The organism is Streptomyces sp. ADI95-17 (assembly GCF_003846175.1).
Lineage (GTDB): Bacteria > Actinomycetota > Actinomycetes > Streptomycetales > Streptomycetaceae > Streptomyces > Streptomyces sanglieri.
Map to the genome: position 1 here is coordinate 434308 of NZ_ML123047.1, position 47216 is coordinate 481523.

Annotated in this window: 38 protein-coding genes; 18 read left to right on the forward strand and 20 right to left on the reverse strand. The window is 70.2% G+C overall.

The annotated features are described in order from the left end of the window. Positions 1–924: VWA domain-containing protein (locus EES42_RS20960; RefSeq protein WP_206433526.1), on the forward strand; the 924-nt coding region annotated here is incomplete at its 5' end. Here the strand turns inward: EES42_RS20960 and EES42_RS20965 are convergent. Both EES42_RS20965 and EES42_RS20970 read right to left on the reverse strand, forming a co-directional pair. Next, a complete protein-coding gene (locus EES42_RS20965; RefSeq protein WP_124719776.1) occupies positions 858–2069 on the reverse strand; it encodes a sensor histidine kinase in 1212 nt (403 codons plus the stop codon). The genes EES42_RS20960 and EES42_RS20965 overlap by 67 nt on opposite strands. Next, positions 2066–2719 carry a response regulator transcription factor gene (locus EES42_RS20970; protein WP_164495293.1) on the reverse strand — a complete coding sequence of 218 codons (654 nt, stop codon included), beginning with the start codon at positions 2717–2719 and terminating at the stop codon, positions 2066–2068. Before EES42_RS20970 ends, EES42_RS20965 begins: the two co-directional genes overlap by 4 nt. Positions 2720–2867: 148 nt before the next feature. Here EES42_RS20970 and metG point away from each other — a divergent pair, with 148 nt between their 5' ends. Continuing rightward, positions 2868–4481, forward strand: a complete 1614-nt coding sequence (metG, locus tag EES42_RS20975) for a methionine--tRNA ligase (RefSeq protein ID WP_124719778.1) — start codon at positions 2868–2870, stop codon at positions 4479–4481. Between the two features lie 292 nt (positions 4482–4773). Here the strand turns inward: metG and EES42_RS20980 are convergent, their stop codons facing one another. The 4 genes from EES42_RS20980 to EES42_RS20995 all read right to left on the reverse strand — a co-directional run bounded on the left by EES42_RS20980 (position 4774) and on the right by EES42_RS20995 (position 8745). After that, positions 4774–5592, reverse strand: a complete 819-nt coding sequence (locus tag EES42_RS20980; RefSeq protein ID WP_241196532.1) for a L,D-transpeptidase family protein — start codon at positions 5590–5592, stop codon at positions 4774–4776. A gap of 302 nt (positions 5593–5894) precedes the next feature. Then, entirely contained in the window at positions 5895–6392 is a 498-nt protein-coding gene (locus tag EES42_RS20985) for a hypothetical protein (protein WP_124719780.1), read from the reverse strand. After that, entirely contained in the window at positions 6389–8053 is a 1665-nt protein-coding gene (locus tag EES42_RS20990) for a sensor histidine kinase (RefSeq protein ID WP_241196493.1), read from the reverse strand. The genes EES42_RS20985 and EES42_RS20990 overlap by 4 nt, the downstream gene beginning before the upstream one ends. Continuing rightward, a complete protein-coding gene (locus tag EES42_RS20995) occupies positions 8050–8745 on the reverse strand; it encodes a response regulator transcription factor (RefSeq protein WP_124719781.1) in 696 nt (231 codons plus the stop codon). The genes EES42_RS20990 and EES42_RS20995 overlap by 4 nt, the downstream gene beginning before the upstream one ends. Before the next feature lie 135 nt (positions 8746–8880). On the opposite strand from EES42_RS20995, the gene EES42_RS21000 reads away from it, so the two are divergent. Genes EES42_RS21000 through EES42_RS21015 form a run of 4 tightly spaced genes read left to right on the forward strand, consistent with a single transcriptional unit; the run spans position 8881 to position 12534 of the window. Next, positions 8881–9552 carry a hypothetical protein gene (locus EES42_RS21000; RefSeq protein ID WP_124719782.1) on the forward strand — a complete coding sequence of 224 codons (672 nt, stop codon included), beginning with the start codon at positions 8881–8883 and terminating at the stop codon, positions 9550–9552. Beyond that, a complete protein-coding gene (locus tag EES42_RS21005; RefSeq protein WP_124719783.1) occupies positions 9549–10628 on the forward strand; it encodes a peptidoglycan-binding protein in 1080 nt (359 codons plus the stop codon). Before EES42_RS21000 ends, EES42_RS21005 begins: the two co-directional genes overlap by 4 nt. Beyond that, entirely contained in the window at positions 10625–11344 is a 720-nt protein-coding gene (locus EES42_RS21010; RefSeq protein WP_124719784.1) for an ABC transporter ATP-binding protein, read from the forward strand. Before EES42_RS21005 ends, EES42_RS21010 begins: the two co-directional genes overlap by 4 nt. Beyond that, on the forward strand, positions 11341–12534 hold the full coding sequence (locus EES42_RS21015; protein WP_124719785.1) for an ABC transporter permease: 1194 nt from the start codon (positions 11341–11343) through the stop codon (positions 12532–12534). The genes EES42_RS21010 and EES42_RS21015 overlap by 4 nt, the downstream gene beginning before the upstream one ends. A gap of 119 nt (positions 12535–12653) precedes the next feature. Here EES42_RS21015 and aspS read toward each other — a convergent pair whose 3' ends face one another. Continuing rightward, positions 12654–14471 (reverse strand): aspartate--tRNA ligase, encoded by a 1818-nt coding sequence (gene aspS / locus EES42_RS21020; protein WP_124719786.1) that lies wholly within the window; start codon positions 14469–14471, stop codon positions 12654–12656. Between the two features lie 173 nt (positions 14472–14644). Here aspS and EES42_RS21025 point away from each other — a divergent pair, with 173 nt between their 5' ends. Then, positions 14645–16735 (forward strand): ATP-binding SpoIIE family protein phosphatase, encoded by a 2091-nt coding sequence (locus EES42_RS21025; protein WP_124719787.1) that lies wholly within the window; start codon positions 14645–14647, stop codon positions 16733–16735. Between the two features lie 41 nt (positions 16736–16776). Here EES42_RS21025 and EES42_RS21030 read toward each other — a convergent pair whose 3' ends face one another. From EES42_RS21030 to EES42_RS21040, 3 genes are all read right to left on the reverse strand, one after another. Next, positions 16777–17874 (reverse strand): AI-2E family transporter, encoded by a 1098-nt coding sequence (locus tag EES42_RS21030; RefSeq protein ID WP_124719788.1) that lies wholly within the window; start codon positions 17872–17874, stop codon positions 16777–16779. An 82-nt stretch (positions 17875–17956) separates the two neighbouring features. Continuing rightward, positions 17957–18913: a pirin family protein gene (locus EES42_RS21035; protein ID WP_124719789.1), complete on the reverse strand. Its 957-nt coding sequence runs from the start codon at positions 18911–18913 to the stop codon at positions 17957–17959. 166 nt (positions 18914–19079) lie between these two features. Next, a complete protein-coding gene (locus tag EES42_RS21040; protein WP_072487501.1) occupies positions 19080–19520 on the reverse strand; it encodes an SseB family protein in 441 nt (146 codons plus the stop codon). Positions 19521–19691: 171 nt separating this feature from the next. Between EES42_RS21040 and EES42_RS21045 the strand changes: the two genes are divergently transcribed. From EES42_RS21045 to EES42_RS21065, 5 genes are all read left to right on the forward strand, one after another. Further along, the gene (locus EES42_RS21045; RefSeq protein ID WP_124719790.1) at positions 19692–21518 is read left to right on the forward strand and encodes an acyl-CoA dehydrogenase; all 1827 of its coding nucleotides are present in this window, start codon (positions 19692–19694) and stop codon (positions 21516–21518) included. Positions 21519–21648: 130 nt separating this feature from the next. Then, positions 21649–22320, forward strand: a complete 672-nt coding sequence (locus tag EES42_RS21050) for a hypothetical protein (protein ID WP_124719791.1) — start codon at positions 21649–21651, stop codon at positions 22318–22320. Between the two features lie 61 nt (positions 22321–22381). Beyond that, positions 22382–23680 (forward strand): M18 family aminopeptidase, encoded by a 1299-nt coding sequence (locus EES42_RS21055; RefSeq protein ID WP_124719792.1) that lies wholly within the window; start codon positions 22382–22384, stop codon positions 23678–23680. A 103-nt stretch (positions 23681–23783) separates the two neighbouring features. Continuing rightward, the gene (locus EES42_RS21060) at positions 23784–24005 is read left to right on the forward strand and encodes a DUF6458 family protein (protein WP_124719793.1); all 222 of its coding nucleotides are present in this window, start codon (positions 23784–23786) and stop codon (positions 24003–24005) included. Between the two features lie 121 nt (positions 24006–24126). After that, entirely contained in the window at positions 24127–27117 is a 2991-nt protein-coding gene (locus EES42_RS21065; RefSeq protein ID WP_124719794.1) for an AfsR/SARP family transcriptional regulator, read from the forward strand. A 25-nt stretch (positions 27118–27142) separates the two neighbouring features. On the opposite strand, the gene EES42_RS21070 is transcribed toward EES42_RS21065, so the two are convergent. Then, positions 27143–28969 carry an NHL domain-containing thioredoxin family protein gene (locus tag EES42_RS21070; RefSeq protein ID WP_124719795.1) on the reverse strand — a complete coding sequence of 609 codons (1827 nt, stop codon included), beginning with the start codon at positions 28967–28969 and terminating at the stop codon, positions 27143–27145. A 64-nt stretch (positions 28970–29033) separates the two neighbouring features. On the opposite strand from EES42_RS21070, the gene EES42_RS21075 reads away from it, so the two are divergent. Then, positions 29034–29525 carry an LURP-one-related/scramblase family protein gene (locus EES42_RS21075; protein ID WP_124719796.1) on the forward strand — a complete coding sequence of 164 codons (492 nt, stop codon included), beginning with the start codon at positions 29034–29036 and terminating at the stop codon, positions 29523–29525. 36 nt (positions 29526–29561) lie between these two features. On the opposite strand, the gene EES42_RS21080 is transcribed toward EES42_RS21075, so the two are convergent. Then, positions 29562–30356: a carbon-nitrogen family hydrolase gene (locus EES42_RS21080; protein ID WP_124719797.1), complete on the reverse strand. Its 795-nt coding sequence runs from the start codon at positions 30354–30356 to the stop codon at positions 29562–29564. A gap of 184 nt (positions 30357–30540) precedes the next feature. Here EES42_RS21080 and EES42_RS21085 point away from each other — a divergent pair, with 184 nt between their 5' ends. Then, positions 30541–31365 (forward strand): maleylpyruvate isomerase family mycothiol-dependent enzyme, encoded by an 825-nt coding sequence (locus EES42_RS21085; RefSeq protein ID WP_124719798.1) that lies wholly within the window; start codon positions 30541–30543, stop codon positions 31363–31365. 91 nt (positions 31366–31456) lie between these two features. Here EES42_RS21085 and EES42_RS21090 read toward each other — a convergent pair whose 3' ends face one another. Both EES42_RS21090 and EES42_RS21095 read right to left on the reverse strand, forming a co-directional pair. Beyond that, complete coding sequence (locus EES42_RS21090; protein ID WP_124719799.1) at positions 31457–32767, reverse strand: MFS transporter; 1311 nt, start codon at positions 32765–32767, stop codon at positions 31457–31459. Beyond that, the gene (locus EES42_RS21095; protein ID WP_124719800.1) at positions 32764–33483 is read right to left on the reverse strand and encodes a GntR family transcriptional regulator; all 720 of its coding nucleotides are present in this window, start codon (positions 33481–33483) and stop codon (positions 32764–32766) included. Before EES42_RS21095 ends, EES42_RS21090 begins: the two co-directional genes overlap by 4 nt. A gap of 209 nt (positions 33484–33692) precedes the next feature. Between EES42_RS21095 and EES42_RS21100 the strand changes: the two genes are divergently transcribed. Next, the gene (locus EES42_RS21100) at positions 33693–34592 is read left to right on the forward strand and encodes a D-alanyl-D-alanine carboxypeptidase family protein (RefSeq protein ID WP_124719801.1); all 900 of its coding nucleotides are present in this window, start codon (positions 33693–33695) and stop codon (positions 34590–34592) included. Positions 34593–34676: 84 nt separating this feature from the next. On the opposite strand, the gene EES42_RS21105 is transcribed toward EES42_RS21100, so the two are convergent. The 3 genes from EES42_RS21105 to EES42_RS21115 all read right to left on the reverse strand — a co-directional run bounded on the left by EES42_RS21105 (position 34677) and on the right by EES42_RS21115 (position 37021). Further along, a complete protein-coding gene (locus EES42_RS21105) occupies positions 34677–35951 on the reverse strand; it encodes an IS30 family transposase (protein WP_124719802.1) in 1275 nt (424 codons plus the stop codon). 65 nt (positions 35952–36016) lie between these two features. Next, positions 36017–36619: a hypothetical protein gene (locus tag EES42_RS21110; protein ID WP_124719803.1), complete on the reverse strand. Its 603-nt coding sequence runs from the start codon at positions 36617–36619 to the stop codon at positions 36017–36019. Between the two features lie 12 nt (positions 36620–36631). Next, positions 36632–37021, reverse strand: a complete 390-nt coding sequence (locus tag EES42_RS21115) for a VOC family protein (RefSeq protein ID WP_124719804.1) — start codon at positions 37019–37021, stop codon at positions 36632–36634. 489 nt (positions 37022–37510) lie between these two features. On the opposite strand from EES42_RS21115, the gene EES42_RS21120 reads away from it, so the two are divergent. Further along, on the forward strand, positions 37511–38047 hold the full coding sequence (locus tag EES42_RS21120) for a response regulator transcription factor (protein WP_241196494.1): 537 nt from the start codon (positions 37511–37513) through the stop codon (positions 38045–38047). Between the two features lie 43 nt (positions 38048–38090). Here EES42_RS21120 and EES42_RS21125 read toward each other — a convergent pair whose 3' ends face one another. From EES42_RS21125 to EES42_RS21135, 3 genes are read right to left on the reverse strand one after another with little or no spacing between them, the layout of a single operon-like run. Further along, positions 38091–39725, reverse strand: a complete 1635-nt coding sequence (locus EES42_RS21125) for an ABC-F family ATP-binding cassette domain-containing protein (protein WP_124719806.1) — start codon at positions 39723–39725, stop codon at positions 38091–38093. 51 nt (positions 39726–39776) lie between these two features. Then, positions 39777–41051, reverse strand: coding sequence for an MFS transporter (locus tag EES42_RS21130; protein ID WP_124719807.1), 1275 nt, complete (start codon positions 41049–41051; stop codon positions 39777–39779). A gap of 42 nt (positions 41052–41093) precedes the next feature. Then, positions 41094–42956 carry a YcaO-like family protein gene (locus tag EES42_RS21135; RefSeq protein ID WP_164495282.1) on the reverse strand — a complete coding sequence of 621 codons (1863 nt, stop codon included), beginning with the start codon at positions 42954–42956 and terminating at the stop codon, positions 41094–41096. 414 nt (positions 42957–43370) lie between these two features. Here EES42_RS21135 and EES42_RS21140 point away from each other — a divergent pair, with 414 nt between their 5' ends. Together EES42_RS21140 and EES42_RS21145 are read left to right on the forward strand one after the other, a co-directional pair. Then, positions 43371–45089, forward strand: a complete 1719-nt coding sequence (locus EES42_RS21140; RefSeq protein ID WP_124719809.1) for an MBL fold metallo-hydrolase — start codon at positions 43371–43373, stop codon at positions 45087–45089. Between the two features lie 171 nt (positions 45090–45260). Then, on the forward strand, positions 45261–46859 hold the full coding sequence (locus tag EES42_RS21145; RefSeq protein WP_124719810.1) for a multinuclear nonheme iron-dependent oxidase: 1599 nt from the start codon (positions 45261–45263) through the stop codon (positions 46857–46859). The last annotated feature ends 357 nt before the right edge of the window (positions 46860–47216 follow it).

Sequence of the window (47216 nt, forward strand, 5' to 3'; positions counted from 1 at the left end):
CCGGTCAAGGTCGAGCCCGAGGCCAAGGCCGAGCCCGAGACGGCCGTCGAGCCGGAGCCCGAGCCCGAGGCCAAGGCCGAGACCCCCGCCCCCGTGACCGAGGCGGCCCCCGCCCCCGAGCCGGAGGCACAGCCCGAGCCCACCCCGGCAGCCGAGCCCGAGCCGGAGCCCACCCCGGCAGCCGCGGCCACCACGGCCACCACGACCACCACCCCCGCGGCCTCCCCCGCCCCCAAGCCCGCCCTCACTCTCGCCAAGGTCAAGTCGCGGGCTCCCGGGCTCGTCGACTCGTACAAGGCGGCCCAGGCCGGGCTGAAGGCGCACGGGCTGACCGGGCTGCGCGCCACCGTCTACCTGGTCCTCGACCGCTCCGGCTCCATGCGGCCGTTCTACAAGGACGGCAGCGCCCAGCACCTGGGCGACCGCACGGTGGCGCTCGCCGCGCACCTGGACGAGAACGCGACCGTCCCCGTGGTCTTCTTCTCGACGGACATCGACGGCACCGGCACCGTCGGCCTCGCCGACCACGAGGGCCGGATCGACGAGCTGAACGCGGGCCTCGGCCGCCTCGGCCGTACGAACTACCAGCGCGCCGTCGAAGAGGTCGTCGCGCACTACGAGAAGTCCGGCGCGACCGGCCCCGCCCTGGTGGTCTTCCAGACGGACGGCCCGCCGGACGCCAAGCAGGCCGCCAAGCAGGCGCTGGCCGACGCGGCCCGGCTGCCGCTGTTCTTCCAGTTCGTCGCGTTCGGCGACGAGGACGCCAAGGGCTTCGACTTCCTGCGCAAGCTGGACGCCCCGAACGCCGGGTTCTTCCACGCGGGCCCCGCACCCCGGGAGGTCGCGGACGCCACGTTCTACCGCGAGGTCCTCGCCGCGCTCCCCGCCTGGGTCGCCGCCCGCGAGACGGTGACCGCCGACTGACCGACCGGCAGCCGTACGGTCACGGCGAGCCCGCCCTCGGGGCCCGGCACCGCCGTGACCGTACCGCCGTGCGCCACCGCGATGGAGCGCACGATCGACAGGCCGAGGCCCGACCCGCGCCCCATCCGGTCCTTGCCCTCACCCCGCCGGAACGGCTCGAACAGCCCGGGTATGTCCGCCGCGTCCACCATCGGCCCGGTGTTGCGGACCTTCAGCAGCGCCGCGCCGCGGACCGCCACCAGTGACACGTCCACCGTCCCGCCCGGCACGTTGTACGTGACGGCGTTGGCCAGCAGATTCGCCACCAGCTGCGCCAGCAGCAGCCGGTTCCCGCGCACCGTGCAGAGCCCGGTGGCGGCCTCCACACCCGGGTGCCGGGCCGTCTCCTCCGCCACCACCCGCGCGAGATCCACCTCCTCCCGCTCGCCCTCGGCGAGCCCGCGCTCACTGCGCGCCAGCACCAGCAGCCCCTCGATAAGCCGTTCGCTGCGCCGGTTGTTGTCCAGGAGCGTCTGCCGGGTCCGTACGAGATCCTCGGGGGTCGGGTCGTCCAGGCCGATCTGGATCGCCGCCCGCTGGGTGGCGAGCGGGGTGCGCAGCTCGTGGGAGGCGTTGGCGATGAACCGCCGCTGGCTGTCGAACGCCCTCTCCAGCCGGGCCAGCAGCGCGTCGAGCGTGTCGCCCAGCTCCTTCAGCTCGTCGTCGGGTCCGCTGGACGCGATCCGCTCGTGCAGATTGTGCTCGGAGAGCCGGCGGGCCTTCGCGGTCATGGCGTGCACCGGCCGCAGCACCCGCCCCGCGGTCCACCAGCCGACGCCGACCGCGCAGGCCGTCATCACGAGCAGCGCGGCCGCGGACCACATGAGCAGCTGGTGCCCGGCCGCGTCGCTGACGTGGTCGGTGAGGTCGTAGACGGTGGGCGGCCCGAGACTCCGCCGGGTGATCAGCGGACCGTTCACCGCGTAGCCGGGCTGGACGACCGCGGCGGTGCGGGCGATGTCGCGCGCCTGGGAGTCCGTACCGGCGCGGGACGCGAGGTTGACGGTGGCGAGCAGCGCCGTGCCGAGGATCAGGAACACCCCGCCGTACACGAGCGCGATCCTGGTCCGGATCCTGGAGTGCGGCACACCGGCCGGCGGCCTCACAGGGCGTACCCCACTCCCTGCACCGTACGGATCAGGGCCGGCTCCCCGAGCTTCCCGCGCAGCTTGCTCATGCAGACGCGCACGGCACCGGTGAACGGATCGGCGTTGGCGTCCCAGGCCCGCTCCAGCAGCTCCTCCGCGCTGACGGTCCCGCCGTCCGCCTCCAGCAGCAGCTGGAGCACCGAGAACTCCTTCGGCGAGAGGTCCAGCTCCCGCCCGTCCCGCGAGGCCGTGCGCCGTACGGTGTCGAGCCGGATGCCGTGCCGTTCCAGCTGCGGCGGGACCGGGCGGGCGCTGCGGCGGCGCAGCGCCCGGACCCGGGACACCAGCTCCGGGAACTCGAACGGCTTGCCCAGGTAGTCGTCGGCGCCGAGGTCGAGCCCGGCGACCCGGTCCTCCATGGATCCGGCGGCGGTGAGCATCAGGATCCTGGTCCGGGAGCCGGAGGCGACGAGCCCGCGCGCCACGTCGTCGCCGTGCACCCGCGGCAGGTCGCGGTCCAGGACGACGACGTCGTAGTCGTGCAGCCCCAGGTAGGCGAGGGCGGCGTCACCGCTGTACACCGTGTCGACGGCGAACCCGGCCCGCCGCAGTCCGGTGGCGACCAGCTCCGCCAGGATCTCCTCGTCCTCGGCGACCAGTACCCGCATCGTGATGTCCCCTGCCTCGTACACGCGTGTCCACTCCCTCCCAGGATGCGTCTTTGCTACGGGAAGGGATGTTTCGCAAAGGTCTCCACGTGCGTGGCCGGGTTTATCGGTGTGAGTTGATCTTCCCCGGGCCGTTAGGATTTCGACCATGGCGGCCACTGGATCCGAGAAGCAAGGGGGCGACGGCGTGAAGAGTTTCTACGTATCGACCCCCATCTACTACGTCAACGACGCTCCTCACCTGGGCCACGCCTACACGACCGTCGCAGGCGACGTGCTCACCCGCTGGCACCGCCAGCGCGGCGAGAAGGTGTGGTACCTCACCGGCACGGACGAGCACGGTCAGAAGATCATGCGCACTGCCGAGGCGAACGAAGTCACCCCGCAGGAGTGGTGCGACAAGCTCGTGGAGGAGGCGTGGAAGCCCCTCTGGGAGCACCTGAACATCGCGAACGACGACTTCATCCGTACGACGGAGAAGCGCCACACCGACCGGGTGCAGGAGTTCGTCCAGGACCTGTACGACAAGGGTGAGATCTACAAGGGCGGCTACGAGGGCCCGTACTGCGTGGGCTGCGAGGAGTACAAGCTCCCCGGCGACCTCATCGAGGACGAGGCCGGCGTCAAGCTGTGCCCGATCCACAAGAAGCCGGTGGAGATCCTCAAGGAGGAGAACTACTTCTTCAAGCTGAGCGCCTACGGCCCGAAGCTGATGGAGTTCTACGCGAACAACCCGGGCTTCATCCAGCCCGAGTCCGCCCGCAACGAGGTCGTGAACTTCGTCAAGCAGGGCCTCCAGGACCTCTCGATCTCCCGCTCGACCTTCGACTGGGGCGTCCCGGTGCCGTGGGACGAGAAGCACGTCATCTACGTGTGGGTCGACGCCCTGCTGAACTACGCCACGGCGGTCGGCTACGGCGCCAACCAGGAGAAGTTCGACAGCACGTTCCCCGCGAACGTGCACCTGGTCGGCAAGGACATCCTGCGCTTCCACGCGGTGATCTGGCCCGCGATGCTGATGGCGCAGGGCCTGCCGCTGCCCGGAAAGGTCGCGGCCAACGGCTGGCTGATGGTCGGCGGCGAGAAGATGTCGAAGTCGAACCTGACGGGCATCAAGCCGCAGGACCTGACCTCGCACTTCGGCGTGGACGCGTACCGCTGGTACTTCCTGCGGGCGATCGCGTTCGGCAGCGACGGCTCGTTCTCCTGGGAGGACTTCTCCGCCCGCTACACCTCCGAGCTCGCCAACGACTACGGCAACCTCGCCTCGCGCGTCGCGGCCATGGTCGGCAAGTACTTCGGCGGGGCGCTCCCGGAGGCCACCGCATCGGGTGACGCCGAGAAGGCGGTCCAGGAGGGTCTGGCCAAGGCCGTCGCCACGGCCGACGAGAAGATCGGCGAGGAGCTGGACTTCCAGGCCGGCATCCTGGCGATCTTCGACTTCGTGAAGCAGGTCAACGGCTACATCACGGAGCAGGAGCCCTGGAAGGTCGCCAAGGACACCTCTCCCGAGGGCCAGGCCCGTCTCGCGACGATCCTCTACACGGCCGCCGAGTCGCTGCGCGGCGTCGCGGTCCTGCTGAACGCCGTGATGCCGGAGACCTCGCAGAAGCTGTGGGAGTCGCTGGGCGCCGAGGCGTCGCTGGGCGCACTGGCCGAGCAGCGCGTGCAGGACGCGGGCAGCTGGGGCCGGCTCCCGGCGGGCACGACGGTGACGAAGGGCGCGGTGCTCTTCCCGCGCCTGGAGGAGAAGCCCGCGTAACGCGGTGTGCGTACGGCGAAGGGCGGGACCGCGTTTCCGGTCCCGCCCTTCGCCGTACCGCCGCTCGTGGTCAGCGGGCCCAGTTCTTCAGCGGCCCGGTGTCCGGTTCGATGCCCACCGGGTCGGGCAGCTCGCGGTCTTCCCGTACGGCACCGTCACCACCTGCTCGTACCGCACCCCGTCGGGCTGCGAACCTGGGTCGGCCCACTGCGCTCGGCCTCGTTGACCGCTGCCTCCTGTGGAACCCGGCCTGCCTCCGGAGTACGGGCCCGCCTCCCGGCCCGTATCCGGTTCACCGTTCCAGTGCCTCCGCGTCACCCATCACGACGACCGGCTTCTTCGCGGGGTCGAGGGTGCTCACGAGTTCCCGCATCCGGTCCAGGGGGAGCGAGACGCAGCCCTGGGTCGGGCCGCCGTGGTCGACGTGGATCCAGATGCCGCCGCCGCGCTCCTGGCCGAGGGGGCGTTCCTGGTCCAGCGGGGTGACGCCGGGGGTCCGGTTGTAGTCGATGGCGACGACGTAGTCGAAGGACCCTTCGAGCTGCTCCCCGTCGAAGCCCTCGCCGCTCACCACGAACGCCGGGTTCCGGTCGTAGGGGAACGCCGTTTCGGGGGGATCGAACAGGCCGCCCGCGTAGGTCAGCCCGTAGACCCCGACCGGGGTGCGGAGATCGCCCTCCCAGTGCTCGTCGGTCCAGCCGTTCAGCGCGTTGTGGGCCGGCCAGCGGGTGGTGACGGGCAGCCAGCCCAGGGCCGGGTTGTCCCGGGCGTAGAGGACCGCGGTGGACAGGCTGGAGTTGTAGGAGTCGCCGGTGACGACGAAGACCTGTTTGGCGGACGCCGGGATCGAGGCCCGGGTCTTCGGCCCCAGCGCGGGGATCTCGCGCGGCCGGACGACCGGCGCGTACGGCCCGGGGGCGGCCCGTCTCCGTGCGCCGTCGGCCTGTGGCCCCGCGACACCGGCGGAGACCGAGGCGGACGCCCGGACGGACGGGTTTCCGGTCGCGGTGTCGGAGGTGGTGTCGCCGCATGCGGTGAGCAGCAGCACGGCGGCACAGGTGCCGACGTGGACGGCGTACGGGGGACGCCGGACGGCCGACGGACGGAACACGGACACGGGAACTCCTCAGCAGTCGTGGGGTGACGGCAGCACGGGCGAGCTCCCCGTCACGCCTCTTGCCGCCGAGCCCAGTTAACGCCGCGTCGGGCGAGCGCGAATCCGTACGGGGGCCATACGGCTGTATCGCCCGCCGGACACGCGCGCCGATGGTCCGCGGAACCGTCCCCTGCGTGTAGTTTCCGGACCTTGCGTTCCGCAGGAGTGCCGAAGGACTGATCGCCGGTCAGGTCCGGGTACCGGTCACGGCGGCGACGGCCGTGGAGCCGGCCACGGTGTCAGGGGGTGGCCTCGGCTCACCCGTTGAGGAACTCCGCACACCGGTACGGGCCCAGCACCTCGCCGTCGGAGGGCCGCAGGGTGACCTCGACGTCGTCGGTCCTGACCTTCGGTTCGAGTACGGACTGGGCGCGCGCCAGCGTGCACACCAGCTGGCCCGTGCCCAGGTCGCGCCCCGAGCCCGGGTACGAGCCGTCCATGCGCACCGTGACCCTGGTCCCCTCGCCGGTCGCCTCGTAGCCGCCGAGCTGGGGGACGAGAGAGGTGAGCCCGCCCCGCTCCTCGACCGGCGGCGGCTTCCCCGCGAGCAGCTTCAGCACCGAGACGAGGTCCTTGATCTCCTGGTCGAGCAGCGGCACCGCGCGCAGCCCGGCGGCGGACGCGTAGTACAGCCGCATCCCGCGCGTCGGCCCGGACGCGGGCTCGCCCGCCTCCACCACCCCGGTCGGCTGGACGCCGCACGCCACGAGGGCGCCCCCGAGCGCGGCGACCACGATCCCCTGCCGGATCCTCACTCCGTGTCCTCCCTCATGGGTCGTAGCGGCAGCCGCAGCGTGAACACCGCGCCGCCCCGCGGCCCGTCGGCCGCCTCGATCGTGCCGCCGTGCAGCCGGGCGTTCTCCAGCGCGATCGCCGTGCCGAGGCCGCTGCCCTGTCCGGTGTCGTCGGCCGCGCCGCGGGTGCGGGCCGTGTCCGCCTTGTAGAACCGGTCGAAGACCCGCTCCCCGGTCCCCGGCGGCAGCCCGGGGCCGTGGTCGGCGACCTCCAGCGTCACCCACTCCCCGTCCGCCCCGGGGGCCGTCGCGAGTGTCACGGTGACCGGCGGGGCGCCGTGCCGCAGCGCGTTGCCCACCAGGTTCGCGACGATCACGTCGATCCTGCGCCGGTCGACCACCGCCCGCAGCCCCTCGGGCAGCTCGGTCCGCACCCGGTCCGTCCAGCCGCGCAGCGCCAGCGACGCCCGCACGGTGTCGGCGAGATCCGCCTCGGCCGCGTTCAGCCGTACCGCCTTCGCGTCGAAGCGGGAGATCTCCATCAGGTCCTCGACCAGCCGGGACAGCCGGGCCGTCTCCGCGCCGACGGTACGGGCCGCCCGCGCCGCGTCCGGCGGCAGCTGGTCGGCGTCCTCCTCCAGGACGGTCGCCACCATCGCCATCGCCGCGAGGGGGGTGCGCAGTTCGTGGGACACGTCCGCCACGAAGCGGCGCGCCTTCGCCTCCTGCTCGCGCAGCTCCGTGTCGGAGGCCTGGAGCGCGTCGGCGGTCTCATTGAACGTCCGGGCCAGATCGGCGAGTTCGTCGTGCCCGGAGACGGCGACCCGGCTGCCGAGGTCCCCGGCCGCCAGCTCACGGGTGGCCCGGCCCAGCTTCCGTACCGGACGCAGGACCGTCCCCGCTGCCAGCAGCGCCAGGACGGCGGCCAGCACCACCACCGGCACCATGCCCGTCCGTACGGAGTCCAGCAGGGCGGTGGTGTCGTCGCGTTCGGCCCGCAGATCGGTGATCGCGAAGACCTCCAGGCCGGAGGTGCGGCGGTCCCCGTCGGCGAAGGTGACGGGCGTGCCGACGACCAGATAGGGATCGCCCCGCCACCGCACCCGCTGGAACTGGGCTCCGTCGCCGGTCGTGACGGCGGTGCGCAGCTCGGTGGTGATCCGGGCCCTGGTGTCGGCGAGCGAGTCGGAGACGGCGGAGAGGTCCTGGTAGCGGGCGACGACGATGTTCCCGCCGAGGCCGTCCGACACCCGGGCCGCGAACCGGGACAGCGACTGCTGGTCGGGCGGTACGTCGAAGTCGGCGGCGACCGCGGTGACCCGCTCCCGGAGGTCGTTCACGGCGGCGTTCTGGGTGCGCTGGAGGACGGCGGTGCGGGCGTCCCGGTAGGCGAGGGCGGTCGCGGTCACCGCGCTGATGAGCGCGACGACGACGAAGGTGACGACGAGCCGGACGCGCAGCCCGCCGACGAGCCGCCGGGAGCGCCGCTTCGGGGCGACGCCGCGCCCGCCTCTGCCGTCGTCCGCACGGCTCGCGGCGGGCGTGCCGCCCGTACGGCTGGTGGCGGCCTTCTCCATACGGCTCGCGGCAGCCTTCCCAGTACGGCTCGCGGCAGCCTTCTCCATGCGGCTCGCGGCGGCCTTCTCCGTACGGCTCGCGGCGGTCTTCTCCGTACGGTTCACAGCGGTCCGAAGCGGTAGCCGAAGCCCCGCACCGTCTGGACGTACCTCGGTCTGGCCGGTACGTCCTCCAGCTTGGCCCGCAGCCGGCCGACCGCCGCGTCCACCAGCCGGGAGTCGCCCAGGAAGGTGTGGTCCCAGACTGATTCCAGGAGCTGCTCGCGGCTGAGGACCCGGCCCGGGGAGGCCGACAGCTCCAGCAGCAGCCGCAGTTCGGTGGGCGGCAGCGGGACCGGGGTGCCGTGCTTGGTGACGGTCAGTCCGGCGCGGTCGATCACCAGCCCGGCGAGGTCGTCGGCTCCCCCGCGCACCGGCCCGGACGGTTCCGCCCGCCGCAGCGCGGCCCGGATCCGGGCCTCCAGGACGGGGGCGGTGACCGGCTTGACGACGTAGTCGTCGGCGCCCGCCTCCAGACCGGTCACGATGTCCGAGTCGTCGCCGCGTGCGGTCAGCATGATGACGGGCAGGGTCGCCGAGCGGGCGCGGATGCGGCGGCACACCTCGAAGCCGTCCATGCCGGGCAGCATCAGGTCCAGGACGGCCAGTTCCACCCGCGCGCCCCGCTCCCCGGCCAGCAGGGCGAGAGCCTGCTCGCCGGTGGCGGCGGTCTCCACGCCGTACCCGTGCCGGCGCAGCACGAGCTCCATCCCGTCCCGTACGGACGCGTCGTCCTCGATCAGCAACACATGCGGCATGGAGCCGATTATGTGCATGCCCGGACCGCCCGCGTCTGCCCCGGACAGGGCTGGAAGCGCAGGCCGGGGGGATTGTTACGTTCCCATCATGTGGCCATGGAGGGGCCATCATCCGGGGCAGCCAGTGTGCGGCGCATGACCTTTCCCAGGACGAACCCCCGCAGCCCCCGCAGCCCCCGCACCACCGCCCGGCTGCGCATGACCGCCCTCGTGGCCCTGCCCGTGCTCGCCCTCTCCGTCGGCTGCGGCGGCGGGGACGACGGCGCGGGCGGTACGAAGAAGAGCGATGCGATCGCCGACGTACCGGACACGCCGCGCGCGAGCGCCGAGAAGGACGGGAACAAGGCCGACGCCCCGCCCGCCGGCAAGAGCGCCTTCTACGACGCCCAGCTGAAATACGTCCAGTGCATGCGAGTCAAGGGCGGCTACAAGGACTACCCCGACCCCAAGCTCAGCGGCTACCTCGACTGGGAGAAGATCGAGGTGATCGCCTCGAAGCCCGGCCAGAACGAGGCGTACAAGGGCGGCAAGGACGGGGTCTGCGCCCCCGAACTGCTGGCCGCCATGGACGCCGAGCCCGAGCGTGACCAGCAGAAGTCCTACGAGTCGATGCTCGCGCACGCCAAGTGCATGCGGGACAACGGCGTCTCCAGGTTCACCAACCCGACCATGAGCGGCGGCAACGCCCAGCCGGGCGGCGACCCGAACCCCGCCTCCCCGTCCATCGACACCGACTCACCGGCGTACAAGCAGGCCCGCGAGGCGTGCAAGTCGAAGCTGATCGACAGCGTGGAAGGCATGCAGTGAGGCGCCGCTCCGCCCTCGTCGCACTCGGTGCGGCGGCCGTCCTCGCCGCCGTCACCGGCGGCGTCCTGTTCCTCGGCGACGGCGACGACGCGGGCGCCTCCGGGCCGGGCGGCGACCTGCCGCCCGCCACCGTGAGCGTCGTACGCACCGACCTCGTACGGTCCACGACGGTCGACGGCAGGCTCGACTTCTCGCAGCGTCGCACCGTCAGGTCCGCCGTCGAGGGCACCGTCACGGTGACCGCCCCCGAGGGCAGGACGGTGGCCATGGGGCAGGCGCTGTACGAACTGAACGACAAGCCCGTCACCCTCCTCTACGGGCCGGTCCCGATGTTCCGCGAGATGAAGGCGGGCGACCGGGGCAGTGACGTGCTCCAGCTGGAGCGCAATCTGCGCGACCTGGGGTACGGCGCGCAGCTCTACGTCGACACGCGGTACGACAAGGGCACCGAGGCCGCCGTGAAGCAGTGGCAGAAGTCCCTGAACCGCGAGACCACCGGCCGGGTCGGCCGGGGCGACGTGGTCTTCCAGCCCGACCGGGTCAAGGTGGTCTCCGCCGACGCGGCGCTCGCCGACCAGGTCGGCCCGGACGAGCCGGTCCTGACGCTCGCCTCCACCCGGCCCGTCGTACGGGCGGAACTGGAGCAGACCGACGGCGCGCTCACCTCGAAGGGCACCAAGGTCGAGGTCACCCTGCCGAGCGGGAAGACCGTGGCCGGCAAGGTAGCCGGAACGGTGCGCCCGGAGGCGGCCGCCTCCGGGGCCGACGCGGGCGCCCAGGACGGCATCGTCGTCGAGGTCGTCCTGGACGGCGGGGCGAGCGCCGCGTCCGGCGAGGACACCGGGAAACCGGTGAGCGTGAAGTTCGTCAGCGAGGCGCACAAGGGGGTCCTCGCGGTCCCCGTCGAGGCGGTCGTCGCCCTGCGCGGCGAGAACGGCGGCTACGGCCTCCAGGTCGTCCGGGGGACCACCTCGCGGATGATCCGGGTGGAGACCGGCATGACCGCCGACGGACAGATCGAGGTCAGCGGCCCCGAGGTGCGCGAGGGCCTGAAGGTCGGAGCGGCCGCGTCATGACACCGGCCCCGGTGATCGAACTGCGGAACGCCACCAAGTCCTACCCCGGCGGCGTCCACGCCCTGCGCGGGGTGAACCTCACCGTCCAGGAGGGCGAGCTGCTCGCCGTCGTCGGCCCGTCCGGCTCCGGCAAGTCCACGATGCTCAACATCATGGGCACCCTCGACAAGCCCACCAAGGGCACCGTCGAGGTCGCCGGTTACGACGTGTCCGGGCTCTCCGACTCCCGGCTCTCCGCACTGCGCGCCCGCCACATCGGCTTCGTCTTCCAGCACTTCCACCTTGCGGCGGGACGCGACGCGGTGGACAACGTCGCCGACGGACTGCTGTACGCGGGCGTGCCGCTGAAGGAGCGGCGCAGGCGTGCCCGGGAGGCGCTGGCCGGGGTCCGGCTGGACCACCGCCGTTCGCACACGCCGAACGAGCTGTCCGGCGGCGAGAAGCAGCGGGTGGCCATCGCCCGCGCCCTGGTGGGCAGCCCCCGGCTGCTGCTGGCGGACGAGCCGACCGGGGCGCTGGACACCGCGTCCGGCGAGCTCGTCATGGAGCTGCTGCACGAGCTGAACGCGTCCGGCACCACCGTCTGCGTGATCACCCACGACAACGAGATCGCGGACTCGCTGCCGCGCCGGGTCCGCTTCCGGGACGGCGAGATCGTCTCGGACACGCGCTCCGGGGTGCCCTTGGGCCCACGTACGGAAGGGGCCGGTTCATGAAGAACGACCTCAGACCCGCCCGTCTGTCCCCCCGCGACATCCTCCGCGTCGGCGCGGTCGGCCTGCGCGCCCGTCGCGCGCGCGTGGTGCTCTCGGCGCTCGGCATCGCCATCGGCATCGCGACCATGGTCGCGGTCGTCGGCCTGTCCGAGTCGAGCCGCGCGGACCTGATGGCCCGGCTCGACCGCCTCGGCACCAACCTCCTCACCGCCGAGGCGGGCCAGGACGCCACGGGGCAGCGGATCCGGCTCCCGGAGAACGCGGTCGCGATGGTCGAGCGCATCGGCCCGGTGCGGCACGCCACGGCCACCGCCGACATCGACGCCCGCATCCGCCGCAGCGACGTGGTCCCCGAGGAGCGCACCGCCGGCGTCACCGCCCAGGCGGCCCGCATCGACCTGCTGTCCACGCTCGGCGGCCGGGTCGCGAAGGGCAGCTGGCTGAACCCGGCCGGCGAACGACTCCCGGTGACGGTCCTCGGCTCGGTGGCGGCGGAGCGCCTGGGCATCACCCGCACCGGCGAGACGATCATGATGAACGACACCCGGGTGGTCGTCGTCGGCATCCTTCAACCGCTCGAACTGGTCCCCACCCTGGACCGGGTGGCCATGGTCGGATTCCCCGCCGCCGAGCGCCACTTCGGCTTCGACGGCCACCCGACCACCGTCTTCGAGCGCTCCACGGACGCCTCGGTCGAGGACGTACGGGCGGTGCTGGCCCGCACCATCAGCCCCGGCAGCGAAGGGGGGATCAGGGTCTCCCGGCCCTCGGACGCGCTGGCCGCGAAGGCCGCCACCGACGAGGGTCTGACCAGTCTGATGCTCGGCCTGGGCGCGGTGGCCCTGCTGGTCGGCGGGGTGGGCGTCGCCAACACCATGGTCATCTCCGTCCTGGAGCGCCGCCAGGAGATCGGGCTGCGCCGCTCACTGGGCGCGACCCGGGGCGCGGTCCGGCTCCAGTTCCTGACCGAGTCGCTGCTGCTGTCGGCGCTGGGCGGGGCGACGGGAGCGCTGCTGGGCGCGGCGGCGACATACGGCTTCGCGCGGGTCCAGGGGTGGACGGCGGTGGTCCCGCCCTGGTCGCTGGCGGGCGGCCTGGCCGCCACCCTCCTGATCGGCGTGGTCGCGGGCCTCTATCCGGCGATCCGCGCCTCCCGGCTGCATCCGACGGTGGCCCTGAACGCGACCTGAGACAACCTGCCGCAAACGTGGAACATCCCCCGGCCGACCCCGGCCGGGGGATGTTTCACGTGGAACCGAAGCAGAACCGGCGCAGGACCGCAGCGGGACCGCAGCAGAGCCGGTGGCGCTTACTTCGCGCCGGTGTCCCTCGCCACGGAGTCCGTGGCGTCCGCCTTCTCCTTCACCGTCGCCGCCGGCTTGCGGAGCTGGATGTTCAGCTCGCGCAGCCGGGTCTCGTCCAGCTCCGTCGGGGCGCCCATCATCAGGTCCTGGGCGTTGCCGTTGAGCGGGAAGGCGATCGTCTCGCGGATGTTGGGCTCGTCGGCCAGCAGCATCACGATGCGGTCGACGCCCGGGGCGATGCCGCCGTGCGGCGGGGCGCCGAGACGGAAGGCGCGCAGCATGCCCGCGAACTCGTGCTCGACGGTCTCGCGGTCGTAACCGGCGATCTCGAAGGCCTTGAGCATCAGCTCGGGCTCGTGGTTGCGGATGGCGCCGGAGGACAGCTCGATGCCGTTGCAGACGATGTCGTACTGCCAGGCGAGGATGTCCAGCGGGTCCTTCTCCTCCAGGTCCTTCAGGCCGCCCTGGGGCATCGAGAAGGGGTTGTGGGAGAAGTCGATCTTGCCGGTGTCCTCGTCCTTCTCGTACATCGGGAAGTCGACGATCCAGCAGAACCGGAAGACGCCTTCCTCGAAGTGGCCGGCGCGCTTGGCGGCCTCGACGCGGACGACGGACATGATCTTGGAGACCTCGTCGAACTCGCCGGCGCCGAAGAAGACCGCGTGGCCCGGCACGAGGGAGAGCCGCTCGGTGAGCGTCTTGACGTCGGTCTCGGTGAGGAACTTGGCGATCGGTCCCGCCAGGGTGCCGTCCTCGCCGACCCGGACCCAGGCCAGGCCCTTGGCGCCGTGCTGGACGGCGTAGTCGCCGAGGCCGTCGAAGAACTTCCGGGACTGACCGGCGGTGTCCGGGACCGGCAGGGCACGGACGTGCTTGCCGGCGAAGGCCTTGAACTCCGAGTCGGCGAAGACGTCGGAGATGTCGACCAGTTCCAGCTTGGCGCGCAGGTCGGGCTTGTCGTTGCCGTACTTCAGCATCGACTCGCGGAACGGGATGCGCGGGAACGGCGAGGTGACGTGGCGGCCGTTGCCGAACTCCTCGAAGAGCTCGGTCATCAGCTTCTCGATCGGCCGGAAGACGTCCTCCTGCTCGACGAACGACATCTCGACGTCGAGCTGGTAGAACTCGCCGGGCGAACGGTCCGCGCGGGCGTCCTCGTCGCGGAAGCACGGCGCGATCTGGAAGTAGCGGTCGAAGCCGGAGATCATCAGCAGCTGCTTGAACTGCTGCGGGGCCTGCGGCAGGGCGTAGAACTTGCCCGGGTTCAGACGCGACGGGACGACGAAGTCACGGGCGCCCTCGGGGGAGGTCGCGGTGAGGATCGGGGTCGCCATCTCGTTGAAGCCGAGGGCCACCATCTTGGCGCGGATCGAGGCGATGACCGCCGAGCGCAGCATGATGTTGCGGTGCATGCGCTCGCGGCGCAGGTCGAGGAAGCGGTACTCCAGGCGCCGCTCCTCGTTGACCCCGTCCTCGGTGTTGATCGTGAAGGGCAGCGGGGCGGCCTCGCCCAGCACCTCGACCTCGGTGACCTCGATCTCGATCTCGCCGGTCGGGAGCTCCGGGTTGACGTTGTCGGCGCCGCGCGCGGAGACCTTGCCGTCGATCCGTACGACGGTCTCCTTGGTGAGCTTCGCCAGTGCCTCGTTGCCGGGGGTGCCGGGGCGGGCGACGAGCTGCACCAGACCGTAGTGGTCGCGCAGATCGATGAAGAGGATGCCACCCAGGTCTCGGCGATTGTGCAGCCAGCCGCTCAGCCGGACGTCGGTGCCGACGTCAGAGGCGCGGAGCTCGCCGCAGGTGTGGGACCTGTACCGATGCATCGTCGTTCATCCAGTCTTCGCGGTTCGGGGTGGATTCAGCCTCCCCAGGCTACCGCCCGCACCCGCACCGAATCATTGACATTGACATTTCAAGATCATCCGGGGCCTTCCGAGGGGCGGGAGGGCCCGCCCCTCGGTGGCGTCCACGGAGCAAGTCTTCTTAAAGTGGGGCAATGCGCACCGAGGACGTCCTGGCCGCGACCGCGACCGGTCTGTGGCGCTGGGACAGCGGATCCGGGACCTTCACGCTCGATGCGGAGGCGGCCCGGCTTCTGGAGCTGCCCGCGGGGGGTGGCGTCTTCCGCGAGTCCGCGGTGCGTTCCCGCTTCCACCCCGTCGACTGGAACGAGATCTACGGGGTGGTGAACCTCGCGCTCTCCGAGGGCACCCTCGCCGAGGCCCGGCTGCGGATAGTGGACGGGACGGGCCGGGTGCTGCGCACCGTACGCAGCCGCGCCAAGCCGTTCCCGCCCGAGCGGCCGGACGGGCGGGGCCACATACTGCTCGGCACTCTCCAGGAGGTCGCCGAACCGCATCCGGGCACCACCGGAGCGCCCGCGACCGTCACCGGCGACTGGCGCCGCTCCCGCGAGGCGTTCCTGCTGGACGCGGGCCGGGCGCTGGCCGAGGCCCGGTCGACCGAGGAGGTGCTGCGGGTCGCCGCCTCGCTCTCCATGCCGGGGTTCTCGCCGGACGGCCTGGCGGTCTTCGGCATCGCGGGCGAGCGGCTGACGGTCGTCGGGCACCACGGGCACAGCGTGGGCGACGAGGACCCGTTCACCGACATGCCGCTGGAGACCGACTACCCGGCCGCCGAGGTGGTGCGGACGGGGCGGGCGATCTATCTGCCGTCGCCCGAGGACTACAGCCGCCGCTACCCGGTCACCTGGCCGCTCGCCAGCCGGTTCGGGCGCCGCTCCTGGGCCTTCCTGCCGCTGATCGTCGCGGGGCGCACCATGGGCGCCTGGATGGCGGGCTTCAAGCACCCGGTGTCGTTCACACCGGACGAGCGGTCCGTGCTGACGACCGTGGCCCGGATGCTGGCGCAGGCGCTGACCCGGGCCGGGGTCGCCGAGACCGAGCGGGAGCTGTCGCTGGGGCTCCAGCGCTCGATGATGCCGACGCTGGGCCCGGACATCCCGGGGATGACGGTCGCCGCCCGCTACATCCCGACCGGCGGCGGCCTCCAGGTCGGCGGCGACTGGTACGACATGATCCCGCTCCCCAACGGCCGGATCGCCCTGGTCATCGGTGACGTCCAGGGCCACGACGTGCGGGCCGCCGGGCTGATGGGGCAGCTGCGGATCGCCCTGCGCGCGTACGCCGCCGAGGGGCACCGCCCGGACGCGGTGCTCTCGCGGGCGTCCCGCTTCCTCTCCGGGCTCACGGACGCGTACGAGGACGGTGAGGAGACCGGACCGCGCTTCGCCACCTGTCTGTACGCGGAGACCGACCCGGAGACCGGCACGCTCGACATCGCACGGGCCGGCCACCCCGACCCCGTGGTGATCACCGCCGACGGGACGGCGATGATCCACCAGACCGAGGGCGGAATGCCGCTCGGCGTCGAGACGGACGCCGACTATCCGACGAGCCGGCTCACCCTGGAGCCGGGGGAAACGATCATGCTCTGCACGGACGGGCTGATCGAGACCGGCGGCCATGACATGTTCTCCGGCTGGGACCGGCTGCGGCCGGTCCTGGAGCAGCAGACCGCCGACCTGGAGAAGCTCGCCGACGCCCTCGTGCAGGCCGTGCACGGGCCGACGTCGCACTACACGACGGGCCCGCTGGCAGACCGCCGGGAGGACGACATCGCGCTGCTGCTGCTCCGGTGCGACGGGGGGACGCGGCGCCGGCCGGCGCCCCGGCGCACCGCGCTGACCATCGCGCAGGCCGAGCCGGAGCGGATCGCGGCGGCCCGGCAGCAGCTGCGGGAGCTGCTGCACGACTGGGCGGATCCGGAGCAGGTCGACGCGGCGGTGCTGATGATCTCCGAGATGGCCACCAACGTCCTCGTCCACACGGACGGGGACGCGCTGATGCTCGCGCAGGCGACGGGGGAGCACGGCGAGCGGCGGCTGCGCGTGGAGGTGTCCGACGGCAGCGACGAACTCCCGCACAGGCGGCGCCCCGGGGAGATGGCCTCCAGCGGGCGCGGGCTGGTGCTGATGGAGATGCTCGCCGACGCGTGGGGGGTGGACCCGCGGGGGGCGGGGAAGTCGATCTGGTTCGAGCTGTACGAGTCGGGGCCGGAGAGCTGAGTCAGGCCCTTCCGGGGCCGGGCCGGGGCCGGCGAGCCGAGTCAGGCGCCTTCCGGGGCCGGGCCGGGCCGCGATCCGTCCCCGGGCGCCGGCCCCGGCCCCGGCCGGTCCCCGCGCAGTTCGCCGAGGACGCCGAAGGCCGCCGCGCAGACCGGCACCGCGAGCAGCATGCCCAGCAGGCCCGCCACGCTGGCGCCGGCGGTCAGCGCGATCATGATCATGGCGGGGTGCATCTGCACCGTACGGCTCTGGATCACCGGCTGCAGCACGTGCCCCTCCAGCACCTGCACCGCCAGTACGACCCCCAGCGCCCAGAGCGCGATCACGAACCCCCGGTCGGCGAGCGCCACCAGGACCGCGACCGCGCCCGAGAGGAACGCCCCGAGGTAGGGGATGTAGGCCCCGACGAAGACCAGCGCCCCGAGCCCCACCGCGCCGGGGACGCGCAGGATCAGCAGGCCGACGGTGATGCAGACGGCGTCGATCAGCGCGATGAACGTGGTGCCGCGCATGAAGCCCTCGACGGCTTCGAAGGCCCGCCGGCCCATCGCCTCGACCAGGTCCCCGGTACCGCGCGGGGCGATCGAGTGGGCGAGGCCCGCGGCCCGGTCGGAGTCGCGCAGGAAGAAGAAGGTCAGCAGGAGCGCGAGGACGCTGGTGGCGATGAGCGAGCCGATCAGGCTGAGTCCGGACAGGAGCCCGCCCGCGGCGCTGGCCCCGAACTTCTCGACGAGCTTCTGGGCGTTGGCCACCAGGTCGTCCACGCTGGTGTTCCTGCCGATCCCGAAGTGGTCGACGATCCACTGGGCCACGTCCTTCAGCGACCGGACGATCTGGTCACCGGTGTCGACGAGCGCGGTGACGACGATGTATCCGGCGCCGCCGACCACCGCGACGAGCAGCACACAGGTGAGCCCCGCGGCGAGCGAGCGCTTCAGCCCACGGGCGGTCAGCCAGCGGTGCACCGGTCCGAGCAGCGCCGTACCGAGCAGCGCGAGCAGCACGGGAGTGACCGCGGTCTTGAGGGCGATACACAGCCAGATGGCGACCGCGGCCACCCCGGCGACGAGGAGGACCACGCCGCACCAGGCGGCCGTACGCCGCGCCGCGACGGGCAGGAGGGGTTCAGGAGTCTGCACCCTCCCACCCGATCACGGCGCGGGACGATAATCCGCTCGCACCGCCGTACGAGCGCGGATCGTCATACGCCGACGACGGATGTCACATCCCGTGGACGGCGGGCACGGTGCCGAGGCGGCCGGCCTGGAAGTCCTCGAAGGCCTGCTTCAGTTCGGCCTGGCTGTTCATCACGAACGGCCCGTAGTGCGCCATCGGCTCCCGGATCGGACGGCCGCCGAGCAGCACGACCTCCAGGTCCGGGGCGTGGCCGTCCTGCTTCTCGTCCGCGCGGACGGTCAGCGAGGAACCGGCGCCGAAGACCGCCGTCTGCCCCATGTGGACGGGGCGGCGCTCCGCGCCGACGGTGCCGCGGCCGGCCAGCACGTACGCGAGTCCGTTGAAGTCCTCGCGCCACGGCAGGGTCACCTCGGCGCCGGGGCGCACGGTGGCGTGGATCATCGTGATCGGGGTGTGCGTGATGCCGGGGCCCTGGTGCCCGTCGAGCTCACCGGCGATGACGCGGAGCAGCGCGCCGCCGTCCGGGGAGGCGAGGAGCTGGACCTGGCCGCCGCGGATGTCCTGGTAGCGGGGGTCCATCATCTTGTCGGCCTTGGGCAGGTTCACCCAGAGCTGGAGGCCGTGGAAGAGGCCGCCCGACATCACCAGGGACTCCGGCGGGGCCTCGATGTGCAGCAGCCCGGAACCGGCGGTCATCCACTGGGTGTCGCCGTTCTGGATGGTGCCGCCACCACCGTTGGAGTCCTGGTGGACGAAGGTTCCGTCGATCAGGTACGTGACGGTCTCGAAGCCGCGGTGCGGGTGCCAGGGGGTGCCCTTCGGCTCGCCGGCCGCGTACTCCACCTCGCCCATCTGGTCCATCATGATGAACGGGTCGAGGTACTTGTAGTTGATCCCGGCGAACGCGCGGCGAACCGGGAAGCCCTCGCCCTCGAATCCGCTCGGCGCCGTGGTGACGGCGAGCACGGGGCGGGCCGCCGCGTCGCCGGATGCGGCGACCTTGGGCAGGGTCAGCGGGTTTTCGACAGTCACTGCGGGCATGGGAGCCACCTCCGGGATCGTCCTGCCTTCAATTTAGTTGAATGGTGAACATCCTGCAAGGCTCACTTCATTCCCCCCGCGTTTCGCACCCGCCCGGAGCAACGGAAGAAGGCAGCACAAAGGGCCCGCACCGAGCGGTGCGGGCCCTTGCCGAACGATTCCGACGTCAGCCGTACATGCGGCGCATCGCGAAGTCGACCATCTGCTCCACGGCCTTCGCGTCGAAGACCATGCGGTGCTCACCCTCCATGTCGAGGACGAAGCCGTAGCCGGTCGGCAGCAGATCGATCACCTCGGCCCCGGTGATCACGAAGTACTTGGACTCCTTGCCCGCGTACAGCCGCAGCTCCTTGAGCGTGGTGAACATCGGGATCACCGGCTGCTGGGTGTTGTGCAGCGCCAGGAAGCCGGGGTTGTCGCCACGCGGGCAGTAGACCTTCGACGTCGCGAAGATCTGCTGGAAGTCCTCGGCGGACAGCGAGCCGGTGGTGAAGGCCCGTACCGCGTCACCCAGGGACGGCGGCGAGGGCTCGGGATACAGCGGCTGCTCGCCGTAGCCGCCACCCATCTGCTGCTGTGCACCCGGGTTCTGGTCGTAGCCGTACATACCGCAAAGAGTAATCGGACACATCGGGGCCTTGAGGGGTTGCGTCTTATTACTGACGGGTAGCATCATCGTAGAGGTCAGCTGATATACGCACCGCCAGCTCGTCGCCCACCCGGCCCACACCCCACCCCGGGGCGTTGCGCGCCACTGCTATTGATTACGGAGCCTTCCATGGGGCACTACAAGTCGAATCTCCGCGACATCGAGTTCAACCTCTTCGAGGTCCTCGGGCGCGACAAGACGTACGGCACCGGCCCGTTCGCCGAGATGGACGTCGAGACGGCGAAGAGCATCCTCGACGAGGTCAACCGCCTCGCGGAGAACGAGCTGGCCGACTCCTACGCGGACGCCGACCGCAACCCGCCGGTCTTCGACCCGGAGACCAACACCGCGCCGGTCCCGGCGACCTTCAAGAAGTCGTACCAGGCGTTCATGGACTCCGAGTACTGGCGTCTGGGCCTGCCCGAGGAGATCGGCGGCACCACCTCGCCGCGCTCCCTGATCTGGGGCTACGCGGAGCTGCTGCTCGGCGCGAACCCGGCCGTGTGGATGTACTCCTCCGGCCCGGCGTTCGCCGGCATCCTCTTCGAGGAGGGCAACGAGGCGCAGAAGAAGATCGCCGAGATCGCCGTCGAGAAGCAGTGGGGCTCGACGATGGTGCTGACCGAGCCGGACGCCGGTTCGGATGTCGGCGCGGGCCGCACGAAGGCCGTCGAGCAGGAGGACGGCTCCTGGCACATCGAGGGTGTGAAGCGCTTCATCACCTCGGGCGAGCACGACATGTCCGAGAACATCCTCCACTACGTGCTGGCCCGCCCCGAGGGCGCCGGCCCCGGCACGAAGGGCCTCTCGCTCTTCATGGTCCCGAAGTTCCACTTCGACTGGACCACCGGCGAGCTGGGCGAGCGCAACGGCGTGTACGCGACCAACGTCGAGCACAAGATGGGCCTCAAGGCCTCCAACACCTGCGAGATGACCTTCGGCGACCAGCACCCCGCCAAGGGCTGGCTGATCGGCGACAGGCACGACGGCATCCGCCAGATGTTCCGCATCATCGAGTTCGCCCGCATGATGGTCGGCACGAAGGCCATCGCCACCCTGTCGACCGGCTACCTGAACGCGCTGGAGTACGCCAAGGAGCGCGTCCAGGGCACGGACCTGTCGCAGTTCATGGACAAGACCGCCCCCAAGGTCACCATCACGCACCACCCCGACGTGCGCCGCTCGCTCATGACGCAGAAGGCGTACGCGGAGGGCATGCGCTCCCTGGTGCTGTACACCGCCTCCGTCCAGGACGCGATCCAGGAGAAGGAGGCCGCGGGCGAGGACGCGAAGGCGCTGCACGGCCTCAACGACCTGCTGCTCCCGATCGTGAAGGGGTACGGCTCCGAGAAGTCCTACGAGCAGCTGGCCCAGTCGCTCCAGACCTTCGGCGGCTCCGGGTACCTCCAGGAGTACCCGATCGAGCAGTACATCCGTGACGCCAAGATCGACACGCTGTACGAGGGCACCACGGCGATCCAGGGCCAGGACTTCTTCTTCCGGAAGATCGTCCGCGACCAGGGCGCCTCGCTGAACGCCCTCTCCGAGGAGATCAAGAAGTTCCTCGCCGGCGCCCAGGGCAACGAGGAGCTGGCCGGTGCGCTGGACTCGCTCGCCAAGGCGGCCGTGGACCTGGAGGCGATCGTCGGCACGATGATCACCGACCTCACCGCGACCGGCGAGGACGTCAAGAACATCTACAAGGTGGGGCTCAACACCACCCGCCTGCTGATGGCCTCCGGCGATGTCGTCGTCGGCTACCTGCTGCTCAAGGGCGCGGCCGTCGCGGCGGAGAAGCTGCCGACCGCGACCGCGAAGGACGTCGCCTTCTACCAGGGCAAGATCGCCGCCGCGAAGTTCTTCGCCGCGAACGTCCTGCCGGGCGTCTCGGCCGAGCGCGCGCTCGCCGAGTCCGTCGACAACTCGCTGATGGAGCTGGACGAGGCCGCGTTCTAGCCTCTCCCGAATTCATCGACAGCACCGCCGCCCGGAGCGTCTCCGGGCGGCGGTGCTGTCGTACTGGGCGCCCGTCGACCGGGCCGCTCTAGGATCGGACGTCCGATGACCGGAGGGGGCGGGTTCACTCATGGGTGACAAGGGTTTCGTGGGGACGCGGGGGCGGGTCGTGGCGGCCGGGGCGGTGGCGCTGCTGCTCGCGGGGTGCGGGGGCGGGGGCGGGGACGGCAAGGCGGCCGCGCTCGACAAGGGGCAGGTCGCCTCGGTGCTGCCGGACGCGAAGGCCGTGCCGGGCTGGCGGAACCACATGAAGCCGGAGGCCCAGAAGCCGGTGCCCGACTACCCGCCGACGGTCTGCGTGGCCAGGACGAAGGAGCAGCGGGACACGGCCTGCACCCCGGTCACGTCCTGGGGTGTCTCGGCCTTCGTGCGCAAGACGGACGCGACCACGCTCAACTTCTGGACCCTCGCCTACAAGGACGAGAAGGCCGCGGACGCCGCGTACGACGTCCTGATCAAGTGGTACGGCGGGGACCGGGTCGGCCGGAACGCCGAGAAGGTGGAGATCGGCAGCCCCGGCGCCGAGCGCGAGGCCAACCGCGCGGCGGTCGGCACCATGGCCGGACCGGCCACGATCGCGCAGATCCGGGTCGGCACGACCGTCCTCGGCATCAGCACCGGCACCACGGGCAAAGTGGCCGTCCCCGACAAGGAGGTCAAGGCGTTCGCGGCCATGTTCGCCGAGCGGGCGCAGCAGGCCCAGAACGGCGAGAAGCCCTCGGCGGCGCTGCCGTCGAGCTGAGCGCACGGACCGGCACGACGGTGGTGAAGGCGTCCGGTCCGGTCTCGTTACAGTGAGGAACATGAGTTCCTCCCTCCGCTTCGACCGCGGGCACACCGACGATCTGATGGCCTTCCTGATGGCCTCCCCTTCCCCGTACCACGCCGTGGCCACCGCGGCCGCCCGGCTGGAGAAGGCCGGATTCCGGCAGGTCGAGGAGACCGCGGCCTGGGACGGGACCAGCGGCGGGAAGTACGTCCTGCGCGGCGGTGCGATCGTGGCCTGGTACGTGCCGGAGGGCGCCTCGGCGCACACCCCGTTCCGGATCGTCGGTGCGCACACCGACTCGCCGAACCTGCGGGTCAAGCCGCTGCCCGACACCGGGGCGTACGGCTGGCGGCAGGTCGCCGTGGAGATCTACGGCGGCACGCTCCTCAACACCTGGCTCGACCGGGACCTCGGTCTCGCGGGCCGGATCTCGCTGCGCGACGGCACGCACCGGCTGGTGAACATCGACCGGCCGCTGCTGCGCGTACCTCAGCTGGCCGTACACCTGGACCGGTCGGCCAACCCCGACGGTCTCAAGCTCGACCGGCAGAAGCACATGCAGCCGATCTGGGGGCTCGGGGACGTCGAGGAGGGCGACCTGATCCGGTTCGTCGCCGAGGAGGCGGGCGTCGACGCCGAGGACGTGACCGGCTGGGACCTGATGCCGCACGCCGTCGAGCCGCCCGCCTACCTGGGCCGGGACCGCGAGCTGCTGGCCGGGCCCCGGATGGACAACCTGCTCTCCGTGCACGCGGCGACCGCCGCGCTCGCCGCCGTCGCCGGACAGCCGGACGAGGAGCTCGCGTACATCCCCGTCATGGCCGCCTTCGACCACGAGGAGAACGGCTCGCAGTCCGACACCGGCGCCGACGGGCCGCTGCTCGGCACGGTCCTGGAGCGTTCCGTCTTCGCCCGCGGCGGCACGTACGAGGACCGCGCGCGGGCCTTCGCCGGGACCGTCTGCCTCTCCTCCGACACCGGTCACGCGGTCCACCCCAACTACGCCGAGCGCCACGACCCGACCCACCACCCGGTGGCCAACGGCGGACCGATCCTCAAGGTCAACGTCAACATGCGGTACGCGACCGACGGCAGCGGCCGGGCCGTGTTCGCGGAGGCGTGCCGGAAGGCGGACGTGCCGTGGCAGACGTTCGTCTCCAACAACTCGATGCCGTGCGGCACCACGATCGGCCCGATCACCGCCGCCCGGCACGGCATCCAGACCGTGGACATCGGCGTCGCGATCCTGTCGATGCACAGCGCCCGTGAGCTGTGCGGGGCGGACGACCCGTATCTGCTGGCCAACGCGCTGGCGTCGTTCCTGGCGGGCTGAGCCGCCGCGCCCCGGCCGTGCCCCCGGGCATGGTCGTCGCCGGGCCGGGTACGCGATCCGTACACCGGCCCGGAGCCGCCGGGCCGTCGAGGAGGCGGGATTCATGGGACTCGGAGGATGCATCATCCTCATCGGAGCCGGGGCGATACTGGCCTTCGCCACCGACTGGAAAATGGACACCGTCGACGTCGACCTGGTCGGCTGGATCATGATGATCGTCGGCGTCATCGGGGTCGTCGTCTACTCAAGCATCGCGCGGCGCCGACGGATGGTCGTGCCGCCCAGCACCACCGTCGTGTCCGAGGACGAGCGCCGCTACCCCTGACTCGCGACGTCCGCCGGGTCGCGGCAGGCGCGACCCGTCGTCGACTCCACGGCACCCCCGATATCCTGGGACTTTCCCGTGCCCGACCCCGGGCGCATCCTGCCCGGAAGGGAAGCCCCCCGTGGAGTTCCGGCTGCTCGGCACCGTCTCCGTCGACACGTTCACCGGGCCGCTGCCGCTCGGTCCCGCCAAGCGCCGCAGCCTGCTCGCCGCGCTGCTGCTGTCCGCCAACACCCCTGTCTCCATCTCCAGGCTGACGGACTCGCTGTGGGACGACACACCACCGCTGCACGCCCGCAGCGTCATCCAGGGCCATGTGTCCCGGCTGCGCGCCCTGCTGGTGGGCGCGGACGCGGAGGCGTACGGGGTGGAGCTGGTCACGCTCGGCGACGCGTATGTGCTGCGGCTGCCGGAGACCCTGCTGGACTCGCAGCGGTTCGAGGAGCTGCTGACGCTGGCGCGGGGGCAGCGCAGCCCCGCCGACGCGGTGCTGATGCTCAAGGAGGCGCTGTCCCTGTGGCAGGGCCCGGCGCTCAGTGGCGCGTTCGCCGGACGGCCGCTCCAGGCCGCCGCGCACTCGCTGGAGGAGTCGCGGCTGGCGACGGTCGAGCAGCTGGCGCGCGCCTACGCGGACCTGGGGGAGCACAACCGGGCGGCGGCGGTGCTGCGTGCGGAAGCTGTCGCGCACCCGATGCGGGAGTCGCTGGCGGCGGCGCTGATGACGGCGCTGTACCGGGCGGGGCGCCAGTCGGAGGCGCTGGACTGGTTCCACCGCACGCGGCGGCTGCTCGCCGATGAGCTGGGCATCGACCCGGGACACGAACTCGCCGACGCGTACGCGCTGATCCTGCGCGGCGACCCCGGGCCGGACACCGGCCGGAACGCGCCCGACGGGCCCGGGACCGCGGCACGCGGCCCGGTCCGGGCCGACGGCAGCGGCGGTGACGGCGGCAGCCGCGGCGGCCCCGTTGGCCCGGCCGGCAGCGGCACCGGGCCCGTGCCCGCGGCCCGTCCGGCGGCGGACCGGCGGACCGGACCGGACGGCGATACCGCGGCCGGACCGGACGACCGCCCGGCCGACCGACCGGCCGAGCAGCCCGGCGGCAGGAGCAGCGGCGCGGGCGGCGGCACGGTCGGCGCTCCCAGCCTCGCGCCGCCCCGCCCGCTCCCCGTGCCGTCCCTCGCGGGTGAGCCGCACCCCACCGATCTGCTGCCCCGCGCACCCCGCGGCTTCCAGGGGCGGGCCGCCGAGCTGGCCGCGCTGACCCGGGCCGCGGCGGGCGAGGCACCCGTCTGCCTGGTCACCGGACCGGCCGGAGTGGGCAAGACCGCGCTGGCCCTCCAGTGGGCGCACCGCAATCAGGCCGCCTTCCCGGACGGACGGCTCTTCGCCGATCTGCGCGGGTTCAGCGACACCGGCGAGCCCGCGCTCATCGAGGTGCTGCGCGAGTTCCTGCTGGCGCTCGGCGTCGCACCCCGCCGTGTCCCGGAGTCCGTCGCGGCCGCGGCCGCGCTCTTCCGCTCGCTGACCGACCGGCGCCGGCTGCTCGTCGTGCTCGACAACGCCCGCCACTCCGCCACCGTCCGGCCGCTGCTGCCGGGCGGCACCGACTGCGTCACGCTCGTCACCAGCCGCCACCGGCTGGAGGGCCTCATCGCCTCGGACGCGGCCCGTCCCGTGCCGCTGGACGTGCTCGAACCGCCGGACAGCACGGCCCTGCTGGCCGGGGTGCTCGGTGAGGACCGGGTGCTCGCGGAGCCGGTCGCGGCCCGCCGGCTCGCCGAACTCTGCGGCGGGCTGCCGCTCGCGCTGCGGGTCACCGCGGCCCGGCTGGCCGGGCGGCCGACGTGGACGCTGGCCGGTCTCGCCGACGAACTGGCCGACGAGCGCAGCCGGCTGACGTTCCTCGACGTGGACGACACCGGTGTCTCGACCGCCCTGCGGCTGACCGTGCAGCAGCTGCCGCAGGACGCCGTCCACCAGCTGGCCCGGCTCGGCCACCACCCCGGCAGCCACTTCGACCCGTACACGGCGGCCGCGCTGGCCGGTACCGACCCGGTCGTCGCCACGGCGGCGCTGGAGCGGCTCGCCGCCGCCCATCTCGTCACCGAGACGGGCCCCGGGCGCTGGATACTTCACGACCTGGTGCGCCTCTACGCCCGTGGCATGGACCCCGAGGGCGGCCCCGACGCGCTCATCGGGGTGCTCGACCACTACATCGCCACCGCGCTCGCCGCCGCCGACACGGCCGAGCCCGGCGGCGAGCCCTGCTTCGTCCTGCCGGAGGACTACCACCGCCCCGTCGCCGTACGGGACTTCGTGGACCGGCCGACGGCGATGCACTGGCTGGCGGCCGAGCGCGACGACCTCGCACTGGCCGCCGTGGCGGCCCGTACCGCCGGGTTCCACGACCGGGCGTGGCGGATCATCCTGCTTCAGTGGCCCCAGGTGGTGTGGCGGGTGCGGGACAGCTGGTCCCCGCTGCTGGAACTGGCGCTGGACTCCGCCCGCGCCCGCGACGACGCGTACGCCGAGTCACGGGTGCTCAACCTGCTGGGCTGGGTGCTGACCGAGGAGGGCCGGACCGCCGAGGCCGTCGCCCTGCTGGAGCGCTCGCCGGTGCTGGCCCGGCAGGCGGGCGACCGGCTCGGCGAGGCGACCGCGCTGATCAACCTCGCCGTCGTCCAGGCCGAGCAGGGGGAACTCGACACGGCGCTGGAGGACTGCGGGCGGGCCGTCGAGCTGGCCCGGGAGGAACAGGACGCGCACACCGAGATGCTGGCGCTCCAGCACCTCGCACGGATGCAGCTCACCGCGCAGCGGCCGCACGAGGCCCTCGAATCCGTCCGGACCGCACTCGACCTGGGGCCCGAGCACGAGGAGATCGCCCGCAGGGTCCTGCTGCTGACCACCAGCGGCGAGGCCCGGCTGTCGCTCGGCGAGGAGGACGAGGGGATCCGGCTGCTGGACCTGGCGGCCGAGGAGGCGGAGAACTCCGGTTACGACGAGGGCGCGGTGCGGGCCCTCCAGGCGCTGCTGCGGGTGACGGCGGAGCCGGATTACCTCAAGCGGTACGAACAGGCGGTCCGCCGGCTCACCGAGTACGGCTGAGCCCGTCCGGCTCCGGGCCGGGCCGTCAGCCCTGCTCGTCCATTCCCGCCAGCACCAGCGGCAGCCGGGACGCTCCGCCTGCGCCCACGCGGACCGGGACGCCCCAGTCCTGCTGGTGGACATGGCAGGCCGGGTACTCGTTCGCCGGGTCGTCGTCGCAGGACGCCGCCATCGCGGACACGTGCAGGACGCCCTCGGTGACGTCGTCGGCCAGGACCAGGTCACGGAACAGGTCCGTCCCCGGCCCCGCACCCTGTGCCAGCAGCTCCGGCGGGGTCGCGGAGACCAGCAGCCGGGTCGAGGGACCGTACCGGGTGTCCAGCTTCTGCCCGGCGGGCGCCTGGAAGACCACATCGAGCCGGAGCGTGCCCGGGGCGATCTCGGTGGCCGCCCGCTGTGTGCGGTGCGCGCGGTCGGCGACGCGTACGGCCTCCTCGGGCAGGCGCAGCCGGGTCAGCCGGTGCCGGGCGGACTCGACGACGACGAGATCGCCGTCGACCAGCACGGCGTCGCTGGGCTCGCGCAGATCCGTGGCCAGGGTGGTGACCTCGTCGCTCGCGGGGTCGTAGCGCCGCAGCGCGTGGTTGTACGTGTCGCAGACGGCAACGGACCCGTCGGGCAGCGCGGTCACCCCGAGCGGGTGCTGGAGCAGGGCCTGTCCGGCGGCGCCGTCGCGGTGCCCGAAGTCGAAGAGCCCGGTGCCCACGGCGGTGCGGACGGCGAAGCCGGTGCCGTCGCGCTCGACGTGGCGCACGGAGGACGTCTCCGAGTCGGCGACCCAGAGCCGCTCGCCGTCCGCCGAGGTGGCCAGCCCGGACGGCTGGGCGAACCATGCCTCGTCGGCCGGCCCGTCGACCAGGCCCTCGTTGGTCGTGCCCGCGGCGACCCGCACGGTCTGCGTCGCGGGGTCGTACGTCCACAGCTGGTGCACGCCCGCCATGGCGATCCACAGCCGGTCCGCGAACCAGGCGACGTCCCAGGGCGAGGAGAGGTCGACCTCGCGGGCCGGTCCGGACGTCGGCGAGCCCTGCCACCACTGACGGCCGGTGCCGGCCAGCGTGGTCGTCTCCCCGGTCGCGGGGTCGAAGGCGCGGATGGCGTGGTTGACGGTGTCCGCGACCGCGATCCGGCCGTCCGGCAGCACGGCGAGACCCTGGGGCTCGGAGAACCGGACCGCCTCCGGCCCGCCGTCGCCGAACCCCCGCTCGCCCGCGCCGATGTGGCGGCGGACCGTCTCGCCGTCGCTCTCGATCTCGACCAGCCGGTGGCGGGTGGTGTCGGAGACGAGGAAGCCGCCGTCCGGCAGGAGCAGAGCCTTGCCGGGGAAGCGCAGATGCGTGGCGACCGGTTCGGGCGCGACATAGGGGCCGTCGCCGCAGCGCAGCGTGCCCTTCGCCGCGTGCTCGGCCTCCAGCTCCTCGACCAGCTTCGCGATGGCGTGCGCATGGCCCTCGCCTGCGTGCTGGGCGACGACATAGCCCTCGGGGTCGATGACGACGAGCGTCGGCCAGGCCCGTACCGCGTACTGCTTCCAGGTCGCCAGTTCCGGATCGTCGAGGACCGGGTGGTGGACCTCGTACCGCTCGACGGCGTCGACGACGGCCTGGTGCTCGGCCTCGTGGACGAACTTCGGCGAGTGCACCCCGATGATCACCAGGGTGTCGCGGTGTTTCTCTTCCAGCTCGCGCAGCTCATCGAGGACATGCAGACAGTTCACACAGCAGAAGGTCCAGAAATCCAGGACCACAATGCGTCCTCGCAGGTCAGCGAGGGTGTACTGCTGGTCGCCTGTGTTGAGCCAGCCACCCTTGCCGACCAGCTCGGGGGCCCTGACGCGCGCACGTGTTGCCATGTGAACAGTCAACATCACCGTGGCGTCCACTCATTCCGCAGGGACCTCGGGGAACCTGTGAGCCATGAGATTCCTGGTACGTGAACGACTCTTCGCCGTCGGTGACGACTACTGGATCGAGGACGCGGACGGCCGCAAGGTGTTCCTCGTCGACGGCAAGGCCATGCGGGTTCGGGACACCTTCGAGCTGAAGGACGCACAGGGCCGGATCCTGGTCGAGATCAGGCAGAAGCTGCTCAGCCTGCGCGACACGATGCTCATCGAGCGGGACGGCGAGCAGCTCGCCAGGATCAAGCGCAAGCGGCTGTCGTTGCTGCGCAACCACTACCGGGTCACGCTGGTCGACGGCACCGAACTCGATGTCAGCGGCAAGATCCTGGACCGCGAGTTCGCCATCGACTACGACGGAGAACTGCTGGCCCAGATCTCCCGGCGCCGGCTGACCGTCCGGGACACCTACGGCATCGACGTCGTACGGGAGGACGCCGATACGGCGCTGCTCATCGCCGTATCGGTCTGCGTCATCGTGCTCGCGGAGAAGGAACACCAGGACTGATCTGCCACGGTTTCACGTGAAACGGTGCCGCCCGCATCAGAGCCTGGGCGGGTTCAGCCCCAGCCGGCGGTCCTTGAGGGCCGGGAACTGCTCGCGGGTCGTCGCCACCCTCACCGGGTCGAACTCCACGGCGAGCACCTCCTCGTCCGCGCCCGCCTGGGCGAGCACCTCGCCCCACGGGTCGACGACGATGCTGTGCCCGGACTGCTCGACCCCGGCGTGGGTGCCCGCGGTCGCGACGGCCAGGACGTACGACTGGTTCTCCACCGCGCGGGCCTGGGCGAGCAGCGTCCAGTGGGCGCGGCGCCGCTCGGGCCAGCCCGCCGAGACGATCAGCGTCTCGGCGCCCGCGTCGACCAGGCCGCGGAACATCTCCGGGAAGCGCAGGTCGTAGCAGGTGGCGAGGCCGAGGGTGGTCTGCGGCAGGGCGACCGTGACCAGCTCGTCGCCAGCGCCCATCATGACCGCCTCGCCCTTGTCGAAGCCGAAGCGGTGGATCTTGCGGTACGCGGCGGCCCGCTCGCCCCCGGGCGTGAAGACCAGCGAGGTGTTGTAGAGGGTGCCGTCGGCGGCGCGCTCGACGAAGGAGCCCGCGTGCAGCCATACCCCGGCGTCGGCCGCGGCCTTCGCCATGATGTCGTGGGTGGGTCCCTGGAGCGGTTCGGCCTCGTCCTCGAAAGCGGTGTATGCGAAGGCACCGACCGGCCAGAGCTCGGGAAGGACCACCAGATCCGCGCCGCGCTGGGCGGCGATCAGCGAAGCCACGCGCTGCCTGCGGGCCTTGACGGATTCGTCCGGGTCTACTGCGATCTGGATGAGGGAGGCGCGCACACTACCACCGTCCTGGCATTCGAGCCGTCAACACGGGCCTACGATCGTCACACGAAAGCACTGCCGGGGTGCCTGCTCGCAGCGTAACTTAGCGAACGAACCTCCCACGCAGACCGCCGCCCGCAGCCCGCAGCCCGCGCCCAGCTCTCCAGCCCATGCACCGCAGAACCGCACGAGGGGTCCCGTGACCGTCCATCCCAGCCTCCAGACCTACGCCGATGCCTGGACCCACTCCATCGAGTCGATAGCCGAGCTGGTGAAGCCGCTCGCCGAGGGAGAGTGGAACCGCCGTACGCCGTGCCCCGCCTGGTCGGTGCGTGACATCGTCTCGCACATCATCGGCATGGAGTGCGAGCAGCTCGGCGACCCGCGCCCGATCCACTCCCTGCCCCGCGACCTCTACCACGTACAGAGCGACTTCGCCCGCTACATGGAGATGCAGGTCGATGTGCGGCGGCACCACACCTCGCCGGAGATGACCTCCGAGCTGGAGTACACGATCATCCGCCGGGCGCGTCAGCTCCGCAACGAGACCCGTGACCCCGAGACCATGGTCCGCGCGCCGCTCGGCGCCGAGCAGACCCTCGAACTGGCCCTGCGGATGCGCGTCTTCGACGTCTGGGTGCACGAGCAGGACCTGCGCGCGACGCTGGGCCGGCCCGGCAATCTGGACTCCCCCGGCGCGACCGTCGTCCGGGACACCCTGTTGGAGGCGCTGCCGAAGGTGGTCGCCAAGGACGCGGGAGCGCCGGCGAATTCGGCGATCGTGCTCGATGTGCACGGGCCGCTGGAGTTCCTGCGCACCGTCAGGGTCGACGCGGAGGGCCGGGGTTCGGTGGACGGTTCGCCGTCGCTCGGGCCCGTGGTGACGCTGGCGATGGACTGGGAGACGTACTTCCTGCTCGCCTGTGGGCGGGTGCGCGCGAGTGCGGTCGGGGACCGGGTCAAGATCGAGGGCGACCAGGACCTGGCGACGGCGATCCTGCAGAACTTCGCCGTGACTCCGTGACTCCCTGACTGCCGTGACTCCTTGACGCCATGACCGGCGGCGCCCGTCACAGCTGAGGACGGGCGCGCCGCCGGCCCGGCGCGAGCCGCGGTCACGCGGGTACGTGCACGGCCTCCACGCGGCTGACCACATGGTGGTCCCGCTCGCGGTGCGTGGCCCTGGAGTGCAGCCGCAGGATCTGTACGACGCCGAGCGCCTCCAGCACGAAGACCGAGGCGAACGCGATCCGGTAGTTGTCGCCGGTCGCGTCCAGCAGCACACCGACGGCGAACAGCGTGGTCATCGAGGCGATGAAGCCGCCCATGTTGACGATGCCCGAGGCGGTGCCCTGGCGCTCCGGCGGGTTGGCCGGCCGGGCGAAGTCGAAGCCGATCATCGAGGCCGGACCGCAGGCGCCGAGCACCACGCAAAGCACGATCAGCAGCCACATCGGCGCATGGTCGCCCGGGTAGAAGATGGCCGACGCCCAGAGCAGCGCCGTCACCGCGACCGTGCCGAGGGCCAGCGGGGCGCGGGCCGCGTGGTGGCGGGCGATGATCTGCCCGTAGACCAGTCCGAAGGCCATGTTGGAGAGCACCACCAGGGTGAGCAGCTCACCGGCGGTGGACCGGCTGAGCCCCTGCGCCTCCACCAGGAACGGCAGCCCCCACAGCAGAAGGAACACCATGGCCGGGAACTGCGTGGTGAAGTGCACCCACATACCGAGCCGGGTGCCGGGCTCCCGCCAGGACGCGGCGATCTGCTTGCGCACATAGGCGGCGCCCGCGTGCTCCGCGGGCGGCGGCTCATGGCCCTCGGGGTGGTCCTTCAGGAACAGCAGCAGCAGGACGAGGACGACGACCCCGGCGACGGAGCTGCCGACGAACGTGGTGGTCCAGCCGAACCCGTGCAGGGCCCGCGCGATGAAGAGCGTCGAGACGAGGTTGCCCGCCATCCCGAAGAGGGCCGCGACCTGACCGATCAGCGGTCCGCGCCGGGCCGGGAACCAGCGGGCACCGAGCCGCAGCACGCTGATGAACGTCATCGCGTCACCGCAGCCGAGCAGCGCCCTGGAGGCCAGCGCCATGCCGTACGAGGGGGAGAGCGCGAAGCCGAGCTGTCCGAGGGTGAACAGGACGGCCCCGAGGGTGAGGACCTTCTTGGTGCCGAGCCGGTCGACCATCAGGCCGACGGGTATCTGCATTCCCGCGTAGACCAGCAGCTGAAGGATGGAGAAGGTGGAGAGCGCGGAGGCGTTGACGTCGAACCGGTCGGCGGCGTCGAGCCCGGCGACGCCCAGGCTGGTGCGGAAGATGATGGCGACGAAGTAGACGGCGACGCCGATGCCCCAGACCCACGCGGCACGCCGGCCGCCGGGTGGATCGCCGGGCAGGGACAGGGTGGGAGCGGCGGCAGAACTCACCGGTCCTCACCCCTGACCAGCACCTTGACCCGGCCGACATGGCGCCGTACGACCTGCGCGGCGCCGTCCGCGTCCCCGGCCCTGATCGCCTCCAGCAGCTCACCGTGCTCGGTGATGTTGGCGGCGATCCTCCCCGGGTGCGCCTCCATCACGGCGACGCCCATCCGCAACTGCCGGTCGCGCAGCTGGTCGTAGAGGCGCGAGAGGATGTCGTTGCCCGCGTTGCGCACGATCTCGGCGTGGAAGCAGCGGTCCTTCACCGACACCTCCGCCAGGTCCCCGGCCTCGGCGAGCTGCCGCTGCTCCTCCAGGAGTTCTTCGAGCCGGCCGATCAGCTGCGCGGAGGCGGGCACGGCCTTGCGGGCCGCGAACTCCTCGACCAGCAGCCGGGTCTCCACCACATCCGCGATCTCCTGCGCGGAGACGGCCAGGACGAGGGCGCCCTTCTTCGGGTACAGCTTGATCAGCCCCTCGACCTCCAGCCGCAGCAGCGCCTCGCGCACGGGGGTGCGGGAGACGCCTACGGCCTCCGCGAGATCACCTTCGGTCAGGAGCGTGCCGCCCTCGTAACGGCGGCCCAGGACCGCCTCCTTGATGTGGGCGTACACGCGCTCGGCGGCGGGCGGCTGCTTCACGGCGGACTTCGCAGCGGACTTCACGGAGGGCTTGGCGGACGGCTTCTCGACAGGCTTCACGGCTGGGGGTGCGGCAGGCATGTACACAGCATAGATACAACATGCGTGCATGACGAAACCGGTCCGGCATCCGGACGGGCCGCCGGCACCGCCCCACACCCCCGGCCGAAATCACCCGTAGAACCGAAATTGCCCCAGCAATCGGTACATCCATCCCCCGCTCCCATGAGTCTCACCACCGAGCGGCACCTTCATGTGGCCGCATTCCAGGGGCATTTGGAGCATTCAAGTTGAAAATCGGCATTAAGGGTATAAGCCGCGCCACCGCCACTGCCACCGTGGCGCTGACGGCAGGCGCCGTCATCGCGGGCAGCGCGTTCGCCTCCACCGCGCAGGCCGCCACGCTGCCCAACCCCAAGATCACCGCCGCCGGCGGATACGTGATGAACAACGGCACCGCGAAGTCCCTGTTCGCCAAGACCGCGGACACCCGTCGTTCCACCGGCTCCACCACCAAGATCATGACGGCGAAGGTGGTGCTGTCGCAGAAGAACCTGAACCTGGATTCCAAGGTCACGGTCCAGAAGGCGTACAGCGACTACATCGTCTCCAAGGGCGCCTCGTCGGCCCGCCTCATCGTGGGCGACAAGGTCACGGTCCGCCAGCTGCTGTACGGCCTGATGCTGCCGTCCGGCTGCGACGCCGCCTACGCCCTGGCCGACAAGTTCGGCTCCGGCTCCACCCGCGCGGCTCGCGTGAAGTCGTTCATCGGCAAGATGAACGCCCAGGCCAAGTCCCTCGGGCTGAAGAACACCCACTTCGACTCGTTCGACGGCATAGGGAACGGCTCGAACTACTCGACGCCGCGCGACCTGACCAAGCTCGCCAGCAGCGCGATGAAGAGCTCCACCTTCCGCACGGTCGTCAAGACCAAGTCGACCAAGCAGAAGGTCACCACGAAGTCCGGCGGCTACCGGTACATGTCGTGGTCCAACACCAACACCATGCTCAGCAGCTACAGCGGCGCCATCGGCATCAAGACCGGCTCCGGCCCGTCGGCCAAGTACTGCCTGGTCTTCGCCGCGACCCGCGGCAGCAAGACCGTCATCGGCACGGTGCTCGCCTCCACGTCGGCGGCCAACCGCACCGCGGACATGAAGAAGATCATGGACTACTCCTTCAAGAAGTAGTCCGGCCGATCACGGCAGCACACACGCAGAGGGGCCCCGCACCGGGCGAATTCCAGGGGTCGTAGCAACACCGTGGTGAGTTGATCAAGCCACGAGCAGTTTAGACAGACGCTCGGCTGGGGTCTCCCAGCCGAGCGTCTTGCGTGGGCGGCTGTTCAGCCCGGCGGCGACAACGTCCAGCTCCTCGCGGGTGTGCCGGGACAGGTCGGTGCCTTTGGGGAAGTACTGCCGCAGCAGGCCGTTGGTGTTCTCATTGGAGCCCCGCTGCCAGGGGCTGGCCGGGTCGCAGAAGTAGACCGGGATGTCCGTCGTGACGGTGAAGTGGTGGTGGTAGGCCATCTCTGTGCCCTGGTCCCAGGTCAGTGACCGCATCAGATGGGGCGGAAGTGTCTGAACGGTCTGTGCGAGCGCGGTGTGGACGGCGGCGGCTCCGTGGCCGTTTGGAAGGTGGACAAGCATCAGGTAGCGCGTGCTGTGTTCGACCAGGGTGGCGATGGCGGAGCGGGAATTGCTGCCCACGATGAGGTCGCCCTCCCAGTGGCCGGGAATGGCGCGGTCGGCGACCTCGGCGGGCCGATCACTGATCATGACCATCGGGTGGGGGAACCGCTGCCTGCGCCTTGCTGCCTGCCGGTGGGGCCGGCGCATCGCGCGGCCGGTTCGCAGGGCGCGGGTCAGCTCCCGCTTGAGTTCACCACGGCTCTGCACGTAGAGGGCTTGGTAGATCGTCTCGTGGACCACGTGCATCTCCGGCCGGTCGGGGAAGCGCCTGCGCAGAGCGTGGCAGATCTGCTCGGGACTCCACCGCCTGGTGAGGTGGTCTTGGATGAAGTCCCTCAGCTCGGGGTTCTGCCCGATCTTGCCGACCTTGGGCCGTGGCCTGCGCTTGTCCGCGCGGCGCTGGGCGGCGTGCGGGCGGTAGTACCAGCGGCCGCCGGGCAGCACCGTTCGGCTGCGGCGGACTTCCCGGCTGATCGTCGAGGGGCTGCGGCCCAGCTCGGCCGCGATCGTCCGGATGGACGCCTTCTCACGCAGCCGGTCAGCGATGTGGATGCGGTCGGCCTCGCCCAGATACCGGGACGGGCCGACCGGTTCGGGTCCGTCGCCAGGCAGAGCCGGCGGCGCTTGACGGGGTTCCCAGGGCAGGCCCGTATCGGCGATGGGCGCGTACGCCTTCTTCTTTCCGGATGCCTGCCGGCCGTAGAGCCATCGCATGCCGGTGCGGCGGTTGATGCCGACGATCCGGCAGGCTTCCGTGTTACTTATCCCCAGATCCACGAGCCGAAGGTATTCCTCCCGCTCACGGGTCAGGGGCTTGCGGGTGTGGTTACCCCGCTCCTTCCGAATCTCGAAGTCCATCGCACCCCTTGAGCTGGGGTGTTGCGACGACCACTAGAACGGAAGCCACGCGGGGCCCCTCTCCGCTACCGCGTTGCTCCTCCGGCCAGCCGCAGGCGTTGGGAGCCGCCCCGGGTCAGCGGCATCCCGGTACCGGTCACGAGGTCGTACGCCGCAGGGCCGATCCTCATGCCGGAAACCCGCCCACCGTGCGCAGCCTCGACACCGGCCGGACGGGTCGCCGACCGGAGGGCCCGCCAGGCCAGACGCGTCTGATCGGTCAGGAGCCGATGCCGCTCCGGCCCGACCTCCGGTTCGTTCCAGCGCACCGCGAGACGGCCTGCTTCGAGAGCTTCACCCGCACCGTCCCGGAACCGGCGCGAGCACAGGAACTGCAGCACGGCGGAGCGCGGAAGATCGGAACGGGAGACAGCTCCCTCGGCCACCAGGACGTCCTCGGGCGCCCCGGCCCCCTCCGGCAGCAGCAGGAACGCCTGGCGGCCACCGCAGTCCAGGGCCTCCCCGAGCGAGGGGTGCAGATGCACCTGGTGAAGCCCCTTCGGTCCCGGCTGACTGCACAGCCAGCCGGACCGGGGCAGGACATCACCGATGCGCCGCCCGACGGCCCTCTCGTCCTCGGGCAGCAGCCACACATCGGTCGTTCTCGTACGAGAACCGGGAGGCGCCATGGGCGGAGATGCTCAGTCGAGGCAGAACTCGTTGCCCTCGACGTCCTGCATGTTGATGCACGACTCGTTGTCCTCGTCGGCGTACAGCACGTTCGTGCACACCGCGCCGAGCGCGACCAGCCGATCGCGTTCGGCCTCAAGCACGGCCAGCCGCTCCGCACCCACGAGCCCGGTGCCGGCCCGCACATCGAGATGCACCCTGTTCTTGGCGACCTTGCCCTCGGGAACCTGCTGGAAATACATGCGCGGGCCCTCACCCGTGGGATCGGTGCACACAGCCCATGAACCCTGTCCCTCGGAAGGCAGCGTTACGACGTACCCCAACACCTCGCACCAGAAGCGAGCGACGCGCTCAGTATCCGCGCAGTCGAAGGTGACCTGGAACTTCTTGACCGATGCCATCCGGCCACCCTAACAGCGGGCTTTCACCGAACAATTCCCGGTGAGAATACATCCGTTCGGGCCTGCGGCCGGACAGCCCTTCGCCGCGTTCTCAGCAGTCTCCCGGAACCGGAAGAGGCAGTTCACAGGCATTACGCCCGAAGAAGCCGACACTCCTCCTTCTGAGCCATGAAAGCTGTTACTCGTCTGCGAATCGATCCAGCTCCACCCATGTAGAGGAGTGAACCGATGATGCCCAAGAAGATCGCCGAGGCCATGGCTCTTGTCGCTCTCACCGGCGCACCAGTGGCAGTAAGTCGGTCGGACCCCTCAGCCCCAAGCACGACCGAGGCTGCCGCCTCGAACAACGAACCGGCAACGGGGTGGGAGTGATGGCACCGGCCGTGTCCCAGAGTGCGTCCCGCCAACCAGGCCAGATCAGCGAGCGGGGCTGAGGAAGCGATGTACCGAATTGGGTTACTGCACAGTCATCCCCTGATTGCCTGGGCCGTGGACCGGGCACTGGCCACCGCCCCCGATCTCTCGGTCAGCCTGCTCGATGTGAACGCTGCTGCCCCGGACTCCTCGCACGACGGTGCGTACGATGTACTGATCACCGATCACATACCCAACTCCGGTGACCGGACAGCGGACTTTAAGGCTCCCAAGGCATCCTGCGTTCTTGTGATGACGCCGTTGCCCGAGAGGATCGCAGCCGAGACGTTCGGTGCCGATGGCTACGTCAGCGAGTTCAGCTCACCAAGCGAACTGGTTCGAGCAGTCCATCAAGCGGCCGTAGCGGGGAAGCTGCCTCTGGACCCCGAGGCCGCCAAGGATTCAGCGAACGAACGCCCCGATTTGTCCAAGCGGGAGCAGCAGGTACTCGGCTTCATCGGAGATGGACTGACACACGCACAAGTAGCCAGGCGGCTCGGACTCAGCCAGCACACCGTCGACACCTACGTAAAACGAATCCGGCGCAAATTGAGGGTGGGGAACAAAGCCGAACTCGCCAGGGCGGCGTTGGCCATGTGCTGGGCGGCCTGAGGGCTGTCCGGCCGATCACGACGCGACACGACCCAGCAGTCCATCAGGGGCCGCTGAGCTCGGTGACCTCGACCGTCGTGTCGATGCGTACCGACTCGGCGAGCCTCCGATCATGGGTGACCAGCAGAAGGGAGCCCGAGAAGCTGTCCAACGCCTGCTCCAGCTGTTGAACCGCCTCGATGTCCAGATGGTTCGTCGGCTCGTCCAGGATCAGGCAGTTGACCCCTCTAGCCTGGAGCAGTGCCAGACCCGCGCGAGTCCGCTCCCCCGGCGACAACGTCCGTGCCACACGCAACGCTGCCTCCCCGCCCAGACGAAATTTGGCCAGCAGGGTCCGGGCCTCAGTCACGTCGAGGCCGGTCTTCGACCTCAGCACGTCGACCACGGGCCGACTGGTGTCGAACAGTCGCCTGGTCTGGTCGATCTCCCCGACCACCACACCGGCGCCGGCCCATTGCGTACCGCTTTCAAGAGGCATCCGGCCGAGCAGACATTCCAACAAGGTCGTCTTTCCCGAGCCGTTCGGGCCAGAGATCCGGATCCGCTCACCCCAGCCCACCTCAAGGTCGATCGGCCCGAGAGTGAACGCCCCCCGGCGTACCACGGCTGCCCGCAGGGCAAGGGACACACCTCCCGTCCCCGCCGTCTCCGCGATCGAGAATCTCAGTTGCCAGGGTTCCCGTACCTGCTCGGGAGCCTGCCGGTCGAGTCGTTCGACCGCGCGGTCCGCTTTCGCCGCGGCCGCACCGGTCTGCTGGGCCCCTGCGACACGTGATGCCTTGCGGAACTTGTCCCCGTCAGGCTGACGGCGCGGATTCATCGCCCGTTGCGTACCTTCCCGGGACCACTGGCGGTGGGTTCGCGCCGTGTCGACGAGACGGCTACGGGTCGCCTCATGCGCGCTGTACGCGTCGATGGCACGCCGACGGGCCAGCGCCCGCTCCGCTACGAAGGCGTCCCAGCCCCCGCTGTACTCCGTGCCCCGGCGCGTGAACTCGTCCAGCTCGATGATGCGGTTCACCGTCGCCGAGAGGAACGCACGGTCATGGCTGACCAAGGCGATTCCGGCCCGTGCCGTGCGCACATGGTGCTCCAGACGGTCCAGGCCGTCGTTGTCCAGGTCATTGGTCGGTTCATCGAGGAGAAGGACATCCGGCTGCGCCAGTAGCACCGCCGCCAAGGCCAAGCGGGCCCGCTGTCCGCCGGACAGACCGGCTGTGTCCCGCCTGTCCGGATCCAGGCCCAGATCGGAGGCGACCAGCGTGGCCCGCTCCGGGAGATCCGCGCCTCCCAGCGAGAGCCAGGTCTCCCAGGCATCCGCGTAGGCGTCGCCCGCCTGAGGCTCCTCGCGCTCAAGAGCAATGGTGGCCTTGTCGAGCGCTGCCTGTGCCGCGGTCACTCCGGTCCTGCGGGCCAGATACTCCGCCGTACTCTCGCCGACGAGCACATCGGCCTCCTGTGCCAGCCTGATCACTGTGGTCGTCCGTGGCGCGCGGACAACCGTTCCGCCCTCCGGGGTCAGTTCGCCGGAGAGGACCTTGAGCAGGGTCGACTTCCCCGTACCGTTGGGCGCCACGATGCCCACCCGGTCTCCCCTGCCGAGGGAGAGGCTCACGCCACCGAGCACGGTGACGCCGCCGAAGGCCAGTTCCACACCCCGGCAGTCGATTCGAGTCATGCGACAGCCTCTCCTTGTCAGTTCCGAGCCAGTTCCGATTGCCGGTCCGAGTCAGTTCCCAACAGTGCTCTCGACAACTGCGGAGCTCTTGCGGGTGCGGGTGCGGGTGGCGAACTGGGCCGTGCCCGGGACGGCGAGCGCTCCATAGGTGGACACCAGCAGCACGACGGCGGCCAGGGTGGCGAAGGGCACCACTCCGATGAACTGGACGAGCAACGGGGTCACGGCGAGCGCGATGGGCTGGAGACCGAAACTGGCCAGCCCCTCCAGAGCGAAGACCCGGCCCTGGACCTGCTCCGGGAACTCGCGCTGGAGCGAGCTGTACCAGAGGACCATGAAGCAGCCGACACCGGCGGAACCGGCGGCACCAGCGGCGCAGAACATCCACAACGGTACGTCGACAGCGAGGCATACCGGCGTCAGCAAGCACGGAGCCAGTGCGTTCATGGCCCACAGTCCTGGACGGCCGGAGGAAACCCTGCCGCCCAGCAACGAGCCGATCACCGAGCCCGCGAGAGTGGCGGCGCTGACCCATCCGAAAGCGGATATGCCGTACCGGGCCTGGCTGACCATCGGCACCAGGATGTAGTTCGGGCCGAAGAGGAAGAACACCTGCACGGTGCCCTGCAGCATCAAGACCGATACCCAGGGCCTGCGACGGACCTCGACGAGGCCCTCCCGGGCCTCGGCCAGCACCCCCCGCAGCCCGCCCGGCTCATCGGTCTGCGAATCGCCAGCGGTCCGCACGGGCGGCAGACGTAGCCAGACCAGCGTGACCAGGCTCACCACGAACGTGGCGACGTCCACCAGAAGGGTCTTCGGCGGCGAGATCCCGGCGAGCATGATTCCTGCCAGCAGGGCCCCGGCCATCGAGCCGACCCGCTTGGTGGACACGTCCAGGGCGTACGCCTGCTGGCGCAGGTCCTCCGGCACCACCTGCGTGAGGGCCGCACGATGAGCGGGCTCGTACAGCGCCGCGCCCGCTCCGGTGATCGCCGCGGCGACCAGCAGCAGCGCGAGCGGCCCCTGCGAGGCGAAGAAGAAGAAGCCGACGATCCCGGCCAGGCGGAGGACATCCGCGACGGCCATCACGAAGCTGCGGGAGTATCTGTCGGCGACCACCCCGCCAGCCAGCAACAGGACGCCCATGACGGCGGACTCCACGGCCAGCAGCAGACCGAAGGTGCCCGGACCGCGGTCCGGCACCACCAGGGCCGCGAGTACCACGACGGTGAGCTGGTTGCCCACCGTGCTGGTCACCTGCCCCAGCCAGAAGGCCAGGTATCGCCGACTACGTAACAGAGCGCGCATTTCAGGTTGCGACATCGTCTTTCTCACCAGGTTGGAAGGAGAGCGGGGCTACGGCCATCACCCCAGGGGATGCGGCCACCGTGCGTCGACATCGAGTTCGGGTCCCAACACCTCGGCCGCACGGCTTCGGAAGGCCGGCGACGCGGTACCGAAGTCGACGACGAGCAACCGTTCGGATGTGGCCCGGACAATCTTCCATCGCCGTTCGTCCGGCCCTTCCGCCGAGAGGTCCTCGACAGTGATCGCCGACCTCAGGGCCTCGACGCCCGTGCTGCCGGATCGCAGGGGGCGTGAGGACCCGGCGTTGAGCAGGAATCGCGTCAGGTCCACCGGCACCCGTCGGTGTGCGAACCATGCCTCGTGCTCCCATGGTTGACTCAACGTACCGGTGACGGGGTTCGCCTCGGTGAAGACCGAAGTCTTTCGCAACACCAAGCGGTGCACCAGCGCTTTGGCGATCTCCCGCAATGCCCTGGCCGCAGCCTCGGGCTCGTCGGCGCCGGCACCGGAAGACGTGATGATTCCTCCGTGTCCCTCGGCATGGACCACGGCCATCACCGCTGGAACAGCGTGGACCGGGTCAGCGATGTCCAGCAGGCGCAGCTGAACACCCCCGGACCGGCAAAGGGACAGAACCGCCTCGGTGAGCGGGCTGTTCGGCGGGTGAAGTGCCGGTGGCGTCTCCTGCGCGAGCCAGGTACGCAGGAAGCAGTGCCGCTCGTACAACTCGTACATCGCCGCATCGGCGGCTGCCGTGTAGCGGGTGTGCGCCGCCATGCCGTTGCTGTTGCCGAGTCGACGCCGAGAACTCATGAGAGCAAGCCGTTCGGCGAGCTCACCCTTGGCTCGAAGGCGCGCGCCGTCAGCGCTGGTATCGACCCCGAAGCCGCATTCCCGGCCGCCATCGGCCTTCGGCCCGTAGGCATTGGCGTAATACAGGGACTGCCCGTTGACCAGGACGCACTTGAGCTCTTCGGCCTTGACCCAGTCGGTGGCGGAGGATCCGCTGTCCGCGGGAACCGCACCCACGGCATAGAGGGGTACGGTGCCTTCGCCCAGGCCGAGATGGCGTGCCACCGCGCGGTCGTCGAAGCCGCCGAAAGGCCGACAGTCGATACCGGCGGCGCCCAGTACCTGGATCAGCGCCTGCGCGGCATGGCCGGCTTCGATCAAGGCGTACCGGTACCCGCGAGGGCCGTACTTGGCTGTGGCATCGGCCAGATCCGCCACGAGCCAGAACCTCGTCGCCACGGAGGCGAGAGTCGGATCCAGTCCCAACTCATCGGTACGGGAGGCGGCTTGGCGCGAGACGAGTCGAGCCGACGAGGGGTCGAGCGCGATCAACTCGCCTCCGGTACCGGCTGTACCACTTTGCTCGGCGACCAGGTGTACGGGGTAGAGGGCGCCGGCGGACGGGTAGAGCCGACTATCCGGATCGTGCAGGGTCTGCATGACGGACCAGAGCCGGCCCGGGGCCACCGCCTTCGCACGAGGGCCGTCAAAAGGATCGAAGCTCGGCGTACGACGCAGCGGAAGCGGCAGATCGAGGCCGTCGGAGACGCCACCGGCAAGGAAGCGCTTTGCCCGACCGCGCACTTGATACTGCGTCAGCTGCTCGGGTGTGTAAGCAAGACCGCGATTGATCGGAACCGATGATTCGGCATGCATGCGCAGGGCCTGCAGGTGCGCCGCATGGGCACCTCGCGTGACCAGGCCGTGCCCGCTCAGGGACAGGGCGACGTCTTGGGGAATCTCGCTCGCCGATACCGGTTTCTCGGTCATCTCCAGCAGACGGCTTCGGAGCTCCGGATCCGGAACGCGGACTCTCATCCGAAGTTCCGGCGAACGGAATGTAATCAGCGCGTCCTCGGCAGAAACCGAAACACCGGGCGAGTACTCGAACCATCCATCCTGGTCCATGAGGGCACCCTCCGGATTTTGCAGTAGTGGTGTATCCACGGGGCCCGCTGCGGCGCCAGAGTTCTGGTGCCGCAGCGGGCAGAGCCCGTTTCTCGAATTACTGGCAGCGAGAGTTGGCCGGGAGCAGGTACTCGGCGTCGAACTCCTCGATCTCCTCGATGATGATCTCGGTGTTCGAGTTCTCGTTGACCTTCGGCTCCATGATTTTCCTCCTATTGATGGAGAACGATCCCGACCGGGGTTCCCGGCGGGATTCCGGTACGAACCGGATGGCATGACTTGACCATGCCCGACAGTCCTCGGTCAACAGATTCAGACGTCTTCGGCTGTACCCGGATCAGGGGACTGGTGGGCCTTGATATCGCGGTCGACAATGGTCTGGAAACTGCCGATTCCGAGGGCAAGAGGTGAACCATGCGAGTCACGAGGGTCCAGCACACATGCTTCGTCTTCGACACTGAAGACGGGCGGGTCGTCGTTGATCCCGCGTTGGACTACTTCGGGAACCTCTGGAGCCCGCGAGGCAGAAACAGGATGGCGAGTCAACTGCTGGCCGGCGTCTCGGCCGTGGTCATCACCCATTCCCACAGTGATCACTTCCATCTGCCGACACTGCTGCACTTCGACCGGAAGACTCCGATCGCCGTACCCTCCAGCGACCGGTCGACGGACTTCCCGATGGCAGCAGAGCTTGCAGATTACGGATTCACGAACGTCATCGAAATAGAGCCGATGCAGGCTGTTCGGCTTGCCGGTATCGACGTGACCTCCGTCCCTGCACCCGACTCGATCGAGGGCATACCTCAGCAGTCCCTCTTGCTGGAGAGGGGAGATCTGCGAATACTGCACGGCGCGGACACCTTGGAAGATTTTGACGCTCTTGAGGAAATTGCGCACGAGCGACCCATACGCATCGCCATGCTCCCTCTGAATTGCAGCCTGAACTACCAGAATCTGCGGAACCAGATGTCACCCGGCACCTTCCTGGAGGCCGCCAGAATTCTCCAGCCCGAGGCCATGGTCCCACTCGGTGTGAATGAAGGTCCACGACGTGGCATCACGGCAACGGATGTTCCGTGGTTCCCGCATGGCGAAGCGTTGTACCGAGACCGCGCCTTTATCGACGCCCATCCCGAGGGCTCCCGGCTTTTAGCGATCGAAGACGGCCAGTCCCTGCAAGTGTGTGAAAGCACTCCGCTGGGAGCCGTCGACAGCCTGGCCGAAGCAACGGACAACGGTTCCAGCGACGTGGAGATCGCTCTGGGCAGGTTCTGGTCGCTCCTGATCGACGTACATGTCCGCGACCGGTATTACTTCGGATTGGTCCGCGACTGGGAACACGAGCAGTGGCGCGACGCCTGGCTGGAGTGTCGCTCGCGGTTCGAGGAACTGCTGGCGGACTGGGACAAGGTCCTGCTCGGCGCGGTCGAGGGCCTCCCCGGGGAGCGCGTCAAGGCACCGGTACTTCGCTATTTTCCGCGCACCGTTGGCAGGTTGACCTCCCAGGGCGACAGCCTCGCGCAACTCGTTCTCGACAGCCTGTGGCTGCTGGAACCCGGCCTCAGCGAGCAGGACTACGTGCAAGCGCTGTACGGTCTGCTGGCAGCGCGGGTCAGGTCCGACCCTTCGGACCTGTGGCACTGTCGCAGGGAGTACTCCGGTTGGCTCCAAGCACGCCATAAGCGGAAGCGGCCGGCCTTGCCTCGGGGGTTCGACGAGAACGCCGCGGACCGATGGCTGCGCCGCCAGGCGGCCGCTGATCGCCGTTCGGCAGACTATGTCCACCCCCGGATCAATCCGATCTTCGGCCCCTTCGACGTGGCCGGAGTGCCCAGTCTGAACGGTGGGCCATCGCAGGACGGGCCTGTGCTGGCGCTGCACACCTTGAGGCATCGGGACGGACGCGCCCAATCGGTCGCCACCGTGCTGCGGGGAGCGGAGGCGCGGCTGGCCGAGGCCGTCGTCCAGGCCGACGGAACCGCCTCGATCTCTGAACTCTGCGACAGGCTCGGCCTGCCCACCTCGGACTTCGAACAGTTTCAGCTGCGGCTGGGAGATTTCGATCCGTACTGTCTCGAAGGCCACTGGTATCCAAGTGAAGCACTGGCCTGGCGTCCCGACTTCCGGGCGTGAAATCCGCGGCGATGACAGCGGCCAGCCGTCTCGGGCAGGTCGATTACAGAACCAGAAATGACGGCAAAGAATGACTTGCGGCTCTGCTCCGGAGAACCGCTACGAAGGCTCCGGGCCAATCTCTGAACCTGGCCTTTCAAGCCGGTAAGTCCCAGCAGAAAGGCTGATCCAATGCCCTTTGGACCCGAATATTTCTCAACCCTGCCCCGCTACGGATTGGGCCTGGGAGTCAACCCGTCCGACATACACGAGGACTACCTGAATCGCGCTCCGATCGATCTGGACTTCTTCGAAGTCACTTCACCGACCGTGCGTCACCAAGGCCCGGTGAACTACCGCGAGATCCAACGCAGACGCACGGCGCCGGCGGGCTTCCGACACCTGCGGATACCCGAGTTGGCTGCGGACCATCGCGTCCTGGTGCACAGCACGGACCTCAATCCCGTCTATCCGCAGGCCCCCGAGCAGGATGACCTGGAGAGCCTGCGCTCGCTCGTTGCCGTCGCCGACGCTCCATGGGTGACGGAAGATCTCGGCGTATGGCTGATGAGTGAACGGCACGTCTACCCGTACTTCATGCAGTTCCCGGTCACGGACACAACCCTGGCGGTGACCGTGGACAACGTCCATCGGATCCATCAGGGCCTCGGTGTCCCGTTCAACGCAGAGTTCCCGCCGATGACCATGGACGTCGGGGACATGCACGCGTTCGACTTCTTTCACACGCTGGTGAGCGAGACCGGTGCGGGCATGTGCCTGGACATCGGGCATGTGCTCAGCTACCAGATCGCCCGGGGCGCTTCTCCCACCGCGGACTTCCACCGACTGCCCTGGGACCACATCACCGAGATCCACCTCGCGGGTGGTGGCATCGATCTGCACTCTCACGGTTACCAATATGACGACAGTCATGGTGATGCCCCCATCATCTCGGTCTGCTTCGAAATGCTGGATGAGATCGTCAGGGCCGCGCCAAACCTCCGCGCCATCACGCTGGAGGTCTTCGGGGCCAAGGCGCCCAGGAAAGCCCTGAGCAGTTTGCGGGACATCCGGGAACGCCCCTCCGTCGCGGCCTGGCTGGAAGGCGGAAGTAAGCCTGCGAGGCCGCGGCCACAGCTCGATGAAGCACGCGTCCGGACTCGCGAAGCAATCGTCGGGATGTACGACCTCCTGCACGGCGGTGAGAAAGTATCCGGAAAAACCCTCGCTGCCGCCGGCGAGCCGGTACTCCATTCCTTCGCGCAATCCGAGCAGAAGCGGTGGGAATACGATCGAATCCAGCGTTTGCGGATGCATGGCACAAACGTGTCAAGCTACTTTCCGATGACCGCCAGCTGGCTGATGCACCGTGAACAGGTCGAAGAGATAGCACTGTTCGAGCGCCTTGTTCCTCGCCTGGGAGGTTCCGAGGTCGCCATGTGGGACAAGGTCAATGCGACGTTCGAGGCACTGGTCGCCGAACGACCGGACGACCGGGTCGGGCCTGAACTGTTCCGTGCCGAAAAGTGGATGAACACGTGCGCCGCCGCTCAGGGAAAGGGCGAGACAGCGGAATTCACCGTTCATGTCCAACGCGTCATCGCAGGCTTGAAAACGGGCTGCCTAGCACCGGACCGGCTCCTGTCGGATGAGCCGATCACCATGCGGCACCTGGGCGAGTGCCGCTTCGAGATGGTCGGGGGCGAGTCCGAGCTGCATGACGTTCCCGCCGTCGGCACCGCGCCCCACCCCACCGAGCCCGGCCGTGCTGCCTGCTGCAGCGGTCAGTGACAAGGGAGTTGACGGCGCTCGCAGCACGGAGGGGAACGCATCAACGCCCGTCCCCGGCCGTGAGCCCGAGGGGCCGAGGGGGGAGCGGGGGCATGGACCCTCCTGCGGGTGGCGTCTGCAACCGGGGCACACGGCGGACGGGATCCACGTGGCCTCGCGCTGCTGACATCCGGGCGCCACGTCCCGCACCGATACCGGCGGCGCGCCTCGGATCGCGCCAACACGAGGAACGTCAGCCCGCGTGCCGCCACCAGAAGGAGCCCGGGTGGAAGTGCCGGGTCACGCCGAGCCGACGCCAGAGCAGGGCAAGAATCTTCCGCAGCTCCGGGTCAGCGTGGATGAAGGCGTTCGGCAACC

What these genes read in the sequence shown, in the direction of transcription:
- EES42_RS20970 (WP_164495293.1), bottom strand. Translation starts at nt 2,719, where the DNA reads ATGCGGGTACTGGTCGCCGAGGACGAGGAGATCCTGGCGGAGCTGGTC.
- metG (WP_124719778.1), top strand. Translation starts at nt 2,868, where the DNA reads ATGGCGGCCACTGGATCCGAGAAGCAAGGGGGCGACGGCGTGAAGAGT.
- EES42_RS20995 (WP_124719781.1), bottom strand. Translation starts at nt 8,745, where the DNA reads ATGCCGCATGTGTTGCTGATCGAGGACGACGCGTCCGTACGGGACGGG.
- EES42_RS21000 (WP_124719782.1), top strand. Translation starts at nt 8,881, where the DNA reads ATGACCTTTCCCAGGACGAACCCCCGCAGCCCCCGCAGCCCCCGCACC.
- EES42_RS21010 (WP_124719784.1), top strand. Translation starts at nt 10,625, where the DNA reads ATGACACCGGCCCCGGTGATCGAACTGCGGAACGCCACCAAGTCCTAC.
- EES42_RS21015 (WP_124719785.1), top strand. Translation starts at nt 11,341, where the DNA reads ATGAAGAACGACCTCAGACCCGCCCGTCTGTCCCCCCGCGACATCCTC.
- aspS (WP_124719786.1), bottom strand. Translation starts at nt 14,471, where the DNA reads ATGCATCGGTACAGGTCCCACACCTGCGGCGAGCTCCGCGCCTCTGAC.
- EES42_RS21025 (WP_124719787.1), top strand. Translation starts at nt 14,645, where the DNA reads ATGCGCACCGAGGACGTCCTGGCCGCGACCGCGACCGGTCTGTGGCGC.
- EES42_RS21035 (WP_124719789.1), bottom strand. Translation starts at nt 18,913, where the DNA reads ATGCCCGCAGTGACTGTCGAAAACCCGCTGACCCTGCCCAAGGTCGCC.
- EES42_RS21040 (WP_072487501.1), bottom strand. Translation starts at nt 19,520, where the DNA reads ATGTACGGCTACGACCAGAACCCGGGTGCACAGCAGCAGATGGGTGGC.
- EES42_RS21045 (WP_124719790.1), top strand. Translation starts at nt 19,692, where the DNA reads ATGGGGCACTACAAGTCGAATCTCCGCGACATCGAGTTCAACCTCTTC.
- EES42_RS21050 (WP_124719791.1), top strand. Translation starts at nt 21,649, where the DNA reads ATGGGTGACAAGGGTTTCGTGGGGACGCGGGGGCGGGTCGTGGCGGCC.
- EES42_RS21055 (WP_124719792.1), top strand. Translation starts at nt 22,382, where the DNA reads ATGAGTTCCTCCCTCCGCTTCGACCGCGGGCACACCGACGATCTGATG.
- EES42_RS21060 (WP_124719793.1), top strand. Translation starts at nt 23,784, where the DNA reads ATGGGACTCGGAGGATGCATCATCCTCATCGGAGCCGGGGCGATACTG.
- EES42_RS21070 (WP_124719795.1), bottom strand. Translation starts at nt 28,969, where the DNA reads ATGGCAACACGTGCGCGCGTCAGGGCCCCCGAGCTGGTCGGCAAGGGT.
- EES42_RS21075 (WP_124719796.1), top strand. Translation starts at nt 29,034, where the DNA reads ATGAGATTCCTGGTACGTGAACGACTCTTCGCCGTCGGTGACGACTAC.
- EES42_RS21095 (WP_124719800.1), bottom strand. Translation starts at nt 33,483, where the DNA reads ATGCCTGCCGCACCCCCAGCCGTGAAGCCTGTCGAGAAGCCGTCCGCC.
- EES42_RS21105 (WP_124719802.1), bottom strand. Translation starts at nt 35,951, where the DNA reads ATGGACTTCGAGATTCGGAAGGAGCGGGGTAACCACACCCGCAAGCCC.
- EES42_RS21110 (WP_124719803.1), bottom strand. Translation starts at nt 36,619, where the DNA reads ATGGCGCCTCCCGGTTCTCGTACGAGAACGACCGATGTGTGGCTGCTG.
- EES42_RS21115 (WP_124719804.1), bottom strand. Translation starts at nt 37,021, where the DNA reads ATGGCATCGGTCAAGAAGTTCCAGGTCACCTTCGACTGCGCGGATACT.
- EES42_RS21125 (WP_124719806.1), bottom strand. Translation starts at nt 39,725, where the DNA reads ATGACTCGAATCGACTGCCGGGGTGTGGAACTGGCCTTCGGCGGCGTC.
- EES42_RS21130 (WP_124719807.1), bottom strand. Translation starts at nt 41,051, where the DNA reads ATGTCGCAACCTGAAATGCGCGCTCTGTTACGTAGTCGGCGATACCTG.
- EES42_RS21135 (WP_164495282.1), bottom strand. Translation starts at nt 42,956, where the DNA reads ATGGACCAGGATGGATGGTTCGAGTACTCGCCCGGTGTTTCGGTTTCT.
- EES42_RS21140 (WP_124719809.1), top strand. Translation starts at nt 43,371, where the DNA reads ATGCGAGTCACGAGGGTCCAGCACACATGCTTCGTCTTCGACACTGAA.
- EES42_RS21145 (WP_124719810.1), top strand. Translation starts at nt 45,261, where the DNA reads ATGCCCTTTGGACCCGAATATTTCTCAACCCTGCCCCGCTACGGATTG.